The sequence below is a fragment of the Chitinophaga sp. OAE865 genome (assembly GCF_040546735.1).
In the GTDB taxonomy this organism is placed as follows: domain Bacteria; phylum Bacteroidota; class Bacteroidia; order Chitinophagales; family Chitinophagaceae; genus Chitinophaga; species Chitinophaga polysaccharea_A.
Map to the genome: position 1 here is coordinate 2,898,570 of NZ_JBEPOF010000001.1, position 57,671 is coordinate 2,956,240.

Genomic DNA, 57,671 nt, shown 5'->3' on the forward strand with positions numbered 1-57,671 from the left:
ATGCCGGATCAAGCCCTGGCACGCCGGCTCCATCCTGTGCCAGCAATGTGTTACAGGCATCCACTCCTTTATAGTTAAAACGCCAGATGCCCAGCACATTATTATTTTCAGGGAAAATGCTGAAGGTCTGCATACGCCGCATATCTTCCTGGTCGCCCAAACTACCGCCGCCTTTCACGGCATCATCGCTCATCAGGTCGCCTATTACCCAGTCGCGCGGTATACTGCTGCCCTCATCCCAGCCCCAGTCGCCCCGGAAACGGTTGGTGAGAGGCAGATAGGCGGCATCAGTGGCCATCACAAAATCATTGGCTTCTGTAAAAACATTACCTCCTGTCAGTTTTCCCTGGGGGAATTTTTCCAGCTGTTTGGTACAGCCTGCAACGCTAACGGCAATTGATATAATAACAATTAACTTTTTCATGGTGTGTTGATTTTTAATAAATGGCATTCCTAGAAACCGAACTGCAAACCAAAAGTATAGGTGCGGGAAGGCGGGTAAGTACCCATGTCAATACCCACCGCCATATCCGCATAGTTGGCGAGGTTCTCGTTGGTATACAACTCAGGATCCATGCCGCCGTATTTTGTAATGGTAAACAGGTTTTGTGCGCTCACATAAATACGCGCATTGGTAAAGCCGATGCGTTGCAACAGGGAAGGCGACAGCGTATAGCCCAGCATCACGTTCTTAAGCCGCAGATAGCTGCCGTTTTCCACATAGCGGTCGGAAGTGCGGCGGTTGTTGTTGGGGTCAAGGAAGGTGGCCCTGGGCGTTTTATTGCTGGTGCCTTCTCCATGCCAGCGTTCTTTATAGAAATCTTCTTTATTATTAAATCCTCTTCCGTCGAAGCTGTTGATGATGTTATCCACTTCATTATAGATCTGGTTGCCCTGTACGCCGTTAAAGAACAGGGTGAGGTCAAACTGTTTGTAATTCACGCCGGCATTCAGGCTGTACAACAGCTTGGGATTGGGGTTACCGATAATAGTACGGTCTGCATCATCAATTTTCCCATCGTTATTATAATCTACAAAACGGATATCGCCGGGTTTGGCATTGGGCTGATACAGTTCACCTTTGCTGTTTGTATACTGCGCCACTTCCTGGTCGTTCTGGAATAGGCCATTTGTTTTGTAACCATAGAAAGAGCTGATAGGCTGGCCCTCCCGCAGGATCACGCGACCGGAACCGGCAGAAAAGATCTGTTCACGGCCTTTATATAACGACACTACTTTATTACGCAGGGTGGTAACGTTGGCGGTTATATTAAAAGAAAGATCTTTCTGCAGGGTTTGTTTATAGGCAGCGGTAATTTCCAGTCCTTTATTACTCATTTTAGCGCCGTTTACATAAGGCGGAGTTGCATCGCCGTTGGTATAGGAAGAGGGCAGCTGTATGAGGATGTCGGAAGATTGCTTGTTGAAATAATCTACACTCAGGGTGAGCGCGCCTTTCAGGAAACCGGCATCCACGCCGATGTTCGACTGGGTAGTGGTTTCCCATTTCACATCAGGATTGCCACGGCTGATCACCTGTAAAATATTATTGGTGGTAGAGTAGATGGTGGCAAATGGATAAAGGCCTATGTCCTGGTTGCCCAGCTGTCCCCAGCCTCCGCGGATTTTAAGGTCATTCAGCCAGGTCACATCTTTCATGAAATTTTCATGGGCAATGTTCCAGCCGGCGGAGAAAGAGGGAAAGTAACCCCAGCGGTTGTCGGCGCCAAAGCGGGAAGAGGCATCTGCCCGCATGTTGACATTGACCATATATTTGTTGTCATATGCGTAGGTAACCCTGCCAAAGTAAGACATCAGCGCCCATTCTTCGAGGTTACCGCTGTTAAACTGCTGACCGGAGCCATAATCAAGGTAACGCAAACTGCCGGTGGCATCGGCGCGGTTATCGTACCCATTGCGGGACGCCGCGAGGTAATCTACCTTGGAAGAAATATATTCAGAGCCCAGCGTTACGCCCACGTTATGCTTTTCATTGAACAGGTGATTATAGCTGAGCACATTGGTCCAGTTGTATGTAGTATAGCGATTACGGAATTTATCCAGCCCCTTGTCCTTATCCTGCATCAGCGTGCGGTCGCCGGGTATCTGACCGCTGTATTGCTGCTGTTCTGCAATATAAAAATCGGTACCCAGGTCTGTGCGGAGTTTAAAATCATTCAAAAAGCGGGCTTCCGCAAACACATTTCCCAGCAGGCGGTATTTGCTCATGGTGCGGGTGCGGTAATCGGCAATGGCCAGTGGATTTTTTCCATCACCATACAGCAATGCATTTTTATAGAGACCCGCCGGTGGGAGGTCGGTATAAAAACCGGTCTTATCATCGTAGAGCGGAATTGCATTAGGCCTGATCAGCGCATAGCGTACTACTCCCGGCAGGCTGCCAGGCCGTGCGCCATCGCCGGAGGCGCCTATTTCCTGGGTGCGGTCGTAGGTAAGGTTCATGTTTTCACCCACCCGCAGCCAGCTTTTTACTTCGCTGCTCACGTTAGAGCGGAGCCCGTACCGTTTGAAATTGGAGTTTATAATGGTACCGTCCTGGTTTACCACGTTGCCGGCCAGGTAATAGCGGGTTTTATCCGAGCCGCCAGAGAAAGCCAGGTTATAGCGCTGGGTAAGCGCCTGCCGGAAAACGGCGTTCAGCCAGTTGGTATTGGGCAATTTGGAAGGATCGTCCTGGTTGCGGGTGGCAGAACCGTCGTTGGCAAAAGCCTCGTTCTGCAACTCTATAAACTGGCTGGTGCTGAGCATATCAGGCAACCCGCTGGCGTTGGCAATGCCATAGGCGATATCGAGATTGATCTCGTTTTTGCCGGCTTGTCCTGATTTGGTGGTTACCAGTATCACGCCGTTGGCAGCCCGTGAGCCATAAATGGCTGCGGCTGCCGCATCTTTCAGTACTTCAATAGAGGCAATATCGTTGGGTGAAATGGTATTCAGCCCGCTGTTCATAGGCACCCCGTCAATAATATAGAGCGGGTTGCTGCTTTGGCTGAGAGACCCGATACCCCGGATGCGTACTACCGCTTCCGTACCGGGGGCGCCGGTAGGAGAGGTCACGGAAACACCGGAAGCCTGTCCCTGTAGGGCGGTACTGAGATCTACAGCCTGTGTTTTAGCCAGGTTTTTTCCATCTATAGAGGAGATGGCACCGGTAACCTGGCTTCGACGTTGGGTACCATAGCCTATTACTACCACATCTTTCAAAGCCACTTCATCTTTTTGCAGGGTCACATCCAGGACACCGCTGCCGGGATACTGGACGGTTTTAGTAAGAAATCCCATAAAGGAAAATTGCAGTGTAGCAGGACCGCTGCCGCTGATGGTAATGGTGTAGTTGCCATCCACGCCGGAAACAGCGCCGTTTTTGGTATTGGGCTGTATCACGGTAACGCCGGGGAGGGCGCTGCCCTGTTCATCGCTTATACGGCCGCTTACTTTCACCTGGGCATAGGTTGCCCCGCCAAGCAGCAGCAGTATCACAGCTGACATTAATTGTGTCCAGTTTTTCATTCGTAAGAATTTAATGGTTCCATCCCCCTGGAAGAACCGGTTTTAAAAATGTTTTTAACGTTGGATTTGAATGGAATTTACAGGCTGTGCATCTCCTGTTTTTTTCATACGCCGGATAATTTTCTGATTGATCTGGATGAACTAAAGTTAGGAGTATGGGGCGGAAAGCGACTGTACTATAGTTACAAATGACTGTACAATTGCGAAGATTTATGAGCGATATTTATTGATAATCAGCTGATTGATCGTTTACTTGTCATGTAAACCCAACTATACTATGGTTTGTTGTTCGCGGTATTCATTAGGGGAACAGCGATACATCTTTTTAAACTCACGGAAAAAATAGGACTGGTTATTAAACCCTGTTTTATAAAAAATTTCGGCTACGGTAAGCTGGGTTTTTACCAGGAGCCGGGCAGCTTGTTTTAACCGGATATAACGGATAAATTCTGCCGGTGTCATATTGGTGAGTGTTTTCAGTTTCCGGTATAACTGCATTTTGCTGAGGAGCATATGTTTTTCCAATGCTTCGGCATTCAACCCTTCCTCATCCATCCGGTCTTCTATCACCTGTACCAGTTCCTGCAGGAACTGTTTATCGGTATCCGGCATACCGGTTTCTTCCAGCTGCCCCAAAGGATGATCCCTTTTGAAAATTTCGTGCAGGCGTTGGCGGTATTCCAGCAGTTTACGTACCCTTACCTGTAAATGATCCGCGTAGAAGGGTTTGGGTAGATAGGCATCTGCGCCTGCTTCATAGCCTTCTGTTTGCTGGTCCATAGTGCCGCGGGCCGACAGGATAATAAAAGGAATATGACAGGTACTGGCGGCATTCTTTACTTTATCGCAGAGCTCAAGGCCGTTCATATCGGGCATCATGATATCGCTGATGATCAGGTCGGGCAGTGTTTGCCTGATCAGCTCCAGCGCCTCGTTGCCATTAGCGGCTTCATATATGACATACTGACCGGCCAGCAGGTCTTTTAACAGCTGGCGGATGGCGTATTCATCTTCCACCAACAAAATACTTTTTTTACCCACCTCCTGTACGCTCCGGATCCTGGATAATTTATTGGGATCAATCACCGGCGTTGTTTGCGGTAACAGGTTGGCAGTAATGGATTGCAACAGGTAGGAAGGAACAGGATTGGCAGGCGCTCCGGGTTGCTGCAGTTGAGTTTCTGAAAGCGGGAGCTGTACGTAAAAAGCCACCCCGTTATTTTCATTCACTGCACGGATGCTGCCATTGAGCAGGTGCACCATTTGCTGGGTGAATGCCAGCCCTATGCCTGTACCGAATTTTCCATGTGTGGCGGTACCGGTACTGAAAAAACGGGTAAACAGGTTATCAAGTTGCTCCGCCGGTATATGGCTGCCGGAATTATACACATAGATGTCCAGGCAGTTATCCGTTTGTTTGGCGCGTAGCAGGATCGTTTCTTCCTGGTTGGTATATTTACAGGCGTTGCTCAGCAGGTTAAACAGGATCTTTTCCAGCTTATCTTTATCCATGGCCGCAATCAATGCCTGCGCAATATTGGTTTCAAAGCGTAAGGCTTTTTGCTGGCACATAGGTTTAAACAAGGCTGCAATATTTTCCAGCAGCGCGGAGATATTAAGCGTAGAGTAATAGTTTTCCAGGAAGCCGGCTTCAGCCCTGCGGAATTCGAGCAACTGCTGTACCAGGTAGGTAAGCCTGGAAGCATGTTGATGTACCAGGGCCTGGTGATAGGTGTCGCCCGGTTGTTCGCGGCTGCGTTCTGCTGCGCCAACGATCAGCGTCAGCGGTGTTTGCAGTTCGTGGGCGATGTTGGTAAAAAAGCGGAGTTGCTCTTCATGTACTTCTTCTTCTTTTTTACGCAGCATATGCTCCATTTCCAGCTGATGCTTCATGCTCAGTTTATTTTTCCGGTACAGCCAGAAAGCAGTGCCCGCGCTGCCCAGCAGCAACAGGTACAACAGGAATGCGGGCCAGGTAAGCCAGAAGTATTGTTGAACGGTAAGGGTAAACAGTACGCTGGGCGGGGTCCATACGCCTTCCCCGTTGCTCCATTTCACTTTCAGCACATAGCGGCCCGGGGGTACGTTGCTATAAGCGATCCGGCCATTGCCGCCGGTGTACTGCCAGTTTTTATCATAGCCTTCCAGCAGCCAGGCATATTCACATTTTTCTGCATGAAGAAAACTGACGGCTTTGCCCTGCAGTTCAAAAAAGTTATCTCGTCTTGCCAGCGTATAGGCGGCGGCGTTATATTCCCCTGGTTGCAGTACTTCCAGGCCGTTCTCATTTGTTTTGCCGGCCAGCTGCAATCCTGATACCAGCAGGTTAGGATACACGTGGCGTTCCTGTATATTGGAAGGAATGAAATAATTGAAGCCGTATACGCCGCCGAAGTAAAGCCGTCCTGAAGGATCTTTCCAAACTGCCCCGTCACTGAACTCATTGCTTTGTAATCCATCTGCCTCCTGGAAATGGGATATTTCAGCGGTAGCGGGATTGATACGTGCCAGTCCTTTATTGGTACTTACCCAAATGAGGCCGTCGTTGTCCTGCGTAATGGCATGAATGGTATTATTGGGCAGTCCGTTGCCGGTATTATAACGTGCAAATGCTGGTCGTGGTTTACTGATATCTGCTTCTGCAATACAATTCAAGCCGTAACTGGTGCCTATCCATAACCGCTGCTTTGCATCGCGGTATAATGCCAGCACATCATTATGTGATAAGGCGCCTTCATAGCTGAAGGCCTTAAACACCTGGAACTTTTGCTGTGTTTTGTTGAACAGGTTAAGCCCACCGTAACGGCAGCCTATCCATAGGGAGTTAGCGGGACCGGGGGCCAGTGAATAGATGATATCGTTAGCAGGACCGCTGTCGCTGCCGTTGAAAGTATACTGATGAAATGCCGTTACGGCCATGGCGCCTCCTTGCCGCTGAATCCGCAGATGTACCAGTCCGTACCCGCTGGTGCCCAGCCATAGCGAGCTGTCGGTATCCTGTAGTATGGCATATACAGAGCCAAATACCGGCAATTTACTGCTGCCTTTTACCTGTGCCCAGTTGATGAAGCGTTTATGCAGCTGGTCGTAAAGCGCAAGACCTTTGCCATCAGTACCTATAAAGATGATACTATCCATACCGCGGCAAAGCGCAAAAACGGAATTATCGTCCAGTTCCGCCGAAAATAATTGCTGATGTGGAGGCGCCGGTTGTCGGGTGAAACCTGGGAAACAGATGATACCGCTACCTTTGGTGCCCACCCAAAGATCGTTGCCATTAGCACAGAAGGCGCGTATAGGTTTATTAAAAGCAGCGCCGCCGGTATTCCTGTTTACGGTGCCAAAGTATCTTGTTTGCGGGTATATTTTGATGATACCGTTGCCATCTGTTCCGCACCACAACTCCTGTTCGTTACCGGCAGCCCATGATATGATCTTCATGTCCTGCAGCTGCCGTGTGGCTTCGGGCAACAGCTGTGTGGGCCGGAACTGTGCATCATACTCGCCAAAGCCTTGTGTGACCCAGGCCAGCAGGTAGTGCTGATTGTAGATGGTCATGGCGTTTACGGCATGCGGAAGCAGGGCCTGCAGTTGTGCCTGGTGCGTACCTCCGGATACGGCCATCAGCTCATGTGCAGTAGTGGTGAAAAAGATCCTGCCGTTAACAGAGAACAGGGCCTGTACATTGGTATAGCGCTGTAGTAACGGCCATTGTGCCTGCCAATCCGCATATATTTCCAGGCTGCCATCGCCGCGGAGCACCCACAGGTGGTTGGCGCTGTCGAATACTACTGCTTTGCTGATGCGGTTATTACCGGCAGGGAGGGGGCATACCACAAAGGAATCGGCACCGGCGTTGTAGCGGGTAAGTCCTTCCTGGCGGCTGAGGCAATAAAGCTGCCCGGCGGTATCGGCAATCAGCCGGTATTCCTGTTCGCTGATGCGGCTGCGTTGTTGCCGGCCGTAAAAATAGTTATGGAATTTCCCGCTTTGTTTATCGTACCGGGATACCCCTTCAATAGTGCTGAGCCAGATACGCCGCTGGCCGTCTTCCGTTACCTGCAGCACTACATTATTGCCGATGCTGTGCAGCGGGTTGTCTTTACTATAATTAAAAACATGAAAGGCGGTGCCATCGTACATATTCAGCCCATCCCAGGTGGCAGCCCACAGCAGCTTGTCTGAATCCAGGAACAGGGAATTAACTGCGCTGTTGGAAAGGCCGTTTCGGTTATCAAGTTGCTGGATATAATAAGAAGCTGTATCACCTGCAAAAACAGCTGGCGTACAGGTGAACATACAGATCAGCAGGGAACAGATCAGAGACAATCGCTTCATAACGTGCCGGTTTACGGTGGCATTGCCGTTGCCATCCGTTAAGGTACTAAATTTCTGGTTGTGAAGGAGGGAAGGAATGCGTAAAGTTAGCAAGTATGGTATTTAGTTATCATCCTAAATTTGTATCTTTCTTTTATACAACAGACCGGCATTCCTCTATTTTCAAATTCCTCAAAATATTTAACCATGAAAATCGGTGTTATAGGTTCCGGTGAAGTAGGACAAACACTTGGAACCGCGTTCATAACAGAAGGACACGATGTAATGCTAGGTACCCGCGACCCCGGAAAAGATACCGTGAAGAAATGGAAAAGCGAAAATCCAAAAGGAGAAACCGGAACGTTTGATGTTACCGCCCGTTTTGGTGAACTGCTGATCCTTTGTGTAGCTGGCGGCGTAGCAGAATCGGCAGTGCAGCAGGCCGGCGTAGCCAACTTCGCCGGTAAAATAGTGGTCGATACTACAAATCCTATTGCCGGGCCACCACCTGAAACCGGTGTACTGCAATTTTTCACAGACCTGAACAGTTCGCTGATGGAAAAAATCCAGGGGCTTATTCCCGATGCCAGTGTGGTAAAGGCTTTTAACAGCATAGGGAATGCGGTGATGTATAAACCACAATTACCGGGTGGAAAGCCTACCATGTTTATTTGTGGCAATGATGCCGGAGCCAAAACAACGGTAACGGATATACTGACAAGCTTCGGATGGGAAACGGAAGATATGGGTGGAGCTTCGGCTGCCCGGGCTATAGAGCCGCTTTGTATATTGTGGTGCATACCTGGTTTTCTGCACAATAGCTGGGATCATGCGTTTAAATTGCTGAAGCCGTAAGAGGGGACATTTTTGTTTATTCTGGTGCAATAATTGCGCTTTTTTCTTTTGATGTATCAGGAATAATACCGGATGAATCAGATGTTGTCATCTATCAGCCACCTTCAATTAACCTGACAATATGAAAGAGAACAGCGAATTATTAGCAACGCACTATGAAGAGCTGCCAGGTGCGGAAATCGCCTATAGCATTGCAGGCGACGGACCGCCCCTGTTACTGCTGCACGGGTTTCCGGAAACGCATGCTGCCTGGTTTCAGGTTGCACCCTTGCTGACCTCAGCGTTTACATTGGTAATGCCAGACCTGCCAGGTTACGGCGATTCATCTATTACGGCTGAAGGTGGTGATGAACGCTATACCAAACAAAATGTGGCACGATTACTCGTAGCATTTATGGAGCAGCTTGGATGTCCTGAGTTCTTTGTTGCGGGGCACGACAGGGGAGGAAGGGTTGCTTTTCGCATGTGCCTGGATTTTCCACACCGGATATGGAAAGCAGCCATGCTTGATATTATATCCACCGCAGATATTGCTGACAGGATCAATTTTTCGCTTGCAGGGTCACTGGCGAACTGGTGGTTTATGGGACAACCTCATCCCGTACCGGAAACAATGCTGGCGGCAAGCCATGATTTCTACCTGGAGTATATTCTTAACAAATGGTCTGGTGGTAAAACATTTATGTTGCCGGCGGCACGCGATGAGTATTTTCGCTGTTTTCGCAGGCATGCCGTAATAAACGCCATGTGTGCAGAATATCGGGCAGGCAATACGCTTGATCTGCAGGCAGAACGTGAAAGCAGGGATAGCGGTCAGCGTATACAATGTCCGTTACTTGTACTTTGGTCGGATGACGGGTTCGTAACAGGTTTCGGAGATCCACTTTCTATCTGGCGACAATGGTGCAGGGATGTGACTGGTCAACAATTGACCGCCAGCCACTTTTTAATGGAGGAACAACCTGTTGTTACAGCCAGCCATTTGCAGTCGTTTTTTTCAGCAGACGCGAAGTAAAGACAGGAACACGTAATTTCGGAATAGCCAGCAGATAATGACCGGCCCAGGGCCAATGAAGAGGATCAAAGTGATAAGGCAAATCCATCCAGGCGTATTAATTTTGTCGACAGTGTCGACAAAATCTGTTTTGCATACTCCGCTCTTTTATTTTCAAGGATTTCGCCGTTAATGCGTTGCTCAATCTGCCAGAAAAGTATTGTAAGAGTATTGTTCGCATGTGTAAGTACTTGTCGTTGGCTTTGCTCGATAAGCTGCAATAGCTCTTTGAATAAAGATTGTTCGATTGAGGCTGCGCCTTCTCTTTTAATCATTGGGCTATTTTTATCAGCGATCTCCAAATTTTTAGGGATGATGGACTTTCGCGTTAAATAAATAGCCTCGAAATTAGGTAATAAAGGAATGAGTTTACAGATATAAAACCATAGTAATTTTGTAGCAGGCTGCTGCAAATTGAATTCATATCCCAGGCGGGCTCCAGGTCTCTCAATACCTATAGTCTCGGCCATGCTATTGCAAGGTTCATCATATAGCGAAGATTCCTTGGAAAAAGGCCCATAAAGTCAGGGAATGCAATACTCAGGTCATTGGCTAGTTGCTTAATTACTTTGATTCATCCCTAATCCTGTTCCTGCTGCGATTTAGCATTCCTATCTCCCAAAATATTGCTAATAGCTGTACATTCGCCGTTAACACAGCTTCAGTCTGGCATTGTATCAAAATTATTTTGAGGTTATTGTCACTCAACCAATCTTAGCCGCTTTGCAGTTCCGACCGCTGCGTTTTATTTTGCGTAGCGGTGATGGCTTTCAGGAAAGATACCAATGGTTATACTTACATCCTTACCCATTGCTGAGGCTGAGGTTCTTTAAAGACTCAAGGCGATAGAATACTGTTAAGGGGAACAGCATCTTATGGCTTAGAAATTGGAATGTGGCTAAACAAAGCAACAAATATGATTAAAACTGCTTATCCAATATATTAGAACTATGGAGGTAAATTTTGATATAAAGTCGCTTGAAGTATCTAAGCGAAAGGTAATTACTGGGATAATTTCAGTAGAAGTGGGCAATTCTTTTTTCCCTGAGCAAAATTGGAATGACGCTATCGTAGCTGTGCTTAATTCCTGGATTCAAAGTATGATTCAAATTTTAGGACCTGGATACAATGAAGCTCAGTTGACGTTTTTTGATGGGCCATTTTTTTTTGTAATAAGGAAAAAACGGGATCATTCTGTTGTTGAATTATTTCGGAATTCAAAAAGTTTTAAAGCATATGACCTGGATATAAGAGAATTTGGGTATAGCCTACTCAAAACTAGTAGGGAGATTATTAAAGAAATAGATAGTAGAGATTGGGAGGCAGAGGACGTGGTGCAATTAAGAATTTTGATAGAAAGATTACTTCTAAATCTTGAATTAATGGATAAAAAGAACTAGGATAGGGTTAATAGAAAGACAGACCTTATGAATGTCAGATAAACTTCCAATTCTACTTTCAGATATGTCGGGCCAAATTGTAACCTTTATAATAGAAAGGCGTAATGGTATACCAGCATCCATACCTGCCGTTGTCTGATTAAATTGGGATGCAAATTCCTGGGCTATCATAGTTAATGGCACTTGAATCCAAACCAATACTTTCCAATTTTTATTTTTTTCTAACAGGTTTTACTATATATCCTTTTTGCCTTAAAAGCATAATAAGCCCTTTGTTTCCGTCCAAATGGGCAGCACCTACTGCGAAAAAGGTGGGTCCTTGTTTTATTTGATCTTCCATTCTGGGAATCCAATTTTCATTTCGATCTTCAAGGTTAGTATTGCCACCATTTCTTTTTGATGCCTGATAAAGTTCCGAAATATCTTCCTGCTTATAGTGCAAAAGCATACTATCGTACATCTTCTTTCCCTGTGTCCCCTGATCCAATAACTGAATTACCTCTGCGGCCTGAGTACTGTCTGTTTGAGAAATTCCGCTTAGTACGGCAGTGGTAGGTTCCATTGCTTTCAGCGTTAACCCTTTTTCGCTGGCTGACTTCAGAAGTTCCCTCTCCATACTAAGGGCGTTAGGACAGGGGCTGACCTTTCTATATAGCAATACATATAGCGCCGATGGTCTGAACTTTTGTAGTCTATCCATATCCAAGTTCATAGAATCTTCAAAGTATCGTGAAAGCCTTTCATAATTGAGGCTATTAAATGCATTTCTGACAGCATATCCTTCGGGGCCGATTAATTGAGATAAAACTGCCTGTTTTGATGAGTCGCCTTCAAAATCATTTTCCAATACAAGTGTTTTGCAGCGAGAAAATGCCTCTGTCATTCCTGGAGGGTAATTAAGATCCTCCTTACATATCAGATGAAAGGTGCCAAAGAGATAAGAAGGTGCTTTAATGTTTTTTCCTTTGATCTCCCATAATAAGGCTTTGTCCATACGAGGTGGCTGACAAGAAGAATGAAAGGTGTTTATGCAAACAAACACTAGAAAAATGCCCGCATAGAATGGAGGTTTTCTTAGTAAGAATATCATAATCGGTAGTTAGTAAAAAATAATGTGAAACTATTGGTGCTGAAGTTGTTCCGAAAGGAATTCCTGTTTCAGATCAAAATACTCCAACTGATTAAGCGGATCAGTTCCTCCAAAATACTTATCAATTTCGGTATCTGGCAATTTATCGTAAAATAAATTTTCTACCATTTTACCTTCCTTTTCGTAATAGTACTGCAACGTTTTCTACAATGCCGGATAGGAAATCCGAGGTACTTTATCTCTTTTAAATAATAATTCAAAGAGCTTTTACTTTTATTAATCCGATGGGATGGTGGGTAGATATGGATACAGTATGTTTAAAATATTTCGATTTTCCAGATGACTATTGCTTCTCTTCAGAAAATCATATCACCGCAATGTAATTGTGAATATTGGTTATTTAAAAATTCCGCAAGAGGCTGAAGTGTTAAAATATTGTCTTAATTATATAGAATGTAATTTAGGTGTTGGAGGCAGGAATAATATACCATGGGGATTAAAATCCAGGTAACCTTTAATCAGCTTTAAGACAGAAATGTGAAGAAGAAGTGATATTCAGTGACTCGATTTTCCCCAAAAATTGGTTTTTGGAGGAATCCAACACATCTCCCCAAAACAAAAAGAGGACAAGCCTAAGCTTGTCCTCTCTCGTGCCCAGAACTGGATTCGAACCAGCACATCCTTGCGAACGCTGCGACCTGAACACAGTGCGTCTACCAATTTCGCCATCTGGGCATCGCATGTCCCCGTAAAGGGATTGCAAAAGTAAACACTTTTTTAAATTAACCAAATTTTTTTTCAGCGCATAAAAAAACGGCGCCTGTTAAAGGCAGGCGCCGTTGCTATGAAAATATTTACACTGCTACATTGAACTCACGCAACGTGTCGTTCAGGCTGGTCTTCAGGTCTGTAGAGGCTTTACGCTGACCAATGATCAGTGCACACGACACCTGGTATTCGCCGGCAGGGAATTTCTTGGTATAGGTACCGGGAATCACCACGCTGCGCGCAGGTACACGGCCCTTGTATTCAATCGGCTCACTGCCGCTTACATCAATGATCTTGGTAGATTGGGTCAGTACTACGTTAGCACCCAGCACCGCTTCTTTTTCCACGATAACACCTTCCACTACTATACAACGGGAACCCACAAAGCAGCCGTCTTCAATGATCACCGGGCTGGCCTGTAATGGTTCCAGCACACCGCCAATACCAACGCCGCCGCTCAGGTGCACATTTTTACCGATCTGCGCGCAGGATCCTACTGTAGCCCAGGTATCTACCATGGTGCCTTCATCCACAAAAGCGCCTATGTTAACATAAGATGGCATCAGGATGCAACCCTTCGCAATGTAAGCGCCATAACGGGCTATCGCATGGGGAACTACTCTTACGCCAAGGTCTTTATAGTTCGACTTCAGTCTCATTTTATCATAGAACTCAAACGGAGGTAACTCCATTGTTTCCATTGGCTGGATGGAGAAGTACATTAAAATTGCCTGCTTCACCCACTCGTTCACCTGCCAGCCGTTCTCTGTAGGAGCCGCAACTCTCAGATGGCCTTTATCTACCGCTTCTATCACCGCCTTAACTGCATCTGTGTACTGTGTTTCCTGTAAGAGACTGCGATCAGCCCAGGCAGCCAGTATTTGTTGTTGTAATTCCATTTTTTTATTTTTTGCAAACATAATAAGTAGAAAATAAAATTACGAATTACAAAGAGGTATTTCGGGAAATCTTGTCAGATATACCTGTTTCGCCAGCTGTAATCCGTAATTTTGGGTTTTGTGGAAGAAACTACTTTATGAAAATAGGATTCGATGCCAAACGCGCGTTCCAGAACGACACCGGTCTGGGGAATTATAGCCGTACCCTGATATCATCTCTGGCAAAGGATTTTCCGGGAGATGAATATTACCTGTTTGCTCCTAAACAAACCGGTATGTACGATCTTGCTGCCCTGCCGGAGGTGAAAGTAGTATTGCCCCAACAACCCCTGCACCGCTGGTTTAAGTCCGCCTGGCGCAGCCGTTTCGTGGTAAAAGACCTGTTACGTTACAACATCGGCATTTACCACGGCCTTAGTCATGAGCTGCCCTTCGGTATCCACAAAAGCGGTATCAGGTCGGTAGTTACCATGCACGATCTTATTTTTGAAAGATACCCGGAACAATATAATCCCATCGATGTAATCACATACCGGCGCAAAGCCCACTACGCCTGCCGGGAGGCCGACAGGGTAGTGGCTATCAGCGAACAAACAAAACAGGACCTGATCACTTACTACCAAACGCCGGCCCATAAGATCGATGTGGTATACCAGAGCTGCGATCCCTCTTTCGCTGTTACCTACCCCGATGATGATATTGCTGAAATGGGGGCGAAGTACCGTTTACCTTCACAGTATTTCCTGTACGTGGGCTCGCTGATCGAACGGAAAAACCTGTTGGGCATTGTAACGGCCATGAATACACTAAAAGGCACACTGGATGTACCTTTGGTAGTGCTGGGGAACGGCGGCGCGTATAAAAAGAAAGTAAAGGCTTACCTGGAAGAAAACGGGCTCACACAGCAGGTAGTGTTTCTTAACGAACAGGTACGTATTAAGAACAGTGAGCTGCCACTCCTGTACCAGGGCGCCCTGGCGCTCATCTATCCTTCTTTCTTTGAGGGATTTGGCATCCCCATCCTGGAAGCCCTGTGGAGCCGTACACCGGTGATCACTTCCCGGGGATCCTGCTTTGCAGAAACAGCCGGAGATGCGGCCCTGTATGTAGATCCGCAGGACCCTGTATCCATAGCGGATGCTATGAGGCAGGTCACCACAAATACTTCCCTGGTAAAACAAATGCATGAAAAAGGATGGCAGCACGCACAGCGCTTTACCCCCGATAAATGCGCCGCTGCCATGATGAAAGTATATAAACAACTAAATAAGGAAATATAAATGTTTGAAGATGATATCAGCGCAGCCATGCCGGTGCTGCGGTCCGGCGGTCTTATCCTTTATCCTACAGACACTATCTGGGGCATCGGTTGCGATGCCACCGATGAAGCAGCCGTACAGAAAATTTTTGCCCTCAAAAAAAGAAGCGAAAGCAAAAGCCTGGTAGTATTGCTGGCCGATGTGAAAGACCTGCTGCACTACGTGGCAAATCCACGCCCGGATATGGCCGATATCATCGCCGGTTTTACCCGCCCTACCACCGTTATTTACGAAGGTGCGCTGGGGCTGGCACCCAACGTGATCAGTGAAGACGGCAGCATCGCTATCCGCATCGTGAAAGACCCATTCTGCCGCCACCTGATCAAAAGACTCCGCAAACCACTGGTGTCCACTTCCGCCAATATCAGCGGACAACCCTCCCCGGCCAGCTTCCGCGATGTAGCCGCAGAGATCCGGAATGGCGTGGATTATGTGGTGAAATACCGGCAGGAAGAAAATACCGCAGCCGTGGCCTCTCGGATCATCCGGATAAACAAAGACGGTTCAATCGTGATAATCCGGGATTAAAATTGTTTATTTATTACATTTGCGCCCTGGTTTCCAACAAAGAATAAAAATTAACAGGAATATTTAAATATGATCAGCAGCAAGCCGTTGGACATACCCTGCTCCCTGCAGGAAAGAAAAGTGCTCGAAAAGATAGCATTGGCCGCCCACGAGCTGGGTGTTCCTGCCTATCTGATCGGGGGCTTTGTGCGGGATAAACTGCTCGGAAGAAAAACAAAAGATATGGACATTGTTTGCGTTGGCGATGGTATCGCCCTCGCACACAAAGTGGCTGAAAGATTAGGCGACAACCTTCCCGTTAATTTCTTCAAAACCTATGGCACTGCCCAGGTAAAGCTGAACGACCTGGAAATCGAATTCGTGGGCGCCCGCAAAGAAAGCTACCGCGAAGAATCCCGCAATCCCCAGGTATCCGCCGGAACCCTGCAGGACGACCAGAACCGCCGCGATTTTACCATCAACGCCATGGCCATCAGCCTGCGTGACAGGGATTATGGCTCCCTGCTCGATCCCTTTGAGGGGCTGCATGACCTCGACAGGAAGATCATCCGCACGCCCCTGGCGCCGGCCCAAACCTTCAGCGACGATCCCCTGCGCATGATGCGCGCTATCCGCTTCGCATCCCAGCTGCAGTTCACCATTGAAGAAACCGCCTTCACCGCTATACAGGAAAATGCAGAACGGATCAGGATCATTTCCCAGGAACGGATCTCCGATGAGTTCAATAAAATAATGCTCTCACCCAAACCCTCCGTAGGATTGGATCTCTTGTATAAGTCCGGTCTGCTCAAAATTATTTTCCCCCAGATGATCGATATGGTGGGCGTAGAGATGTACGAGGGAAAAGGACATAAAGATAATTTTTATCATACCTTGCAGGTGGTAGACAATATTTCGGCAAATACCAAAGACCTTTGGCTGCGCTGGGCGGCACTGTTACACGATATCGGCAAACCCGCCACAAAAAAATTTGAGCCGGGTCACGGCTGGACTTTCCACGGCCACGACGCGGTGGGAGGTAAAATGGTACCCCGTATCTTCAGCCGGATGAAATTACCAATGAGCGAAAAAATGAAATTGGTAAGAAAATTGGTAGAGCTTCACCTGCGTCCTATCAGTCTCACTAAAGAGAATATAACAGATTCGGCTATCCGCAGATTGCTCTTCGATGCCGGAGATGATATAGAAGGACTGATGATGCTGTGCGAAGCGGATATTACCTCAAAAAATAAAGCAAAGGTTAAACGCTACCTCGAAAATTTTGAACTGGTCCGCAAACGCCTGAAAGAAGTGGAGGAGAGCGACCGGATCCGCAACTGGCAACCTCCGGTAACCGGGGAAATTATTATGGAAACTTTCGGGCTGAAACCAGGAAAGATTGTAGGCGACCTGAAAAGCGCCATCAGGGAAGCCATACTGGATGGAGAAATCCCCAATACTTACGAGGCCGCATACGCTTTTTTACTGGAAAAAGCCGGCGCATTGAATCTAAGCCCGGTTAAATAAAATCGGTAATTTTACATTACCATAATAGGATACACTAGCATTCAGGATCAACCGCTTATGGCGGAGTGTTTAATCATTAAATAACTTATAACCTTTTTGTCATGCCGGTTTTGAAATTCAGAGTTTACTGGGAAGAAGATGAGAGTGTCTACAGGGACATTGCCATTAAGCCGAATCAGACGTTTTTATTATTTCACCAGGCAATTTTGCAGTCATTCGAATTTGATTCAAAACACAAAGCCACCTTTTTCCGTAGCAATGATAACTGGCAACGTGGCCGGGAAATCATCCTGGAAGCAGATAATCAACCCCGCAAAGCTGAGCCCCTGCTCATGGCGGATACCATGATTGCTGCCGCTGTAAAAGACCCTAATCAGAAATTTATCTATCTCTACGATTTCGCCAAAAACTGGTCTTTCCTCGTAGAGCTTATCGGCGTTTCTAAAGACGAAAACAGCAAAATAACTTACCCTGCCTGCGTACGCAAGGAAGGTCTTGCGCCCAGTCAGTACGGTACCAAAGGCCTGGTAGGCGATAAGCTCGTGGAAATGGAAGAAAAATATGATCTCAATAAAGAAGGTATGGATGCAGACGGATTCGGTGAGGAAGGAGAAGAAAGCGACGCAATGGGCGGCGATGGAGGAGAAGAATTCGGGGGAGAAGAAGAAAATAACTTTTAAATAATATCATCACTCATTTTAGGGACCTGTTTATTTTTTGCAGACATCATCCGTTTCACCCGCTTTGCTGAAATGGCCCGTCTCGGAAAAATAAACAGGTCCCTAAATATTTACCGCCATATATATGCAAAAAACTGTCATCATTATCGCAGGTCCTACTGCTTCAGGTAAAACGGCGTTGTCTGTTCAAATGGCGCAGCTGTTTAATACAGCAGTGATCTCTGCAGATTCCCGGCAATGCTACCGCGAAATCAGCGTCGGTACAGCGAAGCCCTCCCCGGATGAATTGGCGGCAGTTCCCCATTACTTCATCAACTCACACAGCATCCGCGAGGAAGTAAATGCAGGCATATACGAAAAACTGGCCCTCGGTTACGCCCGCGAAATCTTTGAAAAGAACGATATCGCCATTATGTGCGGCGGCACCGGCCTTTATATCAGGGCCTTTGCGGAAGGTATCGATGACATGCCCGTTATTGCGCCCGGGATCCGTACCCGGCTGAATGAACAATATACTTTGCATGGGCTTTCCTGGTTGCAGCAGCAACTGCAGGAACGCGATCCGGGTTTTTACGCAACCGCGGAAACCCAGAACCCCCAACGCCTCATCCGCGCACTGGAAGTGCTGGACGCCACCGGCCGCTCCATCACCACCTTTCGCAGCGCTACCCGCTCTCCCCGCGATTTCCGGATGATCAAAGCAGGCATCATCCTGCCCAAAGAACTCCTCCATCACAATATTCATCACCGCGTGGATAACATGGTGCAGGCCGGCCTGGTGGAAGAAGTCCGCTCTGTGTTGCCTTACCGCGACCACAACGCTCTCCGCACCGTAGGCTACCAGGAAATATTCAGCTTCCTCGATGGCTATATCTCCCTGGATCAGGCTATCGACGATGTGAAAACACATACCCGCCAATACGCGAAACGCCAGCTTACCTGGTTCAGGAAAGATCCTGCCTTCCAATGGTTCGATCCACGGGATCCGGCTGCTATCATGGCCTATGTACAGCAACAATTGTAAGGGGGCTCCGCGCAGGAGCCAGCCATTACAGCCATACACCGGTACCCATCTCCACAAAAAATAATTGCGGACAACCACTGTGCTGAAACCGGACATTTAGGATAAATATAAAATATGTAAACCTCTTGTATTTAAAAGCCTGGAACATGGCATTTTCTTAGCTGCCCTGCTTTTGCACAGCTCACGAAACATTCCGCTTATGTTCAAAAATTACCTGAAAACCGCCTGGCGTCACCTGTTGAAAAACAAACGTTTTACTATCCTCAATCTCATTGGCCTGTCTACCGGTCTCGCCTGTACGTTGCTGATCTGTTTATGGGTATACGACGAGCTTGGCATCGATCACTTTCATAAAAATGACCGCCGCCTTTTCCAGGTAATGGAAAATCAACCTCATGAAAAAGGCATCACCACCGCCAGCGGAACACCGGCATTACTGGCCGCTACTCTGAAAACAGATATGCCGGAAGTGGAAAATGCCACCGTATCTACTCCTCCTTCATGGTTCCCGAAAATTGCATTCACAGCCGGTAACAAAACCGCTAAATCAGCTGCAGTATTCGCAGACGCGGAGTACCTCAGCGTATTTTCCTACCCTTTGCTGCAAGGCAACAACCGGCAGGTGTTAGCCGGTAAAAACAGCATAGTGATATCTTCAGCGCTTGCACGTAATTTATTCGGCGCCACCAATGCCATAGGGAAAACCATCACCTGGCAGGTAGACCGGTTCAAAAAGATCAGTACCGTATCCGGCGTGCTGGATGAACTACCAGCCGGTACTTCCATCCAATTCGATTGCCTGCTGCCTTTCGATGCCTTCCGGGAAATCATGAACATCACAGCGCTGGATGCGCAAGGCCCGTTCAATACTTTCCTGGTAATGAAGGAAGGCACTAACATCCCGGCATTCAATACAAAGCTAAGCCGCTTCATGACCGGCCTTACACACGGCAGCACTACGCAACGGGATGTGTTCCTGCAACGCTATAGCGATTTGTATCTGCATGGCAATTTTGAGAATGGCGTGGCCTCGGGCGGCAGGATCAGCTATGTAAAACTGTTTTCACTTATCGCGCTTTTTATATTGGTAATAGCCTGCATCAACTTTGTAAATCTCTCCACTGCACAGGCTTCCGGCAGGATGAAGGAAATGGGCATCCGCAAAACAATAGGCGCCAACCGCCTGGCGCTGATCATGCAGTATCTCGGCGAATCCATGCTGATGACCATTCTCGCACTGGGGCTGGCATTACTGCTGGTGGCGCTGTTGCTGCCGGAGTTCAACCGTATCACGGGCAAAGCCTTATCCTTTTCACTGAGTGGCGGTATGATAGGTATCGTGGTTACAGTGGCATTGCTCACTGGTATTCTTGCAGGCGGCTATCCCGCGCTGTATCTGTCCGGTTTCAACCCGTTACCGGTGCTGAAAGGAAAAGTTCCCGGATCACCCGGGCAATTGCTGGCCCGCAAAGGCCTGGTGGTATTCCAGTTCACACTCTCGGTACTGTTTATGGTAGCAGTGATAACGGTGTACCAGCAGATAGCTTACGTGCAGCATAAAAACCCGGGGTACGACAAAGACAACGTAGTGTATTTTGATGTAGAAGGAAAAGTGCCGCAACATATTCCTGAATTCCTGGCAGAGTTGAAAAGGATACCAGGCGTGGTAAACGCATCCGCTATGGTAGGCAATGTTTTAGGTGCGCCTTCCGTGGGATGTACCTGGAAGGGCAGGGGCATTGTGGAAACCATTATGTGCCGCCCGTTTATAGTGAACTATGATATGATAGAAACACTGGGCATAGAAATGGCCGCGGGAAGGCCGTTCTCGCGCGACTATGGGGCAGATGACTCCAGGATTATTTTTAATGAAGCAGCCATCAAGGCCATGGGAATTGAAAATCCCGTGGGGAAGGTGATTGAATTCAATGGAATGAAAACAGAGATAGCAGGCGTAGTAAAGAATTTTCACTTTCAGTCTATGCATGAAGCCATCAGTCCTTTGTTTTTCCGGCTGGATTCCCTGAACAGCACCGTAATGGTAAAAATAAAAGCCGGACAAACAAAAGCAGTGCTGCCCGCCCTGGCTGCCTTTTATCAGCATTATAACCCGGGGTTTACTTTTGATTATAAATTCCTCGACCAGGATTACCAGGCGCAATATATAGCAGAGAAAAGAGTGGCCGCTTTGTCAAAATACTTTACCATACTGGCTATCCTGATCTCCTGCCTTGGCCTGTTTGGCTTAGCCGCTTTCACCGCGGAAAGCCGGCGCAAGGAAATCAGTATCCGTAAAGTGCTGGGCGCTACTGCCTCGCATGTGATGGTTATGCTTTCCGGCGAATTCCTGCGGTCGGTATTAATAGCGGTGCTGATCGGTTTACCATTGGCATGGTATTGCATGGACCGGTGGTTACATGGTTTTGCTTATCATATTGAGATGAATGCGGGAGTATTGCTGCTGGTGGGCATTTCTATCGTCGGGATTACCTTGCTTACAGTGAGCTTCCAGGCAATACGGGCGGCGCTGGAAAACCCCGTAAAGAACCTGAAGGCGGAGTAAAGTGAAGAATGGCTGATATCGGAGTTTCTTCTTTCTATAAAAAAAGAGTCGGGATGCAATTGCACCCCGACTCTTTTTTTATAGGATATGATGGTAGTTAGAATTTGAATCCTACTGTAAGCAGGATGTTGCTTCTTGTATAATCGAGCGTAGCGGCTGCAGGGCTCAGCGCTGCTTCATACACGGTGTAAGGCTGGTACCTGTCTTTACCCTGTGTATAGCTGTAAGTAGCATCTACATAAAGACCCTTGTTACGGAAACCAATACCACCACTGTAAACTTTGCGGGAAGCATTTACGCCTGCGTTATAGGCATCATCACTGTATGGATTGCCGTAGGAAGCAAAACCTGCCCTTACCGCATATATCGCCATAAATTTAACCTCGGCGCCTACACGAACATTGGAAGTGGATTTATAAACAGCGCTGATATTATCATTCAGGCTTTTTTCCCCGGCCCTGTCGTCACTCATCCTGAATTTACCAGAAGGAGTGTTCACAAATTCGTAGTCGGCAGTAATAAAGCCCTGTGTGCTCTGTGGCTCCTGCAGGTTACCAAAGAAGTAGGAGGCGCCAGCAGCTGCGCGTAAAGGAGCAGTGTAGTTATAATCATATTCTACTGGATAACCCTGTGTTTGATCAAAGGAACTGGAGATTACTTCACCCGCTCCATCTTCTATATCTGAATGAAGTTCTGAACTGTAGCTGTCGTGCAGGGAATACCAGGTAGGGGTAGCGAAGGTACCGCCCAGCCTGAAGTGGTCGGTCACTTTATAGAGGATACCGATTTTACCGCCAACACCAAGTCCTGTCCGCTTCAGATCTTTATAGTAATCGAAGTAGCCGAAGTTGTTGCCTTTATTGCTGCTGGCATCATCTTCCGACCAGGAAAGTGATTCCTTGTAATTAATACTTGGCAGGTTCAGGCTGGCGCCGATATACAGGCGATCGCCATAGTTACCGCCAATTGCAAAAGTATATTCGTTCATCCCGCCTTCTGTTTTGAGGGTACCTCTTTGCTGTATGCCTTCAGTAAGCCCGCCTATTTGCCTGGAAGGGGAAGCGAGTGTCATTGGTTCTTTATTGCCGGTGGTAGGCTGGTAATCTGCCAGCAAACCGGTACTGAACCCGAGATCAGAGCCAAGTGCCTGTGTAGATGAACTGCCATCGAAGATATCATCTACAAAACGGTCGGAATAGGATGATTTTGTATTGTGGCCTGCAATAACAATTTCGTTGTTATAGTTGGCTAAACGTTCCATACCCAGTGAAAAGGTAATATTGTTCCAGGTGCTGCTGCCGCTGTTTTTGTTGGTAGCCATGATCAGCCCTATGGAAGGCAGCTGGAAATTACTGCGGTTACCTTTATTATCAAGCTGGGCATTGCCCAGGTAATTAGAGGTATTTTGAGAGATGCCTACGCCACCCGAAATATGGAATTCGCCGGTCTTAAAGATGGCAATACCTGCCGGGTTGATATGAGCGGATGAATAGTCTCCTCCGAGTCCTACACCGGCGCCGCCTAATGCCTGGGTTCTGGCTGTACCGTGAGGTTGCAGCGGGGAATAAAGTAATGCGTCGTTGGAGCTCTGGCCTAGGGCTGTCACAGATATAAACAAGCCACCTAAAAGAGGATAAAGTCTTTTAATCATAATCTGTATTCTTAAAATGAGATTTGCTGCAGGTTAATTAACGGTCGCTAACGTCTGCTGCGATAAGTATAACGTGCTGGAATGGCAAAACGTGTGCGAGATAAAAAATAAGCGTAGGTTTTTAGGCTACGCTTATCTAGTTAATGTTTTTTATTATCAACGGCCTCCTCTGGATGGACGGCTGTAGCCACCACCACCGCCGCCGCCGGAATTACCACCGCCTACACGGCCACCGCCGGAACTAGGTGTGTAACTTGGAGCAGGAGTAGGAGCAGGTCTGCTGTATTCAGTTCTCTGCGGACGGGAATAGCCGCCGCCGTTATTGTTGTTGCTGCCGCTGTTCTGGTAAGCAGGTCTTGTAACAGGCCTTTCAGAACCTGACTGCTGGAATACACGACGTGGTCTGTCACCGGTTGAAGTACCGCCATTGGCAGGTTGGAAAGTACCGGTCCGGGAAGGACGGGTATAACCGCCACCGCCAGTGCCGCCACTGTTGGTATATTCAGCTCTGCGTACGCGTTCGTTGCCGCCTCTTACAGATCCGTAGGAGTTGGAAGGGCGGGTAACATAATGGCCGTAATATCCGCCGCCACCGTAGTAACCGCCGTGGCCCCAATAACCGCCGCCATAATATGGATAATAGTAAGAAGGCCAGTAGCTGCCTACATATGGGTAACCCCATCCGCCGTAGAAGCCGCTGCTCCATGGGCTATAGTAACCACCAAGGCCCCAGCCGAATCCCAGGCCGAAAGAAGGGCCATAGAAACCGCTGTACGGATAACCGTAACCCAGGCCAAGTCCCCAGCCACTACCGTAGCCCAGTCCAAAGCCACTGCTCATGTACAGGTTGGAAGCTGCATTATAACCATCCCAGTAATCCCCGGAATAGTTACTGCCACTGCCAAAACGGTTTAAACGACGCTGGTAATCACCCTGATCGTCGTCCTGGTAAGTTACATAGGTACCGCCATCATCCTGGGTGCCTTCTACATAGTTGGCATCATTTTCATCCTGACGGCTGTTGCCGTTAGAACCATTGCTGGAGGCATAGGTACGCTGCTGCTGACGCGGAGAATAGTATACATCATCCGGAGTCTGAGCCGTTTTGTAGGTACTGGAACACGCTCCCAGTGCGAGCGATGCTGCCAGTCCAATGTATATTATAGGCTTCATTTGAAATATATTTTAAGCGTGATTCGTATAGTAAATTTACTTCTTTTTAACGGATTTAACAGGAAGAAAGTTACAATAACACAGGCTACGTTATATTATTTTATGATAAGTGTTTGCAACGTTATGTTTTTCATCTATGTTTGTGGAATTTCTTCGTAATATAAATTGGACAAAAACTAAGCCAATCCGGCCTTTGGCAACCGGCCGCCGGATTTAATTTTGTCTCGACAAATTTAACCGGAAATAGCTTAAAACAAAAGATATATAAATAAGGTATAATTTTTATGAGTAAAGAGATTACGGCCCGCTCGGAAGACTATTCCAAATGGTATAACGACCTGGTATTGAAAGGCGGACTGGCAGATTATTCTGCTGTGAAAGGATGTATGGTGATAAAACCATATGGATTTGCTTTGTGGGAGGCCATGCGCGATGTGCTGGACCGCAAGTTCAAGGAAACCGGCCACCAGAATGCTTATTTTCCCCTGTTCATCCCTAAAAGCTTTTTAAGCAAAGAAGCCGCCCACGTGGAAGGGTTTGCCAAGGAATGCGCCGTGGTAACCCACTACCGTCTCAAAAACGATCCTGATGGCGGCGGCGTTATCGTGGACCCGGAAGCCAAACTGGCAGAAGAGCTCATTGTTCGCCCCACTTCTGAAACTATTATCTGGAATACATATAAAGACTGGATCCAGTCTTACCGCGACTTACCCCTCCTGATCAACCAGTGGGCAAACGTGGTGCGCTGGGAAATGCGTACCCGCCTGTTCCTGCGTACTACCGAATTCCTCTGGCAGGAAGGCCATACTGCGCATGCTACTGCAGAAGAAGCTATTGCGGAAACAGAACAGATGCTGAATATCTATGCAGATTTCGCGGAAAATTATATGGCCGTGCCCGTGGTGCGCGGACTGAAATCGCCCAGCGAAAGATTTGCCGGCGCCGTGGAAACCTACTGCGTGGAAGCTATGATGCAGGACGGTAAAGCCCTGCAGGCCGGTACTTCCCACTTCCTGGGACAAAACTTTGCCAAAGCATTTGACGTACAATTCTCCAACAGGGAAAATAAACTCGAACACGTTTGGGCTACTTCCTGGGGAGTGTCTACCCGTCTCATCGGTGCGCTCATCATGGTGCACAGCGATGATGAAGGCCTGGTGATGCCGCCAAAAATTGCCCCTATCCAGGTGGTGATCGTACCTATTTATAAAGGACCCGATCAGAAAGCAGGATTGGATGAAAGGGTAAACGTGATCGTAAAGGAACTGAGAAACGCCGGGATCAGCGTGAAATACGATGATTCTGATAACAACCGTCCTGGCTGGAAATTTGCAGAGTACGAAATGAAAGGCGTTCCGGTTCGTATAGCCATTGGCGCGAGAGACCTGGAAAATAATGTGGCGGAAGTAACCCGCCGCGATACCAGGGAGAAAATGAGCCTGTCGCTCGATGGTTTACCAGCCCGTATCGCTGCGTTGCTCGAAGAAATACAACTTAATCTTTTCAATAAGGCAAAAGCCTACCGCGATAGTCATATTACCCGTGTAGATACCTTTGAAGAATTTGAGAAAGTGCTGGACGAAAAAGGCGGTTTTGTATCTGCCCACTGGGACGGTACCGCTGAAACGGAAGAACAGATCAAAGAACGCACAAAAGCGACAATACGCTGCATCCCGCTCAATAATCCGCAGGAAGCCGGTACATGCATACTAACCGGTAAACCTTCCAGGGAAAGAGTGCTGTTTGCAAGAGCGTACTAGGAAAGAAGTATCACATTAAGTATTACGGGTAACGGATTTTTATGGAAATTCCCGTAATGATTCGTCATCCGTAATACTTAATAACTGTGTTTCCCACAATTAAACCGTTAAAATGATCCGATGCCCTTGAACCGTTTCATAATGTTATGGGGGGCGGTCTTCCTTTGCACTGTTACAACATCCCTGGCCCAGGGCCTGATGATCCGTAACTATAATGTGAAGGACGGGCTGGCCAACGCTACTGTTTATGCTGCCGTGCAGGATAAAGACGGATTCATATGGTTTGCAACTCCCACCGGCGTTAGCAAGTTTGACGGTAAACGGTTCCGCAACTACGCCAAAAAAGACGGTCTTACAGATAATGAAGTGGTGAAACTCGCCGCCGACTCCAAAGGAAGAGTGTGGTTTTTCACCCTCAACGGAAAGCCTTCCTTTTATGAAAAGTCGATGATCCATAGCGAGGAAAACGACTCCTCCCTCATCTTCAACAGCCGTAGCCACTACATGCAGTACGCTTTTGAAGGCAAAGGCGGCTACATCTGGTTCCTCAATACCAACAACCGGATTGTTCAATACAACGGCAGAAAAACAATCTACGATAAACTGGGCGCCTCCGGGGCGGACCTGTACTTCCTGATGCGTAATGACAGCATCTTTCATCCGCTGCAGGCTTCCTTTCATCTCGAAAGCCTGACAGATCCCGGTAACCCGCAGCAACAGATCCATCCCGTATCCCCGTACCCGTTGGAAGATACCAATTTCCAGGCCCGCATCAATGAAAGCCCGATCGTTATCATCCGGAACACCCTGTATTCCTACAAAGGGAAAGATGCTGTGCGTTTTTTCAATGGAGAAGAATGGGGGATCAGGGATGATATCAGTCACATATGCATTGATAGCGATAACCTTTGGATCGGTACCCAGCGTGCGCTCTATTTTCTCAAAGGCTACTTTAAAGGAGAAAGAAATGTGATCCGCCTGCTGGATAACCACTTTATTACCTCGCTGCTGAAAGACAGGGACGGTAATATCTGGATCACCACTTTTGGCGATGGCGTATATAATATCCCCTACAAAAATTTTTATTTCAGTTATCTTGATAATACCAACGGGCTTTATTCCCATTCTATCTTCAGTATCAGCAAAGACAAAAAGAATAACCTGCTGCTTATCGGGCAGAACGCAGGTGTGCTCAATACCATAGATGCCAATAACAGTATCCGCCAATATACGCTGGATACTACTTCCGGCCGCAACAGCGTGCTTTCCATTACCCCTTACAGCAACGATAATGTGCTGATTGGCACGGACAACGGTTTGTACAAGTTCAACACCCTGTCCCGCAAATCATCTCTCATCACGGCTGTAAAAATGCTGAAAGATGTGGATGTATCGCCCGGTGGCAAAATAAGGATCGCTGCAAAGAACCAGGTGGTGGTGCCCGATAATTATTCTATCAACGACCTCGATATGCTGGTTACCTCGCTGGCCAGTATCAACGACTCCGCTTATTACGTAGGCACCAACAGCGGCCTGTTCTTTTGTACAGACAAGGAGCGGCTATTGCAGCCCGCTGCTGTGGATACCCTGCAAAAAGTGGGTATCAAGGATCTGAAATGGCTGGATGGCTCTTTGTGGATAGGTACCAGCGACCAGGGGATTTACGTAATGCAGAACAACAGGGTGATCAAACACCTGTCTACTGCCAACGATCTCGCCAGCGATATCTGCCAGCAGCTTTATTACGACGGCATTGGCCGGTTGTATGTGGCTACTAACCGCGGCGTATCTGTGATCGACATAAAAACGCAGACGATCACACGTAATATCACTTCCAGCGATGGCCTGCCCTCCGACGATATCCGCGGAGTATACGCTGATAAGGATATACTGTATATTGCCACTTCCAACGGGTTGTGTTATTTTAATGCAGATCATATCCCGGTGGATACTGTGCCGCCGGTGATTTACCTGAATAACATCCGGTATGGCGACAGCACTTTCCTGGCGTCCAATAATTTTGTGCATCTTTATCAACGTAAAGCTTCTTTTGAAGCGGAATTCGGTACCATCGTCTTTGACCTGCCGGAGCTGGTGGAATACCAGTATAATTTTTCGGGAGATACCACCAGCGGATGGGTCACCACCATGTCTAACATCATCCCGTTCCCCGACCTGCAACCGGGCAGCTACACCCTGATGCTCAGGGCTAAAAAGTACAAAAGCGACTGGTCCAAACCAGCAATTATAAACGTAAGTATCCTGCCCAGGTGGTACCAGCAATGGTGGGCGAGGGGCATCCTGCTGCTGGCCGGCTTATTACTGGTGCTGGTAGGTTTGCGGTATATCATCCGGCGGATCAAGCAGGCGGAAAAACGTAAAACGGAGTATAACCGGCGCATCGCAGAGCTGGAAGCCAAAGCGCTGACCAACCAGATGAACCCGCATTTCATTTTTAACTCGCTGAACTCAGTACAGCACCTGATACTGGAAAAAGAGGAGAAACAGGCACTGAATTTCCTGGCAGACTTTGCTACGCTCATGCGGCAGATGCTCAATAACTCCAGGAAATCATATATATCACTGGAAGAGGAAATCGCCTTTCTGACCCGTTACCTGGAGTTGGAAAAGATCCGGTTTGCTCATTCCTTTACCTATCACTTTATTATGGAGGATGCTTTGAAGGAGTATACTATCTACATCCCCGCCCATGATCATTCAGCCGATAGTGGAAAATGCAATTAAACATGGCCTTGCGCCAAAGAATATAAGCGGTTACCTGGAAATCCGCCTGGAAATGGTGGACGACCTGCTGTACTGCTCGGTAGATGACGACGGAATAGGTTGGGATAAGTCGAACAGCATTAAAAGTTCAAGGCTCATTAAACACGAGTCTACTGCACTTAGCGTGATTAAGGAGCGGTTGCAGATTATAAAATCTTTTAATGGAAGTGTTGGAAAGTTAGAAATTATTGATAAATTTAAATCTGGTTTCGGCAATAAGGAAGGTACCTTAGTTGAAATACTGATTCCCATTGTTAAGATGTTATGAGTAATATAAAAGCTGCCATTGTAGACGATGAAGTCCGCAACATTCATATTTTACGCAATATACTCGAGAACTACTGCAAAGATGTGACAGTTGTCGGTGAAGCGCAAAATATCAATGAGGCGGCAGAAATGATAAAGAATAACCCCATTGATGTTCTGTTTCTTGATATTGAGATGCCGCCACACAATGGATTCCAGCTATTGGAAATGTTTCCGGTGCTGAACTTTGAGGTTATTTTTATCACCGCTTTCCAGGAATATGCATTGCAGGCAATTAAGTTTGCTGCGCTCGACTACCTGTTGAAACCAATCAAGGTCAGCGAGGTGGAAGATGCATTGGAGAAAGTGAAAAAGAGTAAGAAAGGACGGCTGAATGAACTGGCGTCCATACTGAAAGATTATGTAAAGAATAATGATAACGCCTTCTCCAAGATCGTTATACCGGTGAATGACGGGTATAACGTGATCGATCTGAAGGATATTATCTATTGTGAGGCATTCGACAGCTATACCAAAATTCAGCTGATCAATAATGTGTCCCACCTGATCTCCAAGTCGTTGAAGGAATATGAGGAAATGCTGTCTGATAAAGGATTTTACCGGGTGCATAAATCTTTCCTCATTAATATTCATCACATTGTGAAGATCATTAAAGGGCTGGGAACTGCCGTAGTAATGAGCGATCAGAAGAATATTCCCATCTCTTCCCGCAAAAAAGATGAGTTCTTTACCCAGCTGAAGGGGGTGATCAACTTGTAATATTATTAAATTATTTTAATTATTAAAGCCGGTGAGCCATCGCTCAACCGGCTTTTTTATGCGTTGGCTAAGCCGATTATCCCGTTTACGGAATGCCCATCTAACTTATCATATGCTTAGACTACTTTTCTAACAGGTTTTCATAAAATGACTGATTGCATGACCAGCTTCTCCAGGCAACGCATGTACGACTTAAAGGAAAAAGTCCCGCTCCGGCTTACCGGAAACGGGACTTTCTCTTTTTCAGACCTAAACCTAATTACTTAATAAGGGGATCAAAGGTTTTCGGCGCCGGCACCTGTAACAATATTATAGTAATAGATATTTCCGCCTCTTTCAGGATAGAAACCTATCAGCTTGAGGTTCTTTTGTTTTTCCACTGCATTGCTGAGGTCATCCACAGAGGTGATCTGTGTATTGCCTGCTTTCAGGATCACAAAGCCGGGGGCCATGCTGGTTTGTTTTTTCAGGATACCGTTGCCGATATCATTTACCACCACACCGCCATTCACACCCAAACGGGCTGCCTGGTCTTTGTCGAGCTCAGAGAGATCTGCACCCAAACGGTCCAGCGCAGTGATCTTTACCAGGTCTGTATTACCTTTCAGGTTCTTCATTACCACGTTGTTTACGGTAATTTCCTTACCGTCGCGAAGGAAGCTTAAGCTGATCTTATCGCCTGGTTTGTAACGTGCTACTTGTTCGCTCAGCTGGGAAGTGCTGGGGATTTTTACGCCGTTCACTGCGGTGATCACATCACCGGTACGGAGGCCTGCCGCAGCAGCGGAGCTGTTGGGCAACACGTCGGTTACCTGTACGCCGTCTACATCTCTTTTAATACCTGCATCTTTCAGCTGTTCATCGCTCATATTGGCGATGAGGGAAGAAGGCGCATATCTTACACCCAGGTAAGCCCTTTGAACGTTACCGTATTTGAGAATATCATTTACTACTTTTTTGATGAGGTTTACCGGGATTGCATAGGAGTAACCCGCATAAGACCCGGTGGGAGAGGCGATGGCAGAGTTGATACCTACCAGTTCACCGGCAGTGTTCACCAGCGCGCCACCACTGTTACCCTGGTTCACAGCAGCATCGGTTTGTATAAAGGATTCGATAGCGCTGTTCACCCGGCCGCCGCTCCTGTTGATACCAATAGAGCGGGATTTGGCGCTCACAATACCTGCAGTTACGGTTGCGTCCAGGTTAAGCGGATAACCCACGGCCAGTACCCATTGTCCTATTTCCACATTATCGGAGTTACCATACAACAGGTAAGGAAGATCTTTGGCGTCAATTTTAATAACGGCCAGGTCTGTGCTGGGGTCTGTACCTATCAGTTTAGCTTTGAATACTTTGTTTTCATTGCTGAGGGAAACGCTGATCTCATCTGCATCGGCAATTACGTGGTTGTTGGTTACAATGTACCCGTCTGCAGAGATCAGTACGCCAGAACCGGAAGCCATCTGGCCCGGAATGTAATACCTGCGGCCATCTCCGCCGCCGTTAAATTCATCTCCAAAAAAATCATCTCCGAAAAGATCCTGCAGGATACTGCGTCTTCTTTGCAGGTTATTGCCATTGGTTACCTGCCTGGGGTTGATCTTTGTTTTGATATGTACTACACCGGGCACAGCTGCCTTTGCCGCGGTGGTAAAATCGGATGGAGGGGTAGCATTTACATTCCCTTCTGTGCCCGGCATATAACGGGCGTAGTTAACAGGGATTTCGGTACCGTTCTGGAAAACAATCGGCTGCTTCGGCTGGAAATATTTGCCATACACAAATATGGAGGCAGCTGCCGTTACAGCACTGAGGAAAACAGTCGTAACAATTTGCTTGAATTTCATATTATAGTGTGTTTGCGTGATAATTAATGATAACGCTGGGATATGATCAATTTACATGCCCTGACTACAAATTTAATCTGCACTGTGAATCAAACGCAACAGGGGGGATTCACTTTAACACATTTTTATATCAATCGTTAAACACGGCTTAACACCTCACTGACAGGCATGGCAGCCTTCCTGTCAATATAACAAGTAATTCCGACAAATTGTTAGCTTACGTAGCGCCTTCGGTGCTTTAAATTGTCTTGGAACACTGATTACGCTGATTATACTGATTTTCTTGATTTTTACTTCTTGGATTTTTTTGATTTTAAAAAATTGGGGTAGACATATTTGCTTATATCTCCCAATCATTTAAATCCCCAAAATAAAATCAAACAAATCAGTATAATCAGCGTAATCAGTGTTCCAAGACAATTTCCGCGGCAAGCGCCGGAGTCGCGCGCCGCTACAGCTCCAGCAGGAACTTCAGCGTGTCCACGCCATCGGCGTAGTCGGTGAGGCTGGGTTGCTGGGCATAGCCGAAGGGCGTGAATTGCTGTCCTACCAGGCATTGCAGGGCGTCTTCCCCGGAAAGTTCCTGTTGCAGCTGGGCCATATCTACATAATAGCTGTAGTGTAAAACGCTGATCGGGGAAAAGAGGCCGGTGTTTTCCTGCAGCAGGATACTGCCGTTGGTCATATAGGCGCTGCTGTTCAGCAGCAGCAGGGCCAGGTTGTAATCGTAATTGTTCTTGTATTTGTGATGCTCAATCAGGTAACTGTATTTCTCCAGGGCTTTGAGCAGGGGCGTAAAGTCGTAGTTCAGCGGTACATATATCTTGGTCACATTCCTGCAACCCAGGCCGAAGTACATCATGATATCGTCTGCCAGCGCCAGCAGCTCTTCCGTTGATTCTTTACCGGTAAGGATAGCGGCCGAGGTGCGGTTATGCCGGATGATATGGGGGTATTTGGCAAAATAGTAGTGGAAATACCGGGCAGAGTTGTTGCTGCCAGTGGCAATATAGGCGTCGCAATTTTTCAACATGTCGTGTATTTCCGTCTGATTGGCCTGGTCCGGGTACCATTCACTGATCTTTTCCAGGATGTGCTTCATCAGGATCTCATCTTTACCGGAAAGTTTCATTTTTACCCGGTGCCCGCTAACAAACCCGCAAAGCCAGTCGTGGAAGCCTACCAGGGGAATATTCCCTGCGGAAACAATACCCACGGTTTTAGGCGCGCGCTGTTCTGTAACCTTTTGATAGCCCTGCAGCCACTGCTGCAACGGCTCCGGCGACAGGAAATAACGGGCAATATTATCCAATGCGTTGTCTATAAAGGAGGGAATAAACCAGCCGTTGGCAATATATGCGCGTTCTTTAACTGCTTCCAATTCCGGGCTTTTATCCGCCAGATACTGCCCCAGGCGCACCAATGCGGCTTCTTTTTCTGCTATGTTCATGAAACTGTATAAATAATGACCTAATTAAACCGGGAAAATTTTATTTTTGTCACACAAAATTAATGGCTTACTACTTAACCAAAAAGTTTACACTATGGCAATTAAGATAACAGACGAATGTATAAACTGTGGCGCCTGCGAACCGGAATGCCCCAACAATGCGATATACGAGGGTGGTGTTGAATGGGCAATAGCCGACGGTACCACCGTAAAAGGCGCCTATACATTGATGGACGGTAGTGTAATGGATGCTGACCAGCGAAATGCGCCTATCAGTGTAGATACCTACTATATTGTGCCCAACAAATGTACAGAATGCCAGGGATTTCATGAAGAACCGCAATGTGCCGCGGTTTGCCCGGTAGACTGCTGTGTTCCTGATGAAATGTACCAGGAAACCGTAGATGAGCTGATGGACAAGAAGGCCAAACTCCACATCTAAAATATTCTTAAGGAAGCTTAATAACCGTTCCTGCTCTGGCCGGGACGGTTTTTTTATGTAATTTGAACAGCCACTGCCGGCCTGCGTGGTGGCTCTTGACAATTAACAAATAACCTTTAACTTTACCCGCTTATAGCAAAACATCTTATGAAGAAGAATATAGCTCTGGTCGCCGGTGGATATTCCGGAGAGTATGTGATATCCGTACAAAGCGCCGTAACTATTGAGAATAACCTGGACAGCAGTAAATATAATGTATACAAGATCATTATCACAAAAAGCAGCTGGAGCCATACCGGCGCCGACGGGCAGGTGACTGAAGTGGATAAAAATGATTTCTCCCTAACCATCAACGGGGAAAAGATCACCTTTGATTCCGTATTTATCGGTATTCACGGTACACCGGGAGAAGACGGCCGCCTGCAGGGTTACTTCGAAATGCTTGGTATTCCTTTTACCAGCTGCGGTATGGTCACTTCCGCGCTCACCTTTAATAAAAGCTATTGCAATAAAGTGGTAGATGCACTGAAGGTGGTGAACGTATCCAGATCAGTACATATTTTCCGCCAGCAGCCATATAATACGGCAGAAATACTGCAGCAACTGCGTTTACCCGTTTTCGTGAAGCCCGCAGAAGGAGGCAGCAGCATCGGCATGTCAAAGGTGAAAACTGCGGAGGAGCTGCAGCCGGCTATTGATAAAGCGTTTAATGAAGACTCCCAGATTCTTATAGAGGAATTTATCAAAGGCCGGGAGCTGACGATGGGGCTGTACCGGGCCAATGGCGCTATTACGGTGTTGCCGATCACAGAAGTAGTGAGCAGCAAAGAGTTTTTCGACTACGAAGCGAAATATACGCCGGGCGTATCCAACGAAATCACCCCTGCACCGGTAACAGACGATATTGCCCGCCAGGTACAGGAAACCGCCACCATTATTTACAATAAACTGAATTGTAAAGGCATTGTACGCGTGGATTTTATCTATGAAGAAGCTACCGGGAAACTGTACTTCCTGGAAATAAATACAATGCCCGGCCAGTCTGAAAACAGCCTGGTTCCACAGCAGGTAAGAGCTGCGGGGAAAACACTGAAGGAATTTTATGGCCTGCTTTTGGAAGAAAGCCTGAAGTAAGGATTATCACACTTAATATAATTATCGTGTTCGACTTTATTACCAAACGCTCTTTTTTATTCAATCTGTTGGCGGTTATTGTAATGTTTTTTGCCCTGGCCCTGCTGTTTTTCTCTATGCTTGGTTTTATCACCAAACATGGACAGCAGCAAACCGTGCCGGATGTACATGGGAAAAATATAAAGGAGGCTATTGCATTGCTGGAAAAAGCCGGTTTTGAGGCTGATGTAAGGGATTCCATTTATATTGATTCCATTCCTCCCCTGGCCGTGTATGCGCAAACACCTGATAAAGGAGCGCAGGTAAAAGTTGGCAGAACCATTTACCTGACCGTCAATAAAACTGTGGCGCCTATGGTGAAAATGCCGGACCTCGAAGGACTTACCTTCCGCAGCGCGGAAATGATGCTGAAAAGCATGCGGCTCAACGTGGGCGATACGATTTATAAACCCGATTTTGCCACCAATACGGTATTACAGCAGCTGCTGAATGGCAGGAAAGTGAAGCCCGGCACGGAAGTGGCAGAAGGCAGCAATATTACCCTGATCCTGAGCAGCGGAACCGGCAGCGTGGAAAACCCGGTGCCTAATTTTGTAGGGCTCACCTTTGCTGAAGCCCGGGAAATGCTCAGCGCCAGTAATCTCAACCAGGGTACGGTGATCATTGACCCCAACGTAACAGACACGGCAAACGCCTATATCATTAAGCAGGTACCCGCCCGTAAAAACGAAATCGGCGATTTTAATATGGTAAGGGCCGGTGAAAGCGTGGACTTCTGGTTATCTGCCACCAAACCGGTAACCGATAGTACCGCTGCCGTAAAACCTGTTGAACAGGAATAGTTGAAAATGATGTAATTTGATTCTAAATACTTAATAACATGCAAAACATTACGGCAGAAGAACTGAAACAACGTATAGACAGCGGTGAAGAACTTTATATATTAGACGTAAGAGAACCACATGAGCGTGCAGAATTCAACATCGGCGGTACACATATTCCTTTGGGCTTTGTGCAGCAGATGCAGGTAGATGAAATTGAAGACTGGAAAGATAAAGAGATCATCGTGTATTGCCGCAGCGGTAACCGCAGCGGGCAGGCTTGTATGCTGCTCGATTCCATGGGCTTTACCAACACCAAAAACCTGGTAGGCGGTATGCTGAAATGGACAGAGCTGTATAAATAATATAATATTATCACTACTTCTGCGCCCCGGTAACCAGGCGCAGAAGATCTTCCCGCTAGGCTTTCTGTTCCACGATGGCAGTGGCTTCTATTTCCACGAGGTAACGGGGATCAATCAGTTTACTCACCTCCACCATGCTGGTAGCGGGTTTAATACTCTTAAAGAATTCCCCGTGCGCCCTTCCATATTCTTCCCACCTGGAGATATCCGTTACAAACATACGGGTGCGTACCACATCATGCAACGTGGCGCCTGCATTGATCAGCGCTGATTCTATTTTTGCCAGGGCAAATTTCGTTTGTTCATAGGCGTCACCTTCAGCTACTACTTTATCATTATCGGATGCTACGGTGCCGGATACTTCAATGATATTGCCTACCCTTACGGCACGGGAGTAGCCTACTTTCCCTTCCCAAAGCGCCCCGGAGGAATAATTGGTGCGTTTCATAGTTGTTTTTTAGAGAGATGAGGAGATACACAAATCTACAACATCTTCTTTACTGTGTGGTGGCAGTGTTATCTGCAGGAGGCGGAGTGGTGGTCCTGAATTTTATGACCTTACCAAGCAGGTCGAACCAGAAAGGAGCACCCAGTGATATGGCAAGCGCGGTAATGCACCAGCCGGCAAAAACAAGCCAGCCATTTTGCTGGAAAGGATGCGTATAACCACAGCGTACCGTGAGGCGCCCGCCGCTGGTATCGGGTATGCAGGCCCGGCTGATGCCCAGTACGTTCGCTGCATCGCCGGCATCGTTGTGCAGCATGGCATATACACCGATCAGCGAGGTATCGGTCACAAATATGCGGATGGAGGTATCTGCCCGGAAAAAGGCGCTGTCTTTATGCAGCACATTTTTACGTATAAGCGTATCAGTGATAGCGGTATAACCAGGGCCCCGGCTGGCGGCAAGCTGTACCAGCTGTGATCTTACGTTTTTGTCTTTCATCAGGATCCGGGCTATAGCAATGGAATCCACGTTAAAGAGCGCTGCAATGCTGATACCGATGCACAACAACCATGTTTGGGTTTGTTTCCGGTACCAGCCGCTGGTACGTGTCATGGTTTCGTTGAACCAGCTTTCCATATTTACCCGGAAGGCCGCTATATTGTGGCCCGCGTCTTCAAACAGCTGCAACAGGTGTTCGTGCGTATCCGGCACCAGGTGCAGGTAATTGTGAGTGAGCGCCGCTTTAATGGCCTGTGCATCATTGCCCTTATGTTCAGGAACGCTGCCCCGTAACAGGTGTATCATTGTTTGGGAAAAGATCTGCGGACTGATATAGGCCGGCCGTGAAGTAGCGCTGTTTTCCCCAAGGCTGTGGATGGAAGGCATGCTGTAGAACTTTTTAAGGAAAGGATTTTTCCGGAATGGCTCGAAGAAATACACCACGCTCCATCCCAGCTCGTAAAACCAATTGAAGAAGGTAAACTTTCCAAACCAGCCCAGGTCGGTACTGTGATCATCCTCTTCCAGCATCCGGCGTAAGCCCTTGGTTAACAGCCGCGCCCTGGAATTGAAGATCCTGGCAATCAGCTCCTGTACCACGGAGGCCAGCAAACTGTATAGCAGGTAAATGAAAATAAGGCCAAGCGCCACATCTATGGCCAGGTTATTAAACATAAGATAGGTATTAAGTTGACATATTTACATAAAAGTAAATATTTATATCAAAGATAAAAGTGTACTACGCAATGTATTTGCAAACTCTCCGTTATCTTTTTTAACAAATTGCTGTGTCAGGTGCAGCAATGAAACAATATATCTTTGCCAATATTTTAGTGATATGAAATTGAAACATTTAGCCCTGTGTTTGGGAATGGCAGTAAGCTTCGGCGCTTCCGCCCAGATTAAATACAGGGATACGCAGAAGAAGCCGGTTTTAGTTCCTTACGACAGCAGTATTGCCTTTCAGCATCTTACACCGGATATAGCCCAGCTAACGCTGGTAGGACAAGAGATCACTTTCCTGAAACTTAATCCGCAGCGTGCCGTGCGAAACAAAGAAGATACCCTGCTGGATAATCTTAAAATGAAAGCCGTAGTGGAGGTGCCATATAAGAGTGTGCTCAAAGGCGGCCATTTTTATACGCCTTATAAAGCAATAGAAAACAAAACATTCCGCATTGTAGACTACGACCGGAGAAACCTGGAGGGTGTTACCACGCTGATCTTTACATTGCGTGATGAAGACCGGAAGCTGTTGCTGTACCAGGTGCCGGAAGACAATCTTCCGAATACACCGGTGATTATCAACGGCAACTACGAATGGCTGAAACAACAGTATGTAGGAAGAAAATTACATCTCCGGAAAGAAAACAGAAAAACGGAAAATATCCTGGACAGCAACAAGGAAATAACACTGAGCAATGAAGACGTGTATTCCTGTACAGATGTTGCCGTAATTTTTGCCGGTAAACAGAAATATGGCCAGCCTTTCCTGATCGTTAAAAACAGCGAAAACCAGGAACTGGCTATAGGAGTGGGAAAACGGAGTGAATACAGTACCGGCCCGTTGATTGAAGAATTTGAGTAATTCTTTTTAAGAGGAAAGCAATACTGCTTTCCTCTTTTTATTTTGCATCGCCGGATTCAAAAAAGCAGCAGCTGCCGCCTACCCAGGTATCCTGGCTGTTGAATCCCACGCCTATCATTTTACCCTTGCTGATCCGCGCCAGATTATGCACCAGCATTGGTCTCGCTGCCCCATCCTGCCAGATATAGATCATGCGTATTTCGCAGATAGCGGAGCCGGTTGGCGTTTCTATAGCAGGTGCGTATTTTACTTTGCGTTGCAATATCCAGTTCTCCGGATCCTTGATCCGGTCAATATCTTCCGCTGTCACATCTATCAGTACTCCCTGGCCTGCAAAAGAAAAGAGCGGCTTCAGTACATAATTTTCAAGGTCGGCAGGCACTACCGGCAACTGGTGCAGGAACCAGCTTTTAGGCACATATTCACTGTGAATAAAGGGCATCATGTATTTACTGATCCGGTAAAACCAGTTGGGGTGCGTGATCCATTCCACATCCAGTTCCTGGAAAAGATTTACATGGGCGCCAAGGCTTTCGGCCTGTCGTTGCAGGTCGTCAAAAATGATCCTGTTATAAATGCGCTGCACACGGGTTTTTACACCGTTTCTCATATAGAACAGCTGTTTGCCTTCCTGTATGAGGGCGGTTAAACAAACGGTGGGAATATCCAGTTTTTTTTCCGTGCTGTGAAAATCGATCCGTGTTTTTTGCTCTTCCGGCTTCACTTCCAGCAGTATCACTTCTTCCGGCGTATAAGGGCCCACAATCATATCGCGCAGCAGCTGGTAATATGCGGCTTCATCCAGCCCGTTGAAAAAATTACTCAGCGTATCCGGTATATTGAAATGTGTTTTAAAACGGCGCGCCATCACTTCCTGGAAAGCCAGCATGGTAGGGAATCCCTGTAATTCAATGAGCTGGGGCGCCAGGGATCCGTCATCTGCTTTGCAAACAGCAAAATCAATGACAATAAAATGCGGGTGCTCATTTTCATGCGGCACTTTCAGCGCTGGTGGAATGGCATCGCGGGTAATGGTTTTAAAATCGGGGCGAAGCAGCACATCCACAATCTCTTCGCAGGCCTGTACCAGTTTACTGCTAAGGGCAGCAGGCACAAACACCGGGGTTTCGGCTATTCTGAAAGCGGGTACCACGCCGGTATCTGCGGCAATGCCATCTAAAAAAGCCTGGTATTGCGCAGGTGTGAATTGTTGGTTATATGCTTTTCTGACAGCAGGGATCATAATTTTTTAATTAGAAGAACGAGTGCTCATTATCATTATGCGCCGTTACCTGCGCCAGCCGTTCAATGGCAGCCAGCCTGTCGGACAACCGGCCATAAATGGCATAGTCCAGGAACGCGGTAATAAAACGGTCGTGTGTAAGCATGATCCTGTCCGGATCGGTGAGCTGCCGGATCATACTGTTATATTTTTCCAGGCCGTGATGGTTCACCACCTGCTTTTTCTTTTCTTCCTGTAATAAGTACATATGCATACCGGTAGCATCTGCTTCGGGGTGGAACTGTGTGCCAATAAAGTGCTCATTAAACCGGATGGCCATGGTAGCGCGTTCCAGCGGCACGTGCGGCCGTTCTTTTTCAAGCGCAATTACATGTCCGCCCATTGCCTGCAGGTTCTCATAATCCAGCTCTATCACCTGCCAGTCGCGGCTGTCCACAATATAAAAAGGATCAGGCAGCGCGCTGAATATTTTTTCCTGCATGCCGGCGGCGGTTTTATGCACAGGGAATACGCCGAATGCGGGTGATTTCCGTTTGCATACATTGCCCAGTTTATAGTAACGGCACATGAGCTGGTAGGAATGACAGATAAAAAAGACGGGCTTCTTCACTTCATGGGTCCGGTTCCATTCGAGGAGGTTTTCCACCAGGGAAAAATAGGCTGTTTCCCAGTCGCTGCCTTCACTGGCTACCGGGCTGCCGGGGCCGCCCGTAGAAATATATATATCATAGGAAGTGTCGGGAACCTGTATTTGCTGTCTTACTTCAAACTCATCAAACTGCAGGTCCAGTGCATGCATGCTGGCGTATTTCGCCAATATTTCACGGATACAGCGCATCCCTTCATTGGGAACACCCTCATACATATCCAGCACAGCCACCTTCCAGCTATTTTTTATTGGATGCATGCTGCAAAATTACGCGAAATTTATTTTATGGGATATTAACAGCCCTGTAGAAAGCGGTCCTGGATAAAATCTGTTACGGCAACAAGGCTGTTTGTTTCGGCATATATCTCTAATTGTTTGTCTGCCCCAGTGCCGGTATCCAGTAGTTGCGTGGTAGCGGCAATGATATCGCGGCTGCCCAGGTCATCCACTACATCGTCGATAAAGTCGAGCAGCTCGGAAATCAGCGCGCGTGCATTGACTTCTATCTCCTTTCCAAAATCAATCAGGTACCCATCAATTCCATAGCGGGAGGCCCTCCATTTATTTTCGTTGATCAGTGCGCGGTTGTAGATAATGAAATTGAGGTTCTGCATCCGCAGTTTATAGATCTTGGCGCATACTGCCTGGAAAAGCCCTGCTATCATGATGGTATCGTCCAGGGTGAGCGGTACATCGCAAATGCGGAATTCCACCGTATTAAAAAATGGATGCACCCTCAGGTCCCACCATACTTTCTTGGCATTGTCGATGCAGTTTGTTTTTACCAGCAGCTTAATATAGTTATCGTATTCTTCGATGCTGGCAAAATAATCGGGGATACCTGTGCGGGGAAATTTATCGAAAACTTTTGTACGAAAGGATTTGAAGCCGGTGTTACGTCCTTCCCAGAAAGGGGAGTTGGTGCTTAATGCAAAAATATGCGGGAGGAAATAACGCACGGAATTGGCGATGTGAATAGCCATTTCCCTGTTTTCCATTCCAACATGTACATGTAAACCAAAAATGAGGTTGGAGCGTGCGGCATCCTGCATTTCATTTACTATTTCAAAATAGCGGGGATGATCGGTGATCAGTTGTTTTTCCCATTTACTGAAAGGATGGGTACCGGAGGCGCCGATGCTGAATCCCAGGTCGCCGGCTATTTGTGCAATGGTGCGGCGCAGGAAGGCTACGTCTTTCCGGGCCTCGTGGATATCGGCACAGATCTGTGTGCCCACTTCCACTACTGCCTGGTGGAACTCCGCTTTTACCTGGTCGTTGATCACCTTATGGGCCTGTTCTACTATTTTTTGTTCATGTGATCTGAGCTCCCGGGTAACAGGGTCCATTACCATATACTCTTCCTCGATCCCCAGCGTGAACGCCTTAAACATGTTGTTAGCTTTAGCTTTTAGCTGCGGGTTATGCAGCGGTAATTACGGCAATTTAATTTAAAATGAATGCCGTCTGCAAATGTAGGGCAGTAAAACGGTTTCATTTTTCTTTTTGTTGTTTTTTCACCGGGCTTTTTTTGGTTGCTGTTTTTTTCTCTTTTTCGGTGCTATTCTTCTTTTCCTTTACCGGTGTTGTTTTTTTTGCTTTGGGAGCGGCAGGTTTCTTTTTCTCCGTGGTAGCTGCTGCTGCTGCTTTTGCGCGGCCAGGATGCACAAATTTGCCCCAGGTGAGATTGTCTTTCCCAGGTTTCTGTGCAATAGCCCTTTCTATAGCGTACCTGGCGGTGGTTTCCACCACCCATTCAAAATGTTCTTCACCGATGGAGTGAAGATCGGCATCCGGCGCAGGGTTGCAGAAGTCGATAGCGTAAGGTACTTCACTGCGCACAGCTATTTCCACCGTATTGAAATCGTATCCCAGGTATTGATGCAGGGTAAGTACCTGTTCCGTGATCCGTTCCGCCAGTGCTGCACTGGGTTCATAATCGGCCTGGTAACGCAGGTGCGGTGCGTTTTTGGGATTGTAGGGCATGATCCGCACTTGTTTACCGCCTATGCAAAAGCAGCGGTAATACTGGCTGAAGTCGATCTCTTCCTGCAACATCATTACCAGCTGACCGGTTTCACCGTGTTTACGGAAGAAATCATCTTTGTCTTCCACGCGGTATACATGTTTCCATCCGCCGCCGGCATACGGTTTCATATACGCGGGGAAGCTCACATATTCAAAAATGCTGTTCCAGTCGAACGGGTAAATAAGGTTACGGAACGATTTATCCGTGGTATCATCCGGCAGTTTATTGGAAGGCAGCAATACGGTGCGGGGCACATTTACGCCAATCTTTTCCGCGAGGGCGTTGTTGAAGAATTTATCGTCGGCGCTCCACCAGAAAGGGTTGTTAATAACGGCGGTACCGGCAGCGGCGGCGTTTTTCAGGTAAGACCGGTAGAAGGGCACATCCTGCGAAATACGGTCTACAATCACGGCGTACCCCGGGTCGGCGCCCTGCATTACTTTGTCGATGGTCACAAATTCAGCGAAGATGCCGGGAGGGTTAATACGGTTTACACGGTCTACAAACGCCTGTGGAAAAGTGTTTTCCTGCCCGAAGAGGATCCCTATTTTTTTCATGGTACTTACTTGATAAGTGAAACATAATGCGGCAACATTTCCCGCCATACCGGCCAGTCGTGCGTAGTTTGCGGACGGATATCCAGCCAGTGGGCTATTTTTTTGCCGGCCAGTATACCTGACAGGTGTTCATTCTGTGGCCGGGTTACGTCCCGGTCGGCTACCCCCAGCACGATGCCCATGCGCCAGAGGTCTTCATGCTGGTTGTCCGGCACAAAATCTGCCGGGTTATTATAGTATACATTATCATCGTAATGCCCGTCCATGCGGAACCTGATATCAAAGATGCCGCTGAGGCTGAACAGGTACGACACGCGCTCGGGGTGGCGGAATGCAAAGTTGGCAGCATGATACCCGCCGAAGCTGCAGCCGGCAGCCACTATCCGCTGGTGTCCCGTTTCCTCTGTCATGCGTGGCAGTATTTCTTCCATGAGCAGCTTGTCATAACAGGTATGATTATACGCTCTTTGTTCGGGAGAAATGCTTTTATTGTACCAGCTGAATGCATCGATGCTGTCGGGGCAATACACTTTAATCCTTCCTTCCTCGATAAACCATCGCATGGCTTCTATCAGACCAAAGTCCTTGCTTTCATAATAACGCCCCATGGAGGTAGGGAACAGGAGCAGGGGGTATCCGCTATCGCCGAATACCAACATCTCAAATTCCTTTCCCAGGTTGGGAGAATGCCATTTTAAATAGTTTTCGGTCACAGGAAAGTGTTTAGTTAAATTTAAAAAAGATTATTGGTTTATTGGTAAATTGTTGCGGTGCAAACACATCAACATGTTATCAATTCTGTGTACCTGCAACAGAGGATGCAGCTGGACAGCTACTTCACGGGTACATCTCCACATATACTTTTACTGGTAAATGATGGACAGGATCTTCCCGGCATATTACCGGAGCTGCCGGCAACAGTGCTGGCAGTGGGCATTCACGCGGATGCCGACCGGAAAGCTGTTTATGGCACCGCAGGTGTGCCGGATTACATGGGTCAGGGACAACTGGCGGAAAGCTATACCCGTTTTATTATTGATGAGCTGCTGCCATTCCTGCAACAGCAGTACCCGGATATGCGGATCGTAAAGCGGGCGTTTGCCGGCTTTTCCCTGGGTGGGTTATCAGCGTTGGATATTGTATGGCGGCACCCGGATATTTTCGGGCTGGCAGGTGTTTTTTCCGGTTCTCTATGGTGGCGTAGTAAACCACTGGGGGAGGATTACAATGATGATACCGACCGCATTATGCACCAGCTGATCCGTGCCGGCAGCTATCACCCCGGGCAACAGTTCTTTTTTGAATGTGGCACGGCAGATGAAACGGCAGACAGGAACAACAACGGGGTGATTGACAGTATAGATGATACGCGGGACCTGATAAAGGAGCTGTTAAAAAAGGGGTATAAACCGGGTAAGGATATTTTTTCTTTGGAGATTCCAGGTGGCCGTCATGATATGGCCACCTGGAAAGCTGCTATGGATCTTTTCTTACAATTACCTTTCTTTTATTAATAGTTAACGGCAATGCCTACGTTAAATGAGGCGCCTTTTCCTTTTGAATAAAATCCCGGCTGCATAAACCACTGGGAGCGGGCCGGGAAATAGTCTTCATTAAAGAGGTTATCAATGCCCAATGTGAGCAATGTACGGGGAGCCACTTTATAGCTGGCATTGAGGTTCACCAGGTTATATGCTGATACTTTTCCTTCGTTGCCATTGTAAACGCCCTTGGCGTTTTTCTCAAAACGGTTCCTGCCATTTACTCCCATGTACTGTAAACGTACTTCCAGTGCAGGAAGCGGACGATAGGCGATGCTGCCGGTTACTTTCGGCGGTGCAATTCTTCTGCCGTTCAGGTATACATTGTAACTGCCGCCTGTTTTAGCGGTATCGGCTTTACCTTCCACAAAGCTGTAGCTGGCGCTGATATCGAGGTTATGCAGTAGCTGGTATTGCGCCGACGCTTCAAAGCCGTATATGCGTTCCGGTGTTCTGCTTACATTGAACAGGTCGGTGTTGGGATCAAAGATCATATCTGCACCGAGTTTGGAAGTACTGATAAACCCGCTCAGCTCAAACCTCAGTTTTTTATGCTCACTCACAAAGCCCAGCTCATAGTTATTCACGAGCACTGCTTCTGTGTTGATCTTTTTAATATCATTCACTTTTGCATCGCGCAGCGCTAACCCAACATCAGATACAGAAAAACCCTGTGAAAAGCTGAAATAAGGCATAAAGGCCGGGAGACGGTTATAACGGATCCCTGCATTAAAGAGGGTAGCGGTATAATCCAGGTCGCCTCCTTTTACAGCAATGCTGGGAGCGCTCACGGTACCATTGGCATTGGTAAGCTGAAGGGTGGTGTAATCGTCTACGCTTACACGCACTTTTTCAACGCGTACGCCCGCTTTCAGGATGAGGTTTTGCCAGAGCGACCATTGCGTTTCGGCAAAAGGTGCATAGTTCAGCATATTCATTTCCGGCACCCATATCCTGCCATCTACCAGTGGCTGCGAGGTAACATTGTTCAGCAGGTCCGCTCCATAGGAAAGCGTACCGTTAAATGCTGGTTTGTTCGACAGCGGGGAGGTGAACATCAACCGTAAGCCTTTCTTTTTATCAATGGTATGGGATTGTCCGTCGCCTCCTTCAAAGCGGCCGAACGACACGTAAAAGATATCGTCCCTTGATTCATAATAGGCATCTGCTGAGAGGGAGGTACCTCCAATGAGGCTATCGGCCTGGTATTCCAGGTGTAGGGTTTGATTGCCCCTTGGGCCGGTAGGAACACCGGCAGGCTTGCCCAGTACGCCTGAAGCGGGAATGCCTTTGGCGATATCCCCGTTCACCAGGGTGTAATTGGAGTTCTGCTGGCTGCGGTAATAATTGTACATCAGCTGTATACGCTGACGGCTGTTCACCTGGTAGCCTATTTTTGCAAAAGCGTTGTAGCTGTCTGTTTCACCCAGGCTGTAGTTGGGGCCTACCAGTTTACCTTTGGCGTCTTTAAATTCGCCGGTTTGTTCTGCCACACCGCTTACTACGTAATCAAACTTTTTATATTTCCCCTGTAATACCTGGTTCAAACGTCCGCCCACGCTGTTTTTGATGCTGGTGAGCGAACCGGTGGCATTGATCATGGTTTTGCCGGAGAGTATTTTATCTTCTTTGGGTGTAACGGTGATGTAGTTGATCAACCCGCCGGTGGCGCCGTTGCCGTAAATGGCGGTAGCGCCTTTCAGCACCTCAACTCTTTCCAGTACGGAAGGGTCGATGGAGCGCATGTCTACCTCCCCGTTGCGGAGCGGTGTGGATTGAGGCACGCCATCGATCATGATCAGCACAGAGCGGCCACGGAGGGATTGTCCCACGTTGCTGTTGGTTTGCGTACCGGGCGCCAGGCCGGGCACTTCCCTTGCCAGGATGTCTGTTACGTCCGTATTCACGGTCATGTCGTTTTCCAGGGTTTTCCGGGAGATAACGGTTACTGAAGAAGGAACGTTATCCAGTGTTACCGGTTTACGGCTGGCAGATACAACGATTTCTCCCAGTGCCCGTGGTGTTCCCAGGGTATCTTTTTTATGGTCTTTTTCCTGTGCCATCAGTGGTGCTGTAATTCCGCAGCCGGCAATAAGCAGGAGGTGTAATTTTCTGTGTAACATGTAGTGTGATGCCGTTTTAAATTTGGCCGTTTTTATTTCCGGGGGGCGAAGTTAGGCAAAAGGAAGTGGGGGGATTTACGCAATCGGGAAAATTTTCAGATATTGTTTTTATTAAGTTGTCTTATCGAATATCTTCTATCTTCTGTATGGTTACTCCCGGGCTACGGTATGGATACTCCCCATATAAGCCATATTTACGCCGTATATAAGCCATATCTTATTCATTTAATACCTGTAGCTAGATAAATATGGGTGATGAAGGGGAGAAGATTGTATTATTTTTAGCGATAGAATGGGGGGATAAGTGACAGGGTAGTGTGATGATCCCTGTGGGGGATCTGAATTGGGGAATTTTGAAAAGCATATTAAAAAAATAAAGCCCTCCATTTTAAATGGAGGGCTTTTATTTTTTTAATGCTTAGAAGCTGTATCTCAGACCAAGTTGTCCTCTCCAGCGTGCAGTAAAGTTGTTGATATAGTACGGTTTCTCATCACCAAAACCATTTATTTCCCTTCTTCTGTCATATTGGAAAACCGGGTTGCCGGTGCCATCGTATTTCCTGAATGTCAGCGGAGTAGAAGCATTGTTTGCGATGAAGTATGTTCTGCCCCAATCCTGGTTCAGCAGGTTGCCAACGTTCAGGATATCGAAAGTGATTTCTACTTTATGGTTCTTATAAATAGGCAGTACCTGTGCTAATTTAAAGTCGAAGATATTTTCGAACGGAGTGCGGCTTGCATTCTTTTTAGCGTTTTCGCCACGGTGTTTGCTCAGGTAGCTGTCATTGCTGATCAGGCGTTCCAGGTCGGCTCTTTGCTCATCCGGTGTGCGGGTGTAGGTTATATTGCCTTTAGAATCTTTCTGGGAGATCAGATCGAAGTTCATAGTGGCCACTTCTGTTGCCTTGGGAATGTAGATCAGGTCGTTGTTACCGCTGGAGCCTAAGTCATCTCCGGTAGGATCAACGGTATTAAAGTATACCCATGAGTATGGGATACCAGATTGACCATTATAGAACAGGGTTACAGTAGTGCGGAACTTATCTTCTTTACCATATTTGAAGGTTTTGGAAGCTACAGCCAGTACCCGGCTGCCCATGCTATAGTTTGAGCGGGCCAGTTCCAGGTTATTCAAACCATTGATGTTTGGTCCGAAGCGCCAGTTAGAACCAGCTGTAGAAGATGTACCGTCATTAATTGAGTAGGAATCACCGTAAGAATAACCAACTTTCAGGAACAGGCCGTTGCTTGTTTGTTTGGTCACTTCTGCAGACACGTTATAGGTATATCCTTCGTTGGTATTTTTCAACAAAAGAATCTGGTCACCCCAGTTTTTGTTTTTCTTTACCCAGGTTGGTCTTTTAATACCACCGCCTAAAGAAACGCTGTCTTTGGATTGAACAACATTCAAATTTTCCCAGATAGCATTGTTAAGTGTTTTGGTGAAGTTTCCTTCTAAGGTAGCGCTCATTCCCCATGGTAATTTCCTTTCTATCGCCAGGTTTGTTTTAAACATCTGGGGGAATTTGAAATCCTTATCAGAAAGGTTGATGTTGGAAGGGCGGCTTCCTACATTGGCACCCATTGCAGCGAGGTTGGCGGCAGAATATTGTCCGTAGAATGGACTATTGCCATCATAGTTGAAACGGAAACTGTTAGGTAGTCCGGAACCGCTTAAGTTTACATTGGTGAAAACGTTACCGGTATTTGCATACTGGTTGGAGATCCATACAAATGGTACGCGACCGGTGAAAATACCAACACCACCACGGATGATAGTCATACCATCGTTAGTAACATCCCAGTTAAAACCAACACGCGGAGCGATCAGTGGTCTTGATTTTGGAATGGTGGTAGTAGAATAACCCATAAAGCTTGAGTCCTTGGAGAACGCTACGTTATCCGGTGGCGTGGTCGGGAAGATAGGAATGTCTATTCTTACGCCGTAGGTCAGGGTGAAATTTTTCCTGATGTTCCATTCGTCCTGAAGGTAAATACCGATCTGCGCTGCTTTGAAGCCGATACCGTCCCGGAGGGTAGAATCAGCGGTGTTGTAGTTGATCTGGTATTGTCTTGGTTTCAGGTTGTTGATAAATCCGCTGATTGAATCATAAGTGTAAGAGCCGAAAGCACCTTGGATAAAGGTATTTTTGATCTTATAGATTTCAGCATTGGCGCCAACAGTGATAGTATGCCTGCCTTTATACATGGTCAGGTTGTCTGTAATTGTCCAGATGCTCTGATCCAATGCGTTGGCAGTAGAGGAAAATTCGCTACCGAGGTTAATTGTACGGCCGTTATCATTAATGGTAACAGTAGGGAACGGCTGACCGAGGTAACTTCTTCTGTCTTTTACATTATTATAACCGATTCTCAACTCGTTACTCAGCCTGTTGGAGAAGTTGGAGTTCAGCTCAACAACGCTGGAGTTACTTTTTGAAGGGAAGGTGTAATAGTTATTGGCGAAAGCGGCAGTGCTGTTGCTTCTGCTGTAGATCAGGTCACTCGCATTCAGGTAGTTATGACGTACTGTAAGTTTATGAATGGCATTGATATTCCAGTCGATACGGCCGAAGAGGGTAGTAGCTGGTTTATCACGTTCCTGGTCGGTGTAGCTTCCAAGATCTACTTTGTATTTATTTAATACGTAATCGTAAATGCTTTTCAGCTCATCGGTAGTTACGTTGGAGGATCCTGACGCGGGGTTGAAATCCACTGGGTTGTTCCTTACTGATCTTTCAGCGTTTACAAAGAAGAACAATTTGTTTTTGATGATGGGACCGCCGAGAGATGCGCCGAATATTTTATTGGTGAAATCTCCGTACTTGGCACGGGTTGAATCTGGGGCTTTACCTACAAGGGATTGTCCCTGGTAGTAGAAGTAGGCAGCACCATGAAAATCATTGGTTCCGCTTTTGGTAATTGCATTGATACCACCACCGGTAAAACCGCTCTGTTTAACGTCATAAGGATTCAGTACAATCTGTAACTGATCAATAGTTTCTATGGAAATAGGGTTGGCTCCTGCCTGACCACCGTTGGTGCCGGAAGCAGATAAGCCGAATACGTCGTTTGTTACAGCGCCGTCAACCGCGAACTGGTTGTATTTGTTGCTCTGGCCGCCAAAGGAAATACCCATTGGAGAGCCATCTTTACCATTGGTAGACACGGATGCCTGGGGGCTCAGTCTAACAAAATCCTGTACGCTCCTGTTAACGGTAGGGAGATTGTCGAGCTGGGTACGGGAAACGTTCAGCGCGGTACCGCCATTGCCTTTGGCAATAGCTCTGCTGGCCGTGATACTAACTTCTTTCAGGCTGGTAGAGCCTTCAGACAGTTGTACATTCAATTTCAAGGGTTCCCCGAGTTTGAGGAAAATGTCGTTGTAGGTTTCAGTTCCATAGCTGATAAAAGAAACTTCTACCTTGTACGGTCCGCCAACGCGAACGTTAGGAATTGTAAACTCACCACTGCCGCGGGTAGTGGTGCCATAAATTGTTCCAGTAGGTGTGTGGGTGGCTTTTACAGTGGCCCCGATCAGGCCCTGGCCTTTGGAATCAGTTACAACACCGGTAATGCTGCTGGTAGTTACCTGCGCAAAGGTTACAAACACGGTGAGCAACAATGAGAATGATAAGAGTAGTTTTTTAAACCCCATAAAGCAAAGAAATTGTTGATTCAGACGCAAAGTTGAACAATTTTCCCGGGAAAATTTTAACGCCGAATTAACAAATTGTTAAGTACACTGTGGATATCTCAAGTGACATATCAAAATTTAAATGGCATCTAGCTATATCTGTATTAATAAAAGGATTATTCAAGAATTTCGTCAATAATTACGATTTCTCAAATATGAGATATTAATAATGAGAAATATATACGCCCACATTGAACTTTATCGGGTTTCAGGTGTATAAAACGCTATTAAATGTAAACCTGCTGTTATATGTTAAAATTCTTCTGTATAATTAACATACCTGCAACGGGTTTCCTATAGTATAGCACTTGCTTCTGCCAGCAACTTTTCACATCTATAAGTTGTAACTTTGCGCAATTCAACATTACTGACCCGGAGGGAATATTATATGTTAGATACAATAGAAGCAGCAATAGAAGATATAAAAAACGGTAAACTGGTGATCGTGGTAGATGACGAGGACCGTGAAAATGAAGGTGATTTTATCACGGCAGCACGCAATGTAACACCCGAAATTATCAACTTTATGAGCACCCACGGCCGTGGGCTCATCTGCGCACCGCTGGTGGAAGAGCGCTGCGAAGAACTGGGACTGGACCTCATGGTTCGTGATAACACCGCCCTGCACCAAACCCCTTTCACCGTTTCTGTAGACCTGCTCGGCCATGGATGCACCACTGGTATTTCTGCGCACGACAGGGCTAAAACCGTTCAAGCACTCATCGATCCCAATACCAAACCGGAACATTTGGGTAAACCCGGCCATATATTTCCGCTGAAAGCAAAAACCGGCGGCGTTTTACGCCGTTCAGGACATACGGAAGCCACTATAGACCTGGCCCGCCTCGCAGGATTTGAACCTGCCGGTGTACTCGTGGAAATCATGAATGAAGACGGCTCCATGGCCCGCCTGCCGGAACTCCGCGAAATCGCCACCAAATTCGACCTTAAACTCATCTCCATAAAAGACCTGATCGCTTACCTCCTCAGCACAGAAACGCTGATAGAAGAAGGCGTGAAAGTACAAATGCCTACCAAATACGGCAACTTTGAACTGATCGCTTTCAAACAGATCAACTCAGGTGAAATTCACATGGCGCTGAAGAAAGGCGACTGGAAAAAAGACGAACCGGTACTGGTAAGGGTGCATTCCTCCTGTGTAACAGGGGATATCCTTCACTCCCTGCGCTGCGACTGTGGCGAACAACTGCACGCAGCCATGCAAATGGTGGAAAAAGAAGGGAAAGGCCTTATATTATATATGAACCAGGAAGGAAGAGGTATTGGCCTGATGAATAAACTGAAAGCCTACAAGCTGCAGGAAGAAGGCATGGACACCGTGGAAGCCAACCTGGAACTGGGCTTTAAAATGGATGAACGCGATTATGGGGTAGGTGCACAGATCCTGCGCCACCTCGGTATCAGCAAACTCCGCCTCATTACCAACAACCCCCGCAAACGCGCCGGGTTAAGCGGTTACGGCCTGGAAGTGGTGGAAAATGTACCCATCGAAATCCATCCCAACCCGCACAATGAGAATTATCTCAGGACCAAGCGCGACAAATTAGGACACGACATTCTTAAAGGATAAACCGGTGACCGTTAATGGGAACGCGTAAATAAGGAATGATTATATTCCTGCAAAGTAAACCACATCAGGGAGTAACAACAGCAGTTGTTGCTCCTTTGTTGTTTTAGGGCTGTTCAATATTAGTGGAGTCTGTTTTTGCCCGCAATGAATCCTGTTGCTCCTGTTTCAGCATGGCTGCCCGGCGAAGGGAATCCAGCAGCGGCGTACGCCTGCGCCGCCTGTCGTTGAACAGCTCGTTGAAGCGGTTGTACTCCCTGATATAGGAAATACCCACACCGGATTTCGTACGGTTATTGAGGTTATATACGTCATAATCCGTTTTACTGAAAGCATTGATACGGAAGCGGCCATCCTGCGTCAGGAGGTATTCAATACGGAAATCGCCGGCAAACCGGTTGGTATTGGCGGAAGTAGCCGTTTTACCCCAATCGTAATCGCCGCCGGCGTATAAACGGAAACGGTTGTTGAATAAGTTACTGGTAATACCTGCGCTCACCTGGTTACGGTCAACCGAGGAGTTATCCTGCGGCCCGCCCACGTTATAGGCACGGTAATTCACATTCACTCCTATGCCGCTTCCTTTCAGCAATGTGCCGGTAATGTTGTTCAGAATGGCCTGCGCCTGTGCCGACAATGCCTGGCCCACACTGTTTTTACCGGTAATGCCCACATTCGCGGCTGCTGTAGTGGTGGCATCATCCGGGAGGAACTGGTTGGAAAACAGTAACCCCCACACCTGGAACAGTGCCTTGTTCTGGTCGTTGTTGATCTCTTTCAGGTGCGCAGCTACACCGCTTTCATACGCCAGGCTCCCTACCTCGGGCAATTCAATGGAGTAAGTGATGTCGGGTTTCAGCAGGGCGCCGCGGAGGTTGATCAGCACATCCACTTTTTCCGTGCGCGTAGCCAGCTTGTCTGTGCTGATATTGGTACCCTGGCCTACCAGGTTGTACAGGCTTACCTTTGGCAGCGAATATTTGGCCATAATGTTTACCCTGGCCTCTGAAGGATCGCCGTTCCAGGTAATGGTACTGTTCTTTTCTATATCGAACTTCCAGCTGGTGAGCCGCTGGAAAGTGAAGTTATAGGACCCGTTGTTGATCTCGTAGTTGCCAAACATAGTGAAATCGCCTTCCGTATTCACGGTGATCTGCAGGTTACCTGTACCGTTGGCGGAAATAATATCGCCGGTGGTGGCGTCCAGGATCACATCGATCTGCGCATCAGGATTGGCGGCAATATCCAGCTTTACGGTCAGTTTGGTGTTGTCTTTTTTCTTCTTTTTTTCAACGATCTCTGTGCCATAGGTTTTGAAGGTGATGTAGTCGTATTTCCCGATATCCTTACTGTCGGACATAGGAAGATAGAAGTGGGTGCCTTTGATCGGGCGCGCCAGGATATGCATCTGCATATCATTCAACGGGCCGGAGAAATATACTTTACCGTCGGCCAGTACATCCCCGTAGAACAGGTCGTTGTCGGTGGCGCTGGTATTCAGGAACAGGAAACCGCGGCCGGTAACGTCAAAATCAAAATTGAGCTTGTCGAAATGGTCGTGGCTGATATAACCGCTGGCGGTACCTTTCGTATTGTATTTATCTACCAGCAGGAAGTTGCCGAATTCAATCAGGTTGTCGTCCACATTCACATTCAGTTTGGGAATGCGGTAATGAGTGCCCAGGTAATCTACCGTAACCCCTACGGTATCCAGTGTAAGCGCGCCCTTAACGGAAGGCAGCTGCGTGGTGCCTCCTACATTTAAGGTCCCCGTTACTGCACCGGTAAGATTGGATACATAGCCTGCGAGGTATTTGTTCAGTAAGCTGACAGAGGCGCCGTTGAATTTAACACTGGCGTCTATACCGTTATTGGTGGCCGACAGCCCTATTTTACCCTGTGCCAGGAAAGCCATCCCGGCATTATCAGATTGAATGTTAAACGTAGCATTACCGGTGAGGTGATGATAGGTGCCATCTATATTCAACAGGCCGATGGAATCATTGTCTATACGCAGCTCCCGTGTTCTGAGCGCGGTATTGATATCGAGGTTTGCGGTGGGATCTGCAATATTGATAGTACCATCAGTGATCCCTTCCACCCGTGTAGCTATCAGCTGGGAGGGAATTACATCAGCCAGGTTCAGGTTCTTCAGGGTAACAATGAACTTCGACTCATCGGGATTATATTCATTGGTTTCCACTGTAATGCTTTGATCATTCCTGGTTACCCGCAGGTTTTTTACGGTGAGGAAATGTTTGCTCCAGTATATTTCATTGCCGGGGGTAACATTCCATTGCCGCTCGTTCACGGTGAAGGCGCTGTTGAGGAAATTGATCTTCAGCCCGTCGGCCACGGTAATGATTCGTGCATAGAAACCATCCAGGGACGAAGTATCTTCTGCTGCCAGGTCTACTTTCACAAAGGAGGTATCGTGCCCTGAACTGGCCAGTATCACCGGGTTTTCGAGGATCACGTTTTTGCCAGACAGTACCTTGCCAATGCTTGTACTGATATTGACCTTATTGAAGTTGCCATCTCCCCTGATCTGCAGGTCCTGTACATGATATCCCTGGTAACCGGCCTCCGGTATCTGGATGTTCAATGCCAGGTTGCCACCGTTCATGGTATTGAGGGCGCCGGTTACAGTGGCGTGGTCAAAACCGGAAAACTGTTTGGTAAAGCCACTCAGCAGTTTATCCACTTCGCCGAAGTTAATAGCGTAGGTGAAATCCTGGTTGATAACGGTATTTTGCGGCGCACTGAAGTAGCTGGGATAATATTTGTTGAGGAGCAGCTTAAAAGCGTCAGGCAGCTGGAGGAAGCTGTATTGCCCTTTTACAAAGCCGCCGATCTCACTGCCGGAAAATTCAAGCAGCTTCTCGTTACCGGTCATATGCGACGATACATAAAGCGAATCGAATTCAAGGCGGCGGTTGTCTTTAAAGGCAGATACCTCGTACATCCTTGCGGTACCATTGAAGTTATCGATATTGCTACCCACAAAGTTCAGTTCCAGTTTGGCCTGTAAGGTTACCGAATCTTCCGTGATATGCAGGGCTTTCAGATCGCTTTTGCGGATCTCTGAATTAAATTTGAATTCGGGAAGGGCTGCATTAAAATCAATGGTCCCCGCAAAATCCATATCCAGGTTGGGATCATTGGCCGTGAGGGAACCGTTAAAGAATTTGCGGCTCATTTCCCCCTTGGTTTTGATGTTCTGATAATTGTAACCAAACAGGGATATCTCCTGAACATCAGCATCCACGGTAGCTTTCAGCGTTTTAAAGTTAAAGCCTGCGCCATCTACTTTAGCATCCAGGGAGATAGTGGAAAGATTGGTATTGTTAAAGAGACTGCCGATATCAAAGTTCACGGCTTTCAGGCTCCCGGAGTAAACGGGAACATCCCGGCTGGTTTTAAAGTTAAGATCGGAGTTCAGTTTGCCAAGATTGGTCTGGAACTGGCCATAGGCCACAAAGTCGTTGATGAACCCGGTATAGCTTCCCTGGAAGCGGATATTCGAAAGGCGGTCGATGCGCACGGTATTCACAATATCTTTCACCACTGGCATGATCTGCATCACATCATTACCGGTAGTCACCAGTTCTTCTGTATGAAAATCGATGAATGTTTCGAAGATATCAGGCAGTCCCCGCATTTCAAGGCTTCCTTTAAGACGGGTAGTGGCGCCGGCGGTGAGGTCTATTTCCGATGCCTTCAGGTTGCTGACTGGTCCCCTGGCTTTACCGCTCAGGGTAATTTCCTTTTTCCAGGTGGAAAGGGGCGGTGCAAAAAAAGCAATATCATCTGACGACAGCTTACAGTTTTTGAACCGGGCCTGCATGAACACATCATTGATATAATCGCTCATATCACTGATATCGCTGTACTGCATGGTGTAGTAGTCGCCAATATGACTGCGGTTGGTTTCCAGGTCGAGCTGTGAAAATTCCATTTCCACGGGCGACATTTTAAACCGGCTGGTCAGCTTTTTTACTTCAAAGCCGCTGCGTTCCTTTGTGCGCAGGGTAAGGTCGCCGATCACACTGTCTTTTACCAGGCTGGTATTGGTAAGGGAGAGATTTATTTCGTTGAACCGGATATGATGCGGGGCAAAATAGCCGGGCTCTATTTTCGTGCTGTCGTCGGGGTTATCCACCCCGAAAATGCCGTTTTTAATATTCAGTTCCTTTACGATCAGTTTCCAGTTGGCATTGTTCCAGCGCAGCTGCTGCAGTTGCCCGGTATCCGGCACAGGATGGTCCGGAGCTGGTTTCCGCCGGCGCCGCAGGGGGGAAGCGGCATAGCTGCTTATAATAAAATCAGGCTCAGTAAGTGTGAGCTCCTGTATGTCGATGTTGTGTTTCTGCAGATCCAGGTTTTTGGCATCGAGGTAAATGCGTTTGGCAGATGCCCGCATATCTTCACCTACCCAGGCATCCACCTGGTTCAGCCGGATATTTTTAAGATCAATTTTCTTCAGGTCAAGGGAAAGGCCGCCGGAAGATCTGCTGCTGGTATCCGGTTTGGAGGAGCCGAATGCTTCCTCCAGGAAATGATAGTTCCATACTGAGTCCTGGCGGGAGCGCAGCAGGTTCACCTCAGCATTTTCAAGCCCTATGAATTTGATGATGGGTTTTTCCTGGAAAAAGAACCAGTCGGTAATGCGCACCTGTAGCTTGCCTGCGTACAGGAGGGTGTCTTTATGCTGATCTTCGATCAATGCGCCTTCCAGTTGCATGCTGTTGAACAGCCGGAAGCTCACGCGGTCTATTTCCACGTGTGTTTTGAGCTGCTGCGACAAACGGCTGGTCACTTCATGCACCAGGAAATTCTGCACCACGGGGATGTTCACCAGTATTCCGATCAGAATGACAAGGCCTAACAAACACAGTAACACGACAGACAATATTTTCCGTACTTTTTTCAGGCGGCAAAGTTTATCCGGCAAAAATAATTAATAGTTGGCAGTGAAAGCCATTTAGGCGATAAATAAGATATATTTCCGGTTTAACTGGTAAACGGCACAGATGAACGATTTCGTATATAGATGTAAGTGAGTATGCAATTGTGGACCTGCCGTTATTTTTGCCGCGGCCCCAATGAATCTATCACGGAGGTGATACTTACTACCAGCGTTTGGAATACCTTGATATATCAATTTTTAAGTATACATAAATGGGCGCAGGGTTATTGATATCAGGTTATTCATAATTTCACGGGAATCAATCTACCATAAGGATACGGTCAGGCAGGATTTTTACCCTTCCATGCAAAAGTTTTTTCCGCCCTTATTTCCTCTGTATTGATATGGGTCCGCCATTTTCAATGCTAAAAAAGAAGAATTTGGAACAAATTGGAAGTAAAAGTTTAACTAAATTGTTTTTGGCAAATGATGAATTATGAAAATTGGAAATTAAATTGTTGCCTTTAGATCCTGCTGATTTTGTTAACCCTAACAAGCCTCTTACAGGATCTGGAAATTGCAGGAGAGCAGTTAAATTTTGGTTGGTAGCCCCATTACACCTGTATATGTATACATTGTTAAAGCAAAGTATTATAGATAAGATTTCAATCCCGGATGCCGAGATGGAGGCATTCTGTAATCTGTTTCACCTTAAAACATTAAAGAAAAAGGAATTTTTTCTACGCGAAGGAGACATAAGCCGGTATGAGGCATTTGTAAAGAAAGGGCTTTTCAAGGTATACCATCTGG

The 57,671-nt window shown here is 47.2% G+C and carries 41 protein-coding genes and 1 tRNA gene (2 of these 42 cut by a window edge); 21 read left to right on the forward strand and 21 right to left on the reverse strand.

The features are described 5' to 3' along the window. The 3 genes from ABIE50_RS11840 to ABIE50_RS11850 all read right to left on the reverse strand — a co-directional run. Positions 1–424, reverse strand: partial view of a RagB/SusD family nutrient uptake outer membrane protein gene (locus ABIE50_RS11840; RefSeq protein ID WP_209861365.1) — the start only. Its footprint begins 1,076 nt before the window's first position; 424 of the gene's 1,500 nt are visible here — the first part of the coding sequence; its start codon is at positions 422–424; its stop codon lies off the left edge, out of view. Positions 425–453: 29 nt separating this feature from the next. Next, on the reverse strand, positions 454–3,531 hold the full coding sequence (locus tag ABIE50_RS11845) for a SusC/RagA family TonB-linked outer membrane protein (protein WP_209861363.1): 3,078 nt from the start codon (positions 3,529–3,531) through the stop codon (positions 454–456). Between the two features lie 270 nt (positions 3,532–3,801). Beyond that, the gene (locus ABIE50_RS11850) at positions 3,802–7,869 is read right to left on the reverse strand and encodes a hybrid sensor histidine kinase/response regulator (RefSeq protein WP_354027979.1); all 4,068 of its coding nucleotides are present in this window, start codon (positions 7,867–7,869) and stop codon (positions 3,802–3,804) included. A 186-nt stretch (positions 7,870–8,055) separates the two neighbouring features. Between ABIE50_RS11850 and ABIE50_RS11855 the strand changes: the two genes are divergently transcribed. Both ABIE50_RS11855 and ABIE50_RS11860 read left to right on the forward strand, forming a co-directional pair. Next, a complete protein-coding gene (locus ABIE50_RS11855) occupies positions 8,056–8,703 on the forward strand; it encodes an NADPH-dependent F420 reductase (RefSeq protein ID WP_209861359.1) in 648 nt (215 codons plus the stop codon). A 121-nt stretch (positions 8,704–8,824) separates the two neighbouring features. Further along, positions 8,825–9,718: an alpha/beta fold hydrolase gene (locus ABIE50_RS11860; protein WP_209861357.1), complete on the forward strand. Its 894-nt coding sequence runs from the start codon at positions 8,825–8,827 to the stop codon at positions 9,716–9,718. A 65-nt stretch (positions 9,719–9,783) separates the two neighbouring features. Here ABIE50_RS11860 and ABIE50_RS11865 read toward each other — a convergent pair whose 3' ends face one another. Next, positions 9,784–10,227 carry a DUF1016 N-terminal domain-containing protein gene (locus ABIE50_RS11865; RefSeq protein WP_209861355.1) on the reverse strand — a complete coding sequence of 148 codons (444 nt, stop codon included), beginning with the start codon at positions 10,225–10,227 and terminating at the stop codon, positions 9,784–9,786. Positions 10,228–10,707: 480 nt separating this feature from the next. Here ABIE50_RS11865 and ABIE50_RS11870 point away from each other — a divergent pair, with 480 nt between their 5' ends. Then, a complete protein-coding gene (locus ABIE50_RS11870) occupies positions 10,708–11,157 on the forward strand; it encodes a hypothetical protein (RefSeq protein WP_209861353.1) in 450 nt (149 codons plus the stop codon). A 211-nt stretch (positions 11,158–11,368) separates the two neighbouring features. On the opposite strand, the gene ABIE50_RS11875 is transcribed toward ABIE50_RS11870, so the two are convergent. The 3 genes from ABIE50_RS11875 to ABIE50_RS11885 all read right to left on the reverse strand — a co-directional run bounded on the left by ABIE50_RS11875 (position 11,369) and on the right by ABIE50_RS11885 (position 13,914). After that, entirely contained in the window at positions 11,369–12,151 is a 783-nt protein-coding gene (locus tag ABIE50_RS11875) for a TraB/GumN family protein (RefSeq protein WP_209861351.1), read from the reverse strand. Positions 12,152–12,898: 747 nt separating this feature from the next. Then, a tRNA-Leu gene (locus ABIE50_RS11880) sits at positions 12,899–12,982 on the reverse strand. 119 nt (positions 12,983–13,101) lie between these two features. Further along, positions 13,102–13,914 (reverse strand): 2,3,4,5-tetrahydropyridine-2,6-dicarboxylate N-succinyltransferase, encoded by an 813-nt coding sequence (locus tag ABIE50_RS11885; protein ID WP_209861349.1) that lies wholly within the window; start codon positions 13,912–13,914, stop codon positions 13,102–13,104. A gap of 137 nt (positions 13,915–14,051) precedes the next feature. Between ABIE50_RS11885 and ABIE50_RS11890 the strand changes: the two genes are divergently transcribed. The 6 genes from ABIE50_RS11890 to ABIE50_RS11915 all read left to right on the forward strand — a co-directional run bounded on the left by ABIE50_RS11890 (position 14,052) and on the right by ABIE50_RS11915 (position 21,534). After that, entirely contained in the window at positions 14,052–15,194 is a 1,143-nt protein-coding gene (locus ABIE50_RS11890; protein ID WP_354027980.1) for a glycosyltransferase family 4 protein, read from the forward strand. Beyond that, entirely contained in the window at positions 15,195–15,761 is a 567-nt protein-coding gene (locus tag ABIE50_RS11895; protein WP_354027981.1) for an L-threonylcarbamoyladenylate synthase, read from the forward strand. A 69-nt stretch (positions 15,762–15,830) separates the two neighbouring features. Beyond that, positions 15,831–17,267, forward strand: coding sequence for a CCA tRNA nucleotidyltransferase (locus ABIE50_RS11900; RefSeq protein WP_354027982.1), 1,437 nt, complete (start codon positions 15,831–15,833; stop codon positions 17,265–17,267). Positions 17,268–17,368: 101 nt separating this feature from the next. Then, positions 17,369–17,947, forward strand: coding sequence for an IS1096 element passenger TnpR family protein (locus tag ABIE50_RS11905; RefSeq protein WP_209861347.1), 579 nt, complete (start codon positions 17,369–17,371; stop codon positions 17,945–17,947). Between the two features lie 124 nt (positions 17,948–18,071). Continuing rightward, positions 18,072–18,971, forward strand: a complete 900-nt coding sequence (gene miaA, locus ABIE50_RS11910) for a tRNA (adenosine(37)-N6)-dimethylallyltransferase MiaA (protein ID WP_209861345.1) — start codon at positions 18,072–18,074, stop codon at positions 18,969–18,971. 199 nt (positions 18,972–19,170) lie between these two features. Beyond that, positions 19,171–21,534: an ABC transporter permease gene (locus ABIE50_RS11915; RefSeq protein ID WP_209861343.1), complete on the forward strand. Its 2,364-nt coding sequence runs from the start codon at positions 19,171–19,173 to the stop codon at positions 21,532–21,534. A 97-nt stretch (positions 21,535–21,631) separates the two neighbouring features. Here the strand turns inward: ABIE50_RS11915 and ABIE50_RS11920 are convergent, their stop codons facing one another. Continuing rightward, positions 21,632–23,185, reverse strand: coding sequence for an OmpP1/FadL family transporter (locus ABIE50_RS11920; protein ID WP_209861341.1), 1,554 nt, complete (start codon positions 23,183–23,185; stop codon positions 21,632–21,634). Between the two features lie 156 nt (positions 23,186–23,341). Continuing rightward, positions 23,342–24,358, reverse strand: a complete 1,017-nt coding sequence (locus ABIE50_RS11925; RefSeq protein ID WP_209861339.1) for a hypothetical protein — start codon at positions 24,356–24,358, stop codon at positions 23,342–23,344. A 284-nt stretch (positions 24,359–24,642) separates the two neighbouring features. Here ABIE50_RS11925 and proS point away from each other — a divergent pair, with 284 nt between their 5' ends. The 4 genes from proS to ABIE50_RS11945 all read left to right on the forward strand — a co-directional run bounded on the left by proS (position 24,643) and on the right by ABIE50_RS11945 (position 29,928). Further along, a complete protein-coding gene (proS, locus tag ABIE50_RS11930; protein ID WP_142683008.1) occupies positions 24,643–26,118 on the forward strand; it encodes a proline--tRNA ligase in 1,476 nt (491 codons plus the stop codon). Positions 26,119–26,244: 126 nt separating this feature from the next. Continuing rightward, entirely contained in the window at positions 26,245–28,863 is a 2,619-nt protein-coding gene (locus tag ABIE50_RS11935) for a ligand-binding sensor domain-containing protein (RefSeq protein ID WP_354027983.1), read from the forward strand. After that, positions 28,829–29,170, forward strand: a complete 342-nt coding sequence (locus ABIE50_RS11940; protein WP_354027984.1) for a LytS family sensor histidine kinase — start codon at positions 28,829–28,831, stop codon at positions 29,168–29,170. Before ABIE50_RS11935 ends, ABIE50_RS11940 begins: the two co-directional genes overlap by 35 nt. Next, positions 29,167–29,928 carry a LytR/AlgR family response regulator transcription factor gene (locus ABIE50_RS11945; protein WP_078672331.1) on the forward strand — a complete coding sequence of 254 codons (762 nt, stop codon included), beginning with the start codon at positions 29,167–29,169 and terminating at the stop codon, positions 29,926–29,928. The genes ABIE50_RS11940 and ABIE50_RS11945 overlap by 4 nt, the downstream gene beginning before the upstream one ends. Positions 29,929–30,203: 275 nt before the next feature. Here the strand turns inward: ABIE50_RS11945 and ABIE50_RS11950 are convergent, their stop codons facing one another. Both ABIE50_RS11950 and ABIE50_RS11955 read right to left on the reverse strand, forming a co-directional pair. After that, positions 30,204–31,778 (reverse strand): trypsin-like peptidase domain-containing protein, encoded by a 1,575-nt coding sequence (locus ABIE50_RS11950; RefSeq protein WP_209861335.1) that lies wholly within the window; start codon positions 31,776–31,778, stop codon positions 30,204–30,206. A 451-nt stretch (positions 31,779–32,229) separates the two neighbouring features. Further along, the gene (locus tag ABIE50_RS11955; protein WP_209861334.1) at positions 32,230–33,228 is read right to left on the reverse strand and encodes an acyl-CoA reductase; all 999 of its coding nucleotides are present in this window, start codon (positions 33,226–33,228) and stop codon (positions 32,230–32,232) included. A gap of 94 nt (positions 33,229–33,322) precedes the next feature. On the opposite strand from ABIE50_RS11955, the gene ABIE50_RS11960 reads away from it, so the two are divergent. The 4 genes from ABIE50_RS11960 to ABIE50_RS11975 all read left to right on the forward strand — a co-directional run bounded on the left by ABIE50_RS11960 (position 33,323) and on the right by ABIE50_RS11975 (position 35,990). Beyond that, positions 33,323–33,670 carry a 4Fe-4S dicluster domain-containing protein gene (locus tag ABIE50_RS11960; RefSeq protein ID WP_142683004.1) on the forward strand — a complete coding sequence of 116 codons (348 nt, stop codon included), beginning with the start codon at positions 33,323–33,325 and terminating at the stop codon, positions 33,668–33,670. A gap of 147 nt (positions 33,671–33,817) precedes the next feature. After that, positions 33,818–34,804 carry a D-alanine--D-alanine ligase gene (locus ABIE50_RS11965; protein WP_209861332.1) on the forward strand — a complete coding sequence of 329 codons (987 nt, stop codon included), beginning with the start codon at positions 33,818–33,820 and terminating at the stop codon, positions 34,802–34,804. A gap of 26 nt (positions 34,805–34,830) precedes the next feature. After that, a complete protein-coding gene (locus tag ABIE50_RS11970) occupies positions 34,831–35,646 on the forward strand; it encodes a PASTA domain-containing protein (protein WP_209861330.1) in 816 nt (271 codons plus the stop codon). A gap of 38 nt (positions 35,647–35,684) precedes the next feature. Next, a complete protein-coding gene (locus tag ABIE50_RS11975; protein WP_142683001.1) occupies positions 35,685–35,990 on the forward strand; it encodes a rhodanese-like domain-containing protein in 306 nt (101 codons plus the stop codon). Between the two features lie 55 nt (positions 35,991–36,045). On the opposite strand, the gene ABIE50_RS11980 is transcribed toward ABIE50_RS11975, so the two are convergent. Next, positions 36,046–36,438: a RidA family protein gene (locus ABIE50_RS11980; RefSeq protein ID WP_142683000.1), complete on the reverse strand. Its 393-nt coding sequence runs from the start codon at positions 36,436–36,438 to the stop codon at positions 36,046–36,048. Between the two features lie 49 nt (positions 36,439–36,487). Beyond that, positions 36,488–37,612, reverse strand: coding sequence for a hypothetical protein (locus tag ABIE50_RS11985; RefSeq protein ID WP_209861327.1), 1,125 nt, complete (start codon positions 37,610–37,612; stop codon positions 36,488–36,490). Positions 37,613–37,775: 163 nt separating this feature from the next. On the opposite strand from ABIE50_RS11985, the gene ABIE50_RS11990 reads away from it, so the two are divergent. Then, a complete protein-coding gene (locus tag ABIE50_RS11990) occupies positions 37,776–38,525 on the forward strand; it encodes a hypothetical protein (RefSeq protein ID WP_209861325.1) in 750 nt (249 codons plus the stop codon). Positions 38,526–38,562: 37 nt separating this feature from the next. On the opposite strand, the gene ABIE50_RS11995 is transcribed toward ABIE50_RS11990, so the two are convergent. From ABIE50_RS11995 to ABIE50_RS12015, 5 genes are all read right to left on the reverse strand, one after another. Next, complete coding sequence (locus ABIE50_RS11995) at positions 38,563–39,768, reverse strand: hypothetical protein (RefSeq protein ID WP_209861323.1); 1,206 nt, start codon at positions 39,766–39,768, stop codon at positions 38,563–38,565. 10 nt (positions 39,769–39,778) lie between these two features. After that, on the reverse strand, positions 39,779–40,675 hold the full coding sequence (locus ABIE50_RS12000; protein ID WP_209861321.1) for a type 1 glutamine amidotransferase: 897 nt from the start codon (positions 40,673–40,675) through the stop codon (positions 39,779–39,781). Between the two features lie 35 nt (positions 40,676–40,710). Then, positions 40,711–41,811 (reverse strand): carboxylate-amine ligase, encoded by a 1,101-nt coding sequence (locus ABIE50_RS12005; protein WP_209861319.1) that lies wholly within the window; start codon positions 41,809–41,811, stop codon positions 40,711–40,713. Positions 41,812–41,911: 100 nt separating this feature from the next. Further along, positions 41,912–43,003 (reverse strand): ATP-grasp domain-containing protein, encoded by a 1,092-nt coding sequence (locus ABIE50_RS12010; protein ID WP_209861317.1) that lies wholly within the window; start codon positions 43,001–43,003, stop codon positions 41,912–41,914. Between the two features lie 5 nt (positions 43,004–43,008). After that, entirely contained in the window at positions 43,009–43,716 is a 708-nt protein-coding gene (locus ABIE50_RS12015) for an esterase family protein (RefSeq protein WP_209861315.1), read from the reverse strand. A gap of 57 nt (positions 43,717–43,773) precedes the next feature. Between ABIE50_RS12015 and ABIE50_RS12020 the strand changes: the two genes are divergently transcribed. Further along, entirely contained in the window at positions 43,774–44,517 is a 744-nt protein-coding gene (locus ABIE50_RS12020; protein ID WP_354027985.1) for an alpha/beta hydrolase, read from the forward strand. On the opposite strand, the gene ABIE50_RS12025 is transcribed toward ABIE50_RS12020, so the two are convergent. Beyond that, positions 44,514–46,667, reverse strand: coding sequence for a TonB-dependent receptor (locus ABIE50_RS12025; protein WP_209861313.1), 2,154 nt, complete (start codon positions 46,665–46,667; stop codon positions 44,514–44,516). The genes ABIE50_RS12020 and ABIE50_RS12025 overlap by 4 nt on opposite strands. 418 nt (positions 46,668–47,085) lie before the next feature. Then, on the reverse strand, positions 47,086–50,325 hold the full coding sequence (locus tag ABIE50_RS12030; RefSeq protein ID WP_209861310.1) for a TonB-dependent receptor: 3,240 nt from the start codon (positions 50,323–50,325) through the stop codon (positions 47,086–47,088). A gap of 427 nt (positions 50,326–50,752) precedes the next feature. On the opposite strand from ABIE50_RS12030, the gene ABIE50_RS12035 reads away from it, so the two are divergent. Next, positions 50,753–51,955 (forward strand): bifunctional 3,4-dihydroxy-2-butanone-4-phosphate synthase/GTP cyclohydrolase II, encoded by a 1,203-nt coding sequence (locus tag ABIE50_RS12035; RefSeq protein ID WP_209861308.1) that lies wholly within the window; start codon positions 50,753–50,755, stop codon positions 51,953–51,955. A 103-nt stretch (positions 51,956–52,058) separates the two neighbouring features. Here the strand turns inward: ABIE50_RS12035 and ABIE50_RS12040 are convergent, their stop codons facing one another. Beyond that, a complete protein-coding gene (locus ABIE50_RS12040) occupies positions 52,059–56,855 on the reverse strand; it encodes a translocation/assembly module TamB domain-containing protein (protein ID WP_209861306.1) in 4,797 nt (1,598 codons plus the stop codon). 509 nt (positions 56,856–57,364) lie between these two features. On the opposite strand from ABIE50_RS12040, the gene ABIE50_RS12045 reads away from it, so the two are divergent. Further along, positions 57,365–57,671, forward strand: partial view of a Crp/Fnr family transcriptional regulator gene (locus ABIE50_RS12045; RefSeq protein WP_209861304.1) — the 5' portion only. Its footprint extends 398 nt past the window's final position; the window shows 307 of its 705 coding nt (coding positions 1–307); the start codon lies at positions 57,365–57,367; its stop codon lies off the right edge, out of view.

Excerpts from the sequence above, each read along its gene's own strand:
- ABIE50_RS11845 (WP_209861363.1), bottom strand. The coding sequence starts at position 3,531 with ATGAAAAACTGGACACAATTAATGTCAGCTGTGATACTGCTGCTGCTT.
- ABIE50_RS11850 (WP_354027979.1), bottom strand. The coding sequence starts at position 7,869 with ATGAAGCGATTGTCTCTGATCTGTTCCCTGCTGATCTGTATGTTCACC.
- ABIE50_RS11855 (WP_209861359.1), top strand. The coding sequence starts at position 8,056 with ATGAAAATCGGTGTTATAGGTTCCGGTGAAGTAGGACAAACACTTGGA.
- ABIE50_RS11860 (WP_209861357.1), top strand. The coding sequence starts at position 8,825 with ATGAAAGAGAACAGCGAATTATTAGCAACGCACTATGAAGAGCTGCCA.
- ABIE50_RS11865 (WP_209861355.1), bottom strand. The coding sequence starts at position 10,227 with ATGGCCGAGACTATAGGTATTGAGAGACCTGGAGCCCGCCTGGGATAT.
- ABIE50_RS11870 (WP_209861353.1), top strand. The coding sequence starts at position 10,708 with ATGGAGGTAAATTTTGATATAAAGTCGCTTGAAGTATCTAAGCGAAAG.
- ABIE50_RS11875 (WP_209861351.1), bottom strand. The coding sequence starts at position 12,151 with ATGGACAAAGCCTTATTATGGGAGATCAAAGGAAAAAACATTAAAGCA.
- ABIE50_RS11885 (WP_209861349.1), bottom strand. The coding sequence starts at position 13,914 with ATGGAATTACAACAACAAATACTGGCTGCCTGGGCTGATCGCAGTCTC.
- ABIE50_RS11890 (WP_354027980.1), top strand. The coding sequence starts at position 14,052 with ATGAAAATAGGATTCGATGCCAAACGCGCGTTCCAGAACGACACCGGT.
- ABIE50_RS11895 (WP_354027981.1), top strand. The coding sequence starts at position 15,195 with ATGTTTGAAGATGATATCAGCGCAGCCATGCCGGTGCTGCGGTCCGGC.
- ABIE50_RS11900 (WP_354027982.1), top strand. The coding sequence starts at position 15,831 with ATGATCAGCAGCAAGCCGTTGGACATACCCTGCTCCCTGCAGGAAAGA.
- ABIE50_RS11905 (WP_209861347.1), top strand. The coding sequence starts at position 17,369 with ATGCCGGTTTTGAAATTCAGAGTTTACTGGGAAGAAGATGAGAGTGTC.
- miaA (WP_209861345.1), top strand. The coding sequence starts at position 18,072 with ATGCAAAAAACTGTCATCATTATCGCAGGTCCTACTGCTTCAGGTAAA.
- ABIE50_RS11915 (WP_209861343.1), top strand. The coding sequence starts at position 19,171 with ATGTTCAAAAATTACCTGAAAACCGCCTGGCGTCACCTGTTGAAAAAC.
- ABIE50_RS11920 (WP_209861341.1), bottom strand. The coding sequence starts at position 23,185 with ATGATTAAAAGACTTTATCCTCTTTTAGGTGGCTTGTTTATATCTGTG.
- ABIE50_RS11925 (WP_209861339.1), bottom strand. The coding sequence starts at position 24,358 with ATGAAGCCTATAATATACATTGGACTGGCAGCATCGCTCGCACTGGGA.
- proS (WP_142683008.1), top strand. The coding sequence starts at position 24,643 with ATGAGTAAAGAGATTACGGCCCGCTCGGAAGACTATTCCAAATGGTAT.
- ABIE50_RS11940 (WP_354027984.1), top strand. The coding sequence starts at position 28,829 with ATGATCATTCAGCCGATAGTGGAAAATGCAATTAAACATGGCCTTGCG.
- ABIE50_RS11945 (WP_078672331.1), top strand. The coding sequence starts at position 29,167 with ATGAGTAATATAAAAGCTGCCATTGTAGACGATGAAGTCCGCAACATT.
- ABIE50_RS11950 (WP_209861335.1), bottom strand. The coding sequence starts at position 31,778 with ATGAAATTCAAGCAAATTGTTACGACTGTTTTCCTCAGTGCTGTAACG.
- ABIE50_RS11955 (WP_209861334.1), bottom strand. The coding sequence starts at position 33,228 with ATGAACATAGCAGAAAAAGAAGCCGCATTGGTGCGCCTGGGGCAGTAT.
- ABIE50_RS11960 (WP_142683004.1), top strand. The coding sequence starts at position 33,323 with ATGGCAATTAAGATAACAGACGAATGTATAAACTGTGGCGCCTGCGAA.
- ABIE50_RS11965 (WP_209861332.1), top strand. The coding sequence starts at position 33,818 with ATGAAGAAGAATATAGCTCTGGTCGCCGGTGGATATTCCGGAGAGTAT.
- ABIE50_RS11975 (WP_142683001.1), top strand. The coding sequence starts at position 35,685 with ATGCAAAACATTACGGCAGAAGAACTGAAACAACGTATAGACAGCGGT.
- ABIE50_RS11980 (WP_142683000.1), bottom strand. The coding sequence starts at position 36,438 with ATGAAACGCACCAATTATTCCTCCGGGGCGCTTTGGGAAGGGAAAGTA.
- ABIE50_RS11985 (WP_209861327.1), bottom strand. The coding sequence starts at position 37,612 with ATGTTTAATAACCTGGCCATAGATGTGGCGCTTGGCCTTATTTTCATT.
- ABIE50_RS11990 (WP_209861325.1), top strand. The coding sequence starts at position 37,776 with ATGAAATTGAAACATTTAGCCCTGTGTTTGGGAATGGCAGTAAGCTTC.
- ABIE50_RS11995 (WP_209861323.1), bottom strand. The coding sequence starts at position 39,768 with ATGATCCCTGCTGTCAGAAAAGCATATAACCAACAATTCACACCTGCG.
- ABIE50_RS12000 (WP_209861321.1), bottom strand. The coding sequence starts at position 40,675 with ATGCATCCAATAAAAAATAGCTGGAAGGTGGCTGTGCTGGATATGTAT.
- ABIE50_RS12005 (WP_209861319.1), bottom strand. The coding sequence starts at position 41,811 with ATGTTTAAGGCGTTCACGCTGGGGATCGAGGAAGAGTATATGGTAATG.
- ABIE50_RS12010 (WP_209861317.1), bottom strand. The coding sequence starts at position 43,003 with ATGAAAAAAATAGGGATCCTCTTCGGGCAGGAAAACACTTTTCCACAG.
- ABIE50_RS12025 (WP_209861313.1), bottom strand. The coding sequence starts at position 46,667 with ATGTTACACAGAAAATTACACCTCCTGCTTATTGCCGGCTGCGGAATT.
- ABIE50_RS12030 (WP_209861310.1), bottom strand. The coding sequence starts at position 50,325 with ATGGGGTTTAAAAAACTACTCTTATCATTCTCATTGTTGCTCACCGTG.
- ABIE50_RS12035 (WP_209861308.1), top strand. The coding sequence starts at position 50,753 with ATGTTAGATACAATAGAAGCAGCAATAGAAGATATAAAAAACGGTAAA.